At 50.0% G+C, this 57,050-nt stretch carries 59 protein-coding genes (2 of these 59 cut by a window edge); 28 read left to right on the top strand and 31 right to left on the bottom strand.

What is annotated here, in order from left to right; all coding sequences use genetic code 11:
- The 4 genes from ACPLJI_RS00545 to ACPLJI_RS00530 form a co-directional block, all read left to right on the top strand.
- A protein-coding gene (locus tag ACPLJI_RS00545; protein ID WP_424730923.1) for a TrmB family transcriptional regulator crosses the window boundary here: on the top strand, positions 1-74 show its 3' end. 673 nt of this gene lie to the left of the window's left edge; the window shows 74 of its 747 coding nt (coding positions 674-747); its start codon lies off the left edge, out of view; its stop codon occupies positions 72-74.
- Between the two features lie 151 nt (positions 75-225).
- Positions 226-2,043, top strand: coding sequence for a threonine--tRNA ligase (locus ACPLJI_RS00540; protein WP_424730922.1), 1,818 nt, complete (start codon positions 226-228; stop codon positions 2,041-2,043).
- 109 nt (positions 2,044-2,152) lie between these two features.
- Positions 2,153-2,920 carry a ParA family protein gene (locus ACPLJI_RS00535; protein ID WP_424730921.1) on the top strand — a complete coding sequence of 256 codons (768 nt, stop codon included), beginning with the start codon at positions 2,153-2,155 and terminating at the stop codon, positions 2,918-2,920.
- A gap of 4 nt (positions 2,921-2,924) precedes the next feature.
- Entirely contained in the window at positions 2,925-3,224 is a 300-nt protein-coding gene (locus ACPLJI_RS00530; protein ID WP_424730920.1) for a hypothetical protein, read from the top strand.
- Between the two features lie 18 nt (positions 3,225-3,242).
- On the opposite strand, the gene ACPLJI_RS00525 is transcribed toward ACPLJI_RS00530, so the two are convergent.
- Complete coding sequence (locus ACPLJI_RS00525) at positions 3,243-4,349, bottom strand: radical SAM protein (protein ID WP_424730919.1); 1,107 nt, start codon at positions 4,347-4,349, stop codon at positions 3,243-3,245.
- Positions 4,350-4,985: 636 nt separating this feature from the next.
- On the opposite strand from ACPLJI_RS00525, the gene ACPLJI_RS00520 reads away from it, so the two are divergent.
- The 6 genes from ACPLJI_RS00520 (at position 4,986) to ACPLJI_RS00495 (ending at position 10,546) form a co-directional block, all read left to right on the top strand.
- The gene (locus ACPLJI_RS00520; RefSeq protein WP_424730918.1) at positions 4,986-5,366 is read left to right on the top strand and encodes a hypothetical protein; all 381 of its coding nucleotides are present in this window, start codon (positions 4,986-4,988) and stop codon (positions 5,364-5,366) included.
- 97 nt (positions 5,367-5,463) lie between these two features.
- A complete protein-coding gene (cfbB, locus tag ACPLJI_RS00515) occupies positions 5,464-6,807 on the top strand; it encodes a Ni-sirohydrochlorin a,c-diamide synthase (RefSeq protein ID WP_424730917.1) in 1,344 nt (447 codons plus the stop codon).
- A 1-nt stretch (position 6,808) separates the two neighbouring features.
- Entirely contained in the window at positions 6,809-7,891 is a 1,083-nt protein-coding gene (locus ACPLJI_RS00510; protein WP_424730916.1) for an oligosaccharide repeat unit polymerase family protein, read from the top strand.
- Positions 7,875-8,909 carry a hypothetical protein gene (locus ACPLJI_RS00505; protein ID WP_424730915.1) on the top strand — a complete coding sequence of 345 codons (1,035 nt, stop codon included), beginning with the start codon at positions 7,875-7,877 and terminating at the stop codon, positions 8,907-8,909. The genes ACPLJI_RS00510 and ACPLJI_RS00505 overlap by 17 nt, the downstream gene beginning before the upstream one ends.
- 224 nt (positions 8,910-9,133) lie before the next feature.
- Positions 9,134-9,547 carry a cysteine peptidase family C39 domain-containing protein gene (locus ACPLJI_RS00500; RefSeq protein ID WP_424730914.1) on the top strand — a complete coding sequence of 138 codons (414 nt, stop codon included), beginning with the start codon at positions 9,134-9,136 and terminating at the stop codon, positions 9,545-9,547.
- 168 nt (positions 9,548-9,715) lie between these two features.
- Complete coding sequence (locus tag ACPLJI_RS00495) at positions 9,716-10,546, top strand: F420-dependent methylenetetrahydromethanopterin dehydrogenase (RefSeq protein WP_424730913.1); 831 nt, start codon at positions 9,716-9,718, stop codon at positions 10,544-10,546.
- Positions 10,547-10,831: 285 nt separating this feature from the next.
- Here the strand turns inward: ACPLJI_RS00495 and hisB are convergent, their stop codons facing one another.
- The 8 genes from hisB to ACPLJI_RS00455 form a co-directional block, all read right to left on the bottom strand.
- Complete coding sequence (gene hisB / locus ACPLJI_RS00490; protein WP_424730912.1) at positions 10,832-11,407, bottom strand: imidazoleglycerol-phosphate dehydratase HisB; 576 nt, start codon at positions 11,405-11,407, stop codon at positions 10,832-10,834.
- Positions 11,373-11,603 (bottom strand): indolepyruvate ferredoxin oxidoreductase subunit alpha, encoded by a 231-nt coding sequence (locus tag ACPLJI_RS00485; protein ID WP_424730911.1) that lies wholly within the window; start codon positions 11,601-11,603, stop codon positions 11,373-11,375. Before ACPLJI_RS00485 ends, hisB begins: the two co-directional genes overlap by 35 nt.
- Before the next feature lie 18 nt (positions 11,604-11,621).
- Positions 11,622-12,293: a TOBE domain-containing protein gene (locus ACPLJI_RS00480; RefSeq protein ID WP_424730910.1), complete on the bottom strand. Its 672-nt coding sequence runs from the start codon at positions 12,291-12,293 to the stop codon at positions 11,622-11,624.
- A gap of 40 nt (positions 12,294-12,333) precedes the next feature.
- A complete protein-coding gene (locus ACPLJI_RS00475; RefSeq protein ID WP_424741087.1) occupies positions 12,334-13,890 on the bottom strand; it encodes a flippase in 1,557 nt (518 codons plus the stop codon).
- Positions 13,891-13,965: 75 nt separating this feature from the next.
- Positions 13,966-14,550 (bottom strand): flavodoxin family protein, encoded by a 585-nt coding sequence (locus tag ACPLJI_RS00470; RefSeq protein ID WP_424730908.1) that lies wholly within the window; start codon positions 14,548-14,550, stop codon positions 13,966-13,968.
- Between the two features lie 22 nt (positions 14,551-14,572).
- On the bottom strand, positions 14,573-15,793 hold the full coding sequence (locus tag ACPLJI_RS00465; protein WP_424730907.1) for a bifunctional 5,6,7,8-tetrahydromethanopterin hydro-lyase/3-hexulose-6-phosphate synthase: 1,221 nt from the start codon (positions 15,791-15,793) through the stop codon (positions 14,573-14,575).
- 12 nt (positions 15,794-15,805) lie between these two features.
- On the bottom strand, positions 15,806-16,093 hold the full coding sequence (locus ACPLJI_RS00460) for a hypothetical protein (protein WP_424730906.1): 288 nt from the start codon (positions 16,091-16,093) through the stop codon (positions 15,806-15,808).
- A 164-nt stretch (positions 16,094-16,257) separates the two neighbouring features.
- Positions 16,258-17,544 carry a TrpB-like pyridoxal phosphate-dependent enzyme gene (locus ACPLJI_RS00455; RefSeq protein WP_424730905.1) on the bottom strand — a complete coding sequence of 429 codons (1,287 nt, stop codon included), beginning with the start codon at positions 17,542-17,544 and terminating at the stop codon, positions 16,258-16,260.
- Positions 17,545-17,667: 123 nt separating this feature from the next.
- Here ACPLJI_RS00455 and ACPLJI_RS00450 point away from each other — a divergent pair, with 123 nt between their 5' ends.
- The 9 genes from ACPLJI_RS00450 to ACPLJI_RS00410 all read left to right on the top strand — a co-directional run bounded on the left by ACPLJI_RS00450 (position 17,668) and on the right by ACPLJI_RS00410 (position 24,619).
- Positions 17,668-18,711, top strand: a complete 1,044-nt coding sequence (locus ACPLJI_RS00450; protein WP_424730904.1) for a DUF1786 domain-containing protein — start codon at positions 17,668-17,670, stop codon at positions 18,709-18,711.
- A 37-nt stretch (positions 18,712-18,748) separates the two neighbouring features.
- Complete coding sequence (locus tag ACPLJI_RS00445; protein ID WP_424730903.1) at positions 18,749-19,411, top strand: PHP domain-containing protein; 663 nt, start codon at positions 18,749-18,751, stop codon at positions 19,409-19,411.
- Complete coding sequence (locus ACPLJI_RS00440; protein WP_424730902.1) at positions 19,401-20,192, top strand: DUF63 family protein; 792 nt, start codon at positions 19,401-19,403, stop codon at positions 20,190-20,192. The genes ACPLJI_RS00445 and ACPLJI_RS00440 overlap by 11 nt, the downstream gene beginning before the upstream one ends.
- A 145-nt stretch (positions 20,193-20,337) precedes the next feature.
- Positions 20,338-21,855: a 2-isopropylmalate synthase gene (locus ACPLJI_RS00435; RefSeq protein ID WP_424730901.1), complete on the top strand. Its 1,518-nt coding sequence runs from the start codon at positions 20,338-20,340 to the stop codon at positions 21,853-21,855.
- 8 nt (positions 21,856-21,863) lie between these two features.
- A complete protein-coding gene (locus ACPLJI_RS00430; protein ID WP_424730900.1) occupies positions 21,864-23,051 on the top strand; it encodes a nitrogenase component 1 in 1,188 nt (395 codons plus the stop codon).
- A gap of 79 nt (positions 23,052-23,130) precedes the next feature.
- Entirely contained in the window at positions 23,131-23,403 is a 273-nt protein-coding gene (gene albA, locus ACPLJI_RS00425; protein WP_192961720.1) for a DNA-binding protein Alba, read from the top strand.
- Positions 23,404-23,700: 297 nt separating this feature from the next.
- Positions 23,701-23,856: a hypothetical protein gene (locus ACPLJI_RS00420; protein WP_424730899.1), complete on the top strand. Its 156-nt coding sequence runs from the start codon at positions 23,701-23,703 to the stop codon at positions 23,854-23,856.
- A gap of 24 nt (positions 23,857-23,880) precedes the next feature.
- Entirely contained in the window at positions 23,881-24,003 is a 123-nt protein-coding gene (locus ACPLJI_RS00415; RefSeq protein ID WP_424730898.1) for a hypothetical protein, read from the top strand.
- Positions 24,004-24,310: 307 nt separating this feature from the next.
- On the top strand, positions 24,311-24,619 hold the full coding sequence (locus ACPLJI_RS00410) for a hypothetical protein (RefSeq protein ID WP_424730897.1): 309 nt from the start codon (positions 24,311-24,313) through the stop codon (positions 24,617-24,619).
- Between the two features lie 299 nt (positions 24,620-24,918).
- On the opposite strand, the gene ACPLJI_RS00405 is transcribed toward ACPLJI_RS00410, so the two are convergent.
- From ACPLJI_RS00405 to ACPLJI_RS00385, 5 genes are read right to left on the bottom strand one after another with little or no spacing between them, the layout of a single operon-like run.
- On the bottom strand, positions 24,919-25,854 hold the full coding sequence (locus ACPLJI_RS00405; RefSeq protein WP_424730896.1) for a pyridoxamine 5'-phosphate oxidase family protein: 936 nt from the start codon (positions 25,852-25,854) through the stop codon (positions 24,919-24,921).
- A 38-nt stretch (positions 25,855-25,892) separates the two neighbouring features.
- Complete coding sequence (locus ACPLJI_RS00400; protein WP_424730895.1) at positions 25,893-27,098, bottom strand: PQQ-binding-like beta-propeller repeat protein; 1,206 nt, start codon at positions 27,096-27,098, stop codon at positions 25,893-25,895.
- Between the two features lie 34 nt (positions 27,099-27,132).
- Positions 27,133-28,290 carry an ABC transporter permease gene (locus tag ACPLJI_RS00395; RefSeq protein ID WP_424730894.1) on the bottom strand — a complete coding sequence of 386 codons (1,158 nt, stop codon included), beginning with the start codon at positions 28,288-28,290 and terminating at the stop codon, positions 27,133-27,135.
- A gap of 5 nt (positions 28,291-28,295) precedes the next feature.
- Complete coding sequence (locus ACPLJI_RS00390; RefSeq protein WP_424730893.1) at positions 28,296-29,345, bottom strand: ATP-binding cassette domain-containing protein; 1,050 nt, start codon at positions 29,343-29,345, stop codon at positions 28,296-28,298.
- A complete protein-coding gene (locus ACPLJI_RS00385; protein WP_424730892.1) occupies positions 29,342-29,764 on the bottom strand; it encodes a PadR family transcriptional regulator in 423 nt (140 codons plus the stop codon). Before ACPLJI_RS00385 ends, ACPLJI_RS00390 begins: the two co-directional genes overlap by 4 nt.
- A gap of 296 nt (positions 29,765-30,060) precedes the next feature.
- Here ACPLJI_RS00385 and ACPLJI_RS00380 point away from each other — a divergent pair, with 296 nt between their 5' ends.
- Together ACPLJI_RS00380 and ACPLJI_RS00375 are read left to right on the top strand one after the other, a co-directional pair.
- Positions 30,061-30,807: a sugar phosphate isomerase/epimerase family protein gene (locus ACPLJI_RS00380; protein ID WP_424730890.1), complete on the top strand. Its 747-nt coding sequence runs from the start codon at positions 30,061-30,063 to the stop codon at positions 30,805-30,807.
- A gap of 9 nt (positions 30,808-30,816) precedes the next feature.
- Entirely contained in the window at positions 30,817-31,374 is a 558-nt protein-coding gene (locus ACPLJI_RS00375; protein ID WP_424730889.1) for a TMEM175 family protein, read from the top strand.
- Between the two features lie 11 nt (positions 31,375-31,385).
- Here ACPLJI_RS00375 and ACPLJI_RS00370 read toward each other — a convergent pair whose 3' ends face one another.
- The 6 genes from ACPLJI_RS00370 to ala all read right to left on the bottom strand — a co-directional run bounded on the left by ACPLJI_RS00370 (position 31,386) and on the right by ala (position 36,013).
- Entirely contained in the window at positions 31,386-31,727 is a 342-nt protein-coding gene (locus ACPLJI_RS00370; protein WP_424730888.1) for a DsrE family protein, read from the bottom strand.
- 107 nt (positions 31,728-31,834) lie between these two features.
- A complete protein-coding gene (locus ACPLJI_RS00365) occupies positions 31,835-33,259 on the bottom strand; it encodes a bifunctional metallophosphatase/5'-nucleotidase (RefSeq protein WP_424730887.1) in 1,425 nt (474 codons plus the stop codon).
- 15 nt (positions 33,260-33,274) lie between these two features.
- On the bottom strand, positions 33,275-34,066 hold the full coding sequence (locus ACPLJI_RS00360) for an HAD family hydrolase (protein WP_424741086.1): 792 nt from the start codon (positions 34,064-34,066) through the stop codon (positions 33,275-33,277).
- Positions 34,067-34,120: 54 nt separating this feature from the next.
- Positions 34,121-34,738, bottom strand: coding sequence for a LysE family transporter (locus ACPLJI_RS00355; RefSeq protein ID WP_424730885.1), 618 nt, complete (start codon positions 34,736-34,738; stop codon positions 34,121-34,123).
- A gap of 9 nt (positions 34,739-34,747) precedes the next feature.
- Positions 34,748-34,912 (bottom strand): hypothetical protein, encoded by a 165-nt coding sequence (locus ACPLJI_RS00350; RefSeq protein ID WP_013294918.1) that lies wholly within the window; start codon positions 34,910-34,912, stop codon positions 34,748-34,750.
- A gap of 108 nt (positions 34,913-35,020) precedes the next feature.
- Positions 35,021-36,013, bottom strand: coding sequence for an alanine dehydrogenase (gene ala, locus ACPLJI_RS00345; protein ID WP_424730883.1), 993 nt, complete (start codon positions 36,011-36,013; stop codon positions 35,021-35,023).
- 207 nt (positions 36,014-36,220) lie between these two features.
- Here ala and gatA point away from each other — a divergent pair, with 207 nt between their 5' ends.
- Positions 36,221-37,576, top strand: coding sequence for an Asp-tRNA(Asn)/Glu-tRNA(Gln) amidotransferase subunit GatA (gene gatA / locus ACPLJI_RS00340; RefSeq protein WP_424730882.1), 1,356 nt, complete (start codon positions 36,221-36,223; stop codon positions 37,574-37,576).
- Between the two features lie 11 nt (positions 37,577-37,587).
- Entirely contained in the window at positions 37,588-39,057 is a 1,470-nt protein-coding gene (locus ACPLJI_RS00335) for a cobyrinic acid a,c-diamide synthase (RefSeq protein ID WP_424730881.1), read from the top strand.
- Positions 39,058-39,091: 34 nt separating this feature from the next.
- Here ACPLJI_RS00335 and ACPLJI_RS00330 read toward each other — a convergent pair whose 3' ends face one another.
- Genes ACPLJI_RS00330 through sepS form a run of 4 tightly spaced genes read right to left on the bottom strand, consistent with a single transcriptional unit; the run spans position 39,092 to position 42,522 of the window.
- Positions 39,092-39,820 (bottom strand): ATPase domain-containing protein, encoded by a 729-nt coding sequence (locus ACPLJI_RS00330; protein WP_013294922.1) that lies wholly within the window; start codon positions 39,818-39,820, stop codon positions 39,092-39,094.
- 11 nt (positions 39,821-39,831) lie between these two features.
- A complete protein-coding gene (gene ribB, locus ACPLJI_RS00325; RefSeq protein WP_424730880.1) occupies positions 39,832-40,506 on the bottom strand; it encodes a 3,4-dihydroxy-2-butanone-4-phosphate synthase in 675 nt (224 codons plus the stop codon).
- Positions 40,507-40,534: 28 nt separating this feature from the next.
- A complete protein-coding gene (locus tag ACPLJI_RS00320) occupies positions 40,535-40,924 on the bottom strand; it encodes a DUF120 domain-containing protein (RefSeq protein ID WP_424730879.1) in 390 nt (129 codons plus the stop codon).
- Positions 40,925-40,926: 2 nt separating this feature from the next.
- Complete coding sequence (gene sepS, locus ACPLJI_RS00315) at positions 40,927-42,522, bottom strand: O-phosphoserine--tRNA ligase (RefSeq protein ID WP_424730878.1); 1,596 nt, start codon at positions 42,520-42,522, stop codon at positions 40,927-40,929.
- A gap of 233 nt (positions 42,523-42,755) precedes the next feature.
- On the opposite strand from sepS, the gene tfrA reads away from it, so the two are divergent.
- The gene (gene tfrA / locus ACPLJI_RS00310) at positions 42,756-44,399 is read left to right on the top strand and encodes a fumarate reductase (CoM/CoB) subunit TfrA (protein WP_424730877.1); all 1,644 of its coding nucleotides are present in this window, start codon (positions 42,756-42,758) and stop codon (positions 44,397-44,399) included.
- A 59-nt stretch (positions 44,400-44,458) separates the two neighbouring features.
- Here tfrA and ACPLJI_RS00305 read toward each other — a convergent pair whose 3' ends face one another.
- Positions 44,459-45,130 carry an HAD family hydrolase gene (locus ACPLJI_RS00305; protein ID WP_424730876.1) on the bottom strand — a complete coding sequence of 224 codons (672 nt, stop codon included), beginning with the start codon at positions 45,128-45,130 and terminating at the stop codon, positions 44,459-44,461.
- A gap of 11 nt (positions 45,131-45,141) precedes the next feature.
- Positions 45,142-46,431: an amidohydrolase family protein gene (locus ACPLJI_RS00300; RefSeq protein WP_424730875.1), complete on the bottom strand. Its 1,290-nt coding sequence runs from the start codon at positions 46,429-46,431 to the stop codon at positions 45,142-45,144.
- Positions 46,432-46,589: 158 nt separating this feature from the next.
- On the opposite strand from ACPLJI_RS00300, the gene hisG reads away from it, so the two are divergent.
- Positions 46,590-47,453: an ATP phosphoribosyltransferase gene (gene hisG / locus ACPLJI_RS00295; protein ID WP_424730874.1), complete on the top strand. Its 864-nt coding sequence runs from the start codon at positions 46,590-46,592 to the stop codon at positions 47,451-47,453.
- A 9-nt stretch (positions 47,454-47,462) separates the two neighbouring features.
- Complete coding sequence (locus ACPLJI_RS00290) at positions 47,463-48,227, top strand: fumarylacetoacetate hydrolase family protein (RefSeq protein WP_424730873.1); 765 nt, start codon at positions 47,463-47,465, stop codon at positions 48,225-48,227.
- Between the two features lie 88 nt (positions 48,228-48,315).
- On the opposite strand, the gene leuS is transcribed toward ACPLJI_RS00290, so the two are convergent.
- Genes leuS through ACPLJI_RS00275 form a run of 3 tightly spaced genes read right to left on the bottom strand, consistent with a single transcriptional unit; the run spans position 48,316 to position 52,247 of the window.
- Positions 48,316-51,165: a leucine--tRNA ligase gene (gene leuS / locus ACPLJI_RS00285; protein ID WP_424730872.1), complete on the bottom strand. Its 2,850-nt coding sequence runs from the start codon at positions 51,163-51,165 to the stop codon at positions 48,316-48,318.
- Complete coding sequence (gene cutA, locus ACPLJI_RS00280) at positions 51,146-51,463, bottom strand: divalent-cation tolerance protein CutA (RefSeq protein ID WP_424730871.1); 318 nt, start codon at positions 51,461-51,463, stop codon at positions 51,146-51,148. Before cutA ends, leuS begins: the two co-directional genes overlap by 20 nt.
- 4 nt (positions 51,464-51,467) lie before the next feature.
- On the bottom strand, positions 51,468-52,247 hold the full coding sequence (locus ACPLJI_RS00275) for an NAD+ synthase (RefSeq protein WP_424730870.1): 780 nt from the start codon (positions 52,245-52,247) through the stop codon (positions 51,468-51,470).
- A 129-nt stretch (positions 52,248-52,376) separates the two neighbouring features.
- Between ACPLJI_RS00275 and ACPLJI_RS00270 the strand changes: the two genes are divergently transcribed.
- Positions 52,377-53,351: a TRC40/GET3/ArsA family transport-energizing ATPase gene (locus ACPLJI_RS00270; RefSeq protein ID WP_424730942.1), complete on the top strand. Its 975-nt coding sequence runs from the start codon at positions 52,377-52,379 to the stop codon at positions 53,349-53,351.
- 260 nt (positions 53,352-53,611) lie between these two features.
- Positions 53,612-54,637 carry a H(2)-dependent methylenetetrahydromethanopterin dehydrogenase-related protein gene (locus tag ACPLJI_RS00265; protein WP_424730869.1) on the top strand — a complete coding sequence of 342 codons (1,026 nt, stop codon included), beginning with the start codon at positions 53,612-53,614 and terminating at the stop codon, positions 54,635-54,637.
- A 50-nt stretch (positions 54,638-54,687) separates the two neighbouring features.
- Here ACPLJI_RS00265 and ACPLJI_RS00260 read toward each other — a convergent pair whose 3' ends face one another.
- Entirely contained in the window at positions 54,688-56,424 is a 1,737-nt protein-coding gene (locus ACPLJI_RS00260) for a CARDB domain-containing protein (RefSeq protein WP_424730868.1), read from the bottom strand.
- Positions 56,358-57,050 carry the final stretch of an SBBP repeat-containing protein gene (locus ACPLJI_RS00255; protein WP_424730867.1) on the bottom strand. The gene runs 1,806 nt beyond the window's last position, so only the last 693 of its 2,499 coding nucleotides appear in the window; its start codon lies off the right edge, out of view — the gene reads right to left on this strand; it ends in the stop codon at positions 56,358-56,360. Before ACPLJI_RS00255 ends, ACPLJI_RS00260 begins: the two co-directional genes overlap by 67 nt.

Below are 57,050 nucleotides of genomic sequence, written 5' to 3'. Positions count from 1 at the left end.
TAGCAGAGAATTACTCGAGGATATTTGACAGCATATGGTATGGGAAATCATATTGGGGGGCAGGAGCTATCTAGAAACACCATTTATGCAGATCTGGCGGATCTTTCCCAGTGACTCACTGCAGTATTGTGGATTCCTTTACAGCTACTGTGTACATGATAGGCAATATTTAAAAACCTTCGCCCTTAAAACAATAACATTATATTATTCTTACAAGGTGATGGCATGAGGATACTGTTAATTCACTCTGATTACCTGGAATACGAGACAAAGAACAAAACAGGGATAGCGGAGGAAATAGCTGAAGATAAAATGCAGGGACATTTCTCCGAGTCTCTTGTGGTCTTCACAGCGGTGGAGGCTGAGGATGAGGAGAACCCAGATTCGGTTATTGAAAATGCGGTAAATGAAATAGTAAGGGTTTTTGGTGATGTTAAGGCTCATAATGTGGTTATATACCCATATGCACATCTCAGCTCATCACTGAGCTCCCCTGAGACAGCCCGCAGGGTTCTTGAGGGCATGGAAGAGACACTGAGGGAGAGGGGACTTGAGGTCTCAAGGGTCCCCTTTGGCTGGTACAAGGCATTCAGAATATCCTGCAAGGGCCACCCACTATCAGAGCTCTCAAGAACCATAAGGCCGGAGCCCATAAAAGAGGAGGAGGAATCAGAGGAATCAGAGTGGTTCATACTCCATAAGGGCCAGAAAATCAGACCTGAAGAATTTGAGTTCACCAGCAGGGACCTTGAAAACCTTGTGAAGTATGAACTGGGTGAGCTTGAATCATCCGGTGAGGAGCCACCACACGTTAGAATCATGAGGGAGAAGGGACTGGCGGATTATGAACCGTCAGCCGATGTGGGACACCTCAGATGGTACCCCAGGGGAAGGCTGATAAGGGATCTTCTTGCAGACTACGTTTACATGCTCGTAACCAGTGAGGGGGCAATGCCGGTTGAGACCCCCATAATGTACGACCTTGAGGACGAGGCCATAAGGGTCCATGCAGAGAAATTCGGTGAAAGGCAGTACAGGATGAGGAACAAGAAGGAGCTCATGCTGCGATATGCATGCTGTTTCGGGGCCTTCAGGATACTTTCAGATTCGTTTCTCACGTGGAAAAATCTTCCAGCATCAATATATGAACTCTCCACCTACAGCTTCAGGCTTGAGAAGAAGGGTGAGGTGGTTGGCCTCAAAAGGCTCAGGGGCTTTACAATGCCCGACCTTCACACGGTATGCGCCGACCTTGAACAGGCCCTCAATGAGTTTGCAGGTCAGGTGGAGATGTGCATGAAGACAGGCGATGACCTCCAGGTGAACTATGAGGTTATATTCAGAGCCACCAGGGATTTCTATGAGAATTACTCTGAGTGGGTGCACTCAGTGGCGGATAGGATAGGGAAACCGATACTCCTTGAACTTCTACCATCAAGGAAGCACTACTGGATTGCCAAGATGGACTTCGCAGCCATAGATTACCTTGGAAGGCCAATAGAGAACCCAACGGTGCAGATAGATGTTGAAAGCGGTGAAAGATTTGGTATAACCTATGTTAACAGTGATGAGGAGGAGATGAACCCCATAATCCTCCACTGCAGCCCAACAGGGAGCATAGAAAGGGTTATATGCAGCTTGCTTGAAAAGACGGCCATTGAGATGGATGAAAAACCACCCATGCTACCTGTGTGGCTTTCACCGACACAGGTACGGGTGCTTCCCATTGCCGAGCGCCACCTTGAATTTGCAGAGTCCCTTGTATCAGAGATGACGGCAAATGATGTGAGGGCGGACCTTGACGACAGAGCAGAGACCCTTGGTAAGAAGATAAGGAACGCTGCCCAGGACTGGGTACCCTACGTGGTGGTTGTGGGTGACAGCGAACTTGAGGGCAAACTCACTGTTAACATCAGAAGCACCGGTGAAAAGGTTCAGATGGATCTCAATGAGCTCATTGAACTCGTCAGATCAGAGACCCAGGGAATGCCCTTCAGGAGACTTCCCCTCCCGGCCAGACTTTCAGAGAGAATCAACTTCTAAAAATTTTTTTAACACGTTTTATTATAAGTTATAACTTATAAGATATAATTTATAAGTTCTAAATTCTAAGTTCCAAGTGATCATCCTAAATCAGTCTGATGGTGATTCAATGGGAGAGATAATTTCAATCATAAACCAGAAGGGGGGCTGTGGCAAGACAACAACGGCAGTGAACCTCTCAGCAGCCCTTTCACTCCTTGAGAGGAGGGTGCTGGTGGTTGACATGGACCCCCAGGGCAACGCAACAACAGGGTTCGGTGTGAATAAATCTGAACTGGACTCAACCATCTACACCGTACTCAGCAGAAAGGCAGACCTCAGGGATGTGATACTGCCCGCAGAACTCCAGGACCTATACCTTGCACCAAGCAACATATCGCTGAGCGGTGCAGAGATAGAACTCAGCAGCGAGATAGGCTACCATGCAATCCTCAAGGAGGCTCTGGGGGACGTCCGGGATGAATTCGACTACATATTCATAGACGCCCCGCCCTCACTGGGGATACTCACACTCAATGCCCTGGTGGCATCCGACAGCGTCATAATACCAATACAGGCAGAGTACTATGCCCTCGAGGGGATGGCCGACCTTCTCAGGACAATGAACCTTGTTGAGGAACGTCTCCAGAGCCCCTGCCCCATAAAGGGGATACTCATAACCCTCTACGACTCGAGAACACGCCTTGCAAGGGACGTGCAGAGGGAGGTTGAAAGGTTCTTCGGTGAAAGGGAGAACATCTTCAGAACAAGGATACCGCGAAATGTACGCCTTGCAGAGGCCCCCAGCCATGGGAAACCATGCATCACCTATGACCCTGAGAGCACAGGTACAGGGGCCTACATGAAACTCGCAGCCGAAATACTGGACATGGAGTGATATCATGACACAGAAGAAGGGCCTTGGAATGGGACTCGATGCACTCATCCAGTCAAGGACAAGGAAGGAAGTGAAGGAGACTGCAGACACGGCACCTGTGGATGTGCAGGTTGAGGCTGTTATAAGGGAGGTTAAACGTAACCCCCGCATAACACTCTGGTCTGCAAGGTCTGCAGCTGTCCTCAGGTACCTGAAAAAGACACAGCCAGAGTTCAGCATAAGCAGGGAGGCATCGGACCTCATAGAAAGGGCGGTGAAGGAGAAGTACCCTGAAATATGGGAAATGTTCTCTGAACTACAGTGAGTTAATCCCTACAGTGAGTCAATCCTTACCATTCCAGCTGCTGAGGGTTGTCTGGGATCCGTCAAGGTATATGAAGGGCTCGGCCCTCCCCAGCCTCACTCCCATTCCCTTAAGGAGATCAGGGGTGAGGTTAACATTTTTCCTTAGTTCAATTATTTTTCTGGCTGACCTTGGTCCTATTCCAGGAACCCTGATGAGTTCATGATAGGGGGCACTCCTGAGGTCCACGGGGAAGATATCCATCTCCATGGCTGCGGCGTACTTTGGATCCACAGAGGTGTCCAGGTAACCACCACTGAACCTCAGCTCATCAACACTGAAATCATAGGACTTCAGAAGGGAGTCTGCCTGATAGAGTCTGAAGACACGCAGGGGATCTGCCTCCGCACGTTTCTCCAGTTCGGTGCCTTCAATGGGCTGAAAACCACTGAAGTACACCCTCTTCAGGGAGTATCTATCGTAGATCCACTTAACACGTTTAACAATATCCTCATCTGTTTCATCAACAGCCCCAACCATCAGCTGGGTACTCTGACCTGAGGGTGCAAGTTCAGGGTGTCTCTTTTTGAACCTGCTGATCCACCTCATTCTTCGCAGGATGTCAACACTGTAGTCCTTGGTGGATGAAAGTTCATCAAGACCATCCCTGGTCGCGGTCTCAAGGTTGATGCTCACCCTACTTGCAAGTTCCATGGCCCTCCTTACAGTGTCCATGGATGAGCCCGGTATGATCTTGAGGTGTATGTAGCCACCATAACCCTCAAGTCTCAGGATTCTGAGTGTCTCCAGGAGCTTCTCCATGGTTTCATCAGGGTCCCTGCTCACACCGGAGCTGAGGAAGAGTCCATCAACATAGCGCCTCTCATAGTACTCAAGGAATATTCCTGCAATTTCCTCAGGCTTCAGTTCAACAGGCTCTTTCTCTGCTCTGTTTATACAGTACCTGCAGTCATTACAGCACCTGTTGGTGAGCAGAACCTTAAAGAGGGGCACCCTGCAGCCCCGGTAACTTGTGTAGTAGATACCAGGCACCGATGGGTTCCGCTGGGAGGGGTCTGCACTCTGGTCGCAGAGGTCAAACTGGGCACTGTCACTCAGAACCTGGACCCTTTCAGCAAGACTCATGTAGAACAATATGTCTGTGGTTCTATAACTAATTTTATCAGGGCCTTGTGGAATCTGCAGTGATTGGATGGAGATGGAATGGATGATCTGAAAGGATTATAATTGATTTTAAGACATTAAATCGACTTAAATTAGATTATAAATTATCAGAAAAGTTTAAAATTTCAAATCATCTGTTTCATGTCCTTATATAAATACGGGTGTTTTTTAACCCGGTTGATCCTCTCAGAATGGCGCCTCTGCACCCCCTTAAATAAACCATCAGAGCATTCGATTTAAAAAACGGTTTAATAGGGCTCTTTTTTTGAAAAAAGGAAACTGTAGTGTCACAGTGATTTAAAGAAGAAATTAAAAGATCACACCCATCACTTCAATTTTTAAAAAGTAATTAGAAGGCTCTGATTGAAAAAAAGAGTTCTTAAACGTCTTATTTTTCAATTCTGAGGCAAAATATTTATATATGAGGTCACAGTTATATTCCTCACATCCAGAGGGAACAGTAAATAATCTTTCTGGATTGGAGGCGGTAAAATTAAGCGACTTTTTATTGCATCTTTATTTCTATTCTCCATAGCTGCAGCGGGCATAACCGCTTCTGAGGCGGAGGATGGAGGAACTGAAATCAGCGCTAAACCCATGAAGGTGGATGCGAAGAAGTATCATAAGAAGTACACCAAAATCAATACAAAGGCATACTATAAAAAGAGAGTCCTCAAAAGGAAACATGTCAGGGCCTACAGACGCACATCAAGGGATGTGGGAGCATCATTCCACACCGTAACCCCGTATTACGTTGAGGCCAGTGGAAGGTGTTCATGTTCACTCCACGGGGATTACAGAGAGCATAAGTCACGATTCAGGAATTACTGCCCATTCTGTGGCAGTCATGGAACACTGAGGTATGAGGAGGGCTCCACATGTCCTGAGGGGATGTGGTTCTGCAGTAGATGCGACGCCGACTTCTGCCTTGTTCATGGAAAGTCACATACATCAAGGGCAAGATACCTTCTAAGATGAAACCCAATTATTTCTGACAAATCCTTTTTTTATTCCGGGAAACCTAAGAAGCTGCGATCCACCAAAATTTAAATAAATGTAGCATCGAGTTTCATATATGAGACTTGTACTTGCAGGGACAGGGAGCGCAGTTGGCAAGACCACCATAGCAACAGGGCTAATGAGGGCACTCTCAGATAGGGGCATTCAGCCCTTCAAGGTGGGGCCGGACTACATAGACCCCTCCTATCACACCATGGCAACAGGAAACATCTCAAGGAACCTTGACTCATTCTTCATGACAGATGCCCAGATAAGGGAGGCCTTCACGAGGGCAATGGAAATATCAGGAGCCAGAATGGGAATAATAGAGGGTGTTAGGGGCTTATATGAGGGTATAAGCGCAACTGGAGATACTGGAAGCACAGCTTCAGTTGCAAAGGCCCTTAAAGCCCCCGTGGTTCTCATAATAAATTCAAGAAGCCTTGTTAAAAGCGCGGCGGCCATGGTACTTGGTTTCAGATCCCTTGACCCTGAGGTTAAAATCAGGGGGGTTATTCTGAACCAGGTTAAGAACAGAAGACACTACCTCAAGACAAAGGAGGCCGTGGAGGAACTCACAGGCACTGAGGTTGTGGGGGGAATACCAAGGAGTGCAGAACTGGAGGTTGAGCAGAGGCACCTTGGACTTGTACCTGCTGTTGAAAGGGAACAGATAGCATCCTACATTGAGAAATGGGGCAGTGCAATGGAGGAGTACCTGGACCTTGAGGCCCTTGAGGATATAATGGCATCTGCAGGGAAAATTGATGGAGACAGGGAACCCCTCTGGCAGAGAGAGAATAAAAGGAAGGTTAAAATAGGGGTGGCATTTGATGAGGCCTTTAACTTTTATTACAGGGAGAACATAGAGGCCCTTGAGGATAATGGGGCATCAGTTGTCTATTTCAGCCCCCTCCATGATGAGGAGCTGCCTGATGTTGACGCGGTATACATGGGGGGTGGCTACCCCGAGGTATTTGCAGAGGAACTCGAATCCAACAGATCCATGAGGATGTCAGTGAGGAAGTTTCACGCAGACGGCAGACCCATCTTTGGGGAATGTGGGGGCCTTATGTACCTGATGAGGTCCATTGATGGGAGTGAGATGTGTGGTGTGTTCCCATACAGTGCTGAGATGACGAAAAATGTCCAGGGACTGAGCTACGTGATCTCTGAGGCGGTCTCTGACAACCTGATAACAGGGGAGGGGGATGTGTTCAGGGGACATGAGTTCCACTACTCAAGGGTCCCAGTCACCGGAGATGCGCGGTTTGCCTTCAGGTTGCTGAGGGGCAGGGGTATAATGGATTCCATGGATGGAATAACCTCCAAATCGGCCCTTGCAAGTTACGTGCACATACACGCAGCATCATGCCCCTCCTTTGCTGCAAACTTCACAAGGAATGCATGGGAGCTCTAGGATGAGGTTTGATATATTCTCCCCCTATTCTGTCATTATAGCACTACTCATATACCTTGTACTTGCCCTTTCAGGGACACTGATGGGCATCAGGGGCCTTAAATTTCCATCAGGAGATTCAATTCTCTATATAGCCCTGGGTGCAGGTATATTCATCCTTGGAGCACACATATCTGGAATGATACGAACAGAAAAACCTTTTAGTCCAGCGAATCCCCGTGAAACGCTCCTGATCCTTCTTGTCACCACAGGAATCCTCCTACAGGTACTGAACCTCTATCTGCTTGGGGGAATTCCACTCCTAAGCGGTCACCTCAAGGCAAGGGCGGTTACGAAGATATGGCTTCTCTCATACATCATATTCCTCCCCTCGGTTAATATGCTTCTTGCAGCTTATCCCAGGAGGATGCACTGTATTCCACTTGTACTTGGCGCCACACTCTTCGCCCTCACAGGGTACAGGACAACAGTTGTTGTTATACTGCTGAGCGGCATCATAACCATCTACTACTCTGCGAGGCCATCCCCCCGTGAGATAGGCCTTCTAATCTCAGCTCTGGCCATTGTGACAGTAGCGGTTGGTTACATTGCTGTTAAATCAATCGAATGGCAGACATGGACCCTCAATCCACTGGAACTTCTCCTCTACAGGGCAGGATACACCCTCATGGTATTTGACAGACTTCTGGAACACCAGGGGGCAACCGGCGGTAAACTCCTCTATTATACCCTGACAGGATATCTGCACTCAACCGATCCACGGGCAATCGTCGGTGAGGCGGTGCTCGGCTACAGGCACTCAACAACATCACTCATATTTGGACCCCCTCTCCTGGACTTCGGGCTTCCTGCAATGCTTATCCAGATGTTCATGCTGGGTCTGATTCTTGGATTCATTCACAGGATTCAGATGGCAGTGAATGGTATCTTCACAGGTCTTTACTCAATAATTCTGGCTCATACGATAATCTGGATTGAAACAGGTCCAACAGACCTTGTGGTCTGGTTATTCTATATGATTTCTCTCATATCAATTCTGTACGTCCTCTGGAGGTGTTACCCTGAAAGTGGCAGTTGCAGCTGAACTTGCACCTGCAAAGACCTTTCATCCCCTGATGCAGGGATCTGAACATGAATACCACTGCCTGTGCCATGGTGTGGGGGTGAGGGAGGTCCTGGGGAACCTCTGTCAGGAATACTATTCCATGGGAACCAGCAGGAGCAGATCAGGAGGCAGGATGGAAATCGCTTACCTTGTTCTGAGGGATATTGCAACCACCTGGCGCCACCTTGGTAGGATAGAACCGGATCTTGTGCTCACATGCGGGAATGCAGGGGATGTGAGGAAGGCCATCGCCGCATCATATCTTCGAGGGAAGGGGGTCCTTCATGTTGAACAGGACATATACAACCCCATTGAAATGATCGCATTTGCAGACATTGTAACCGCACCCTCCACCCGTTACAGGGATTACCTCGAGGATGAGTACCTCCTTGAGAATGTTGAGGTAATAGGGGGCTATCCCCATGCACTCTATGTGAGCCGCCTCCAGATTGAGGACCCCGGTATTGGGAATTACACCCTCCTGGTCCTTGGAGGTGACCTGCGAAAGAGGGATATACCTGACCTCATATCCGGAGTTGAATCCCTTGGAAGACGCATCATCGTGGTACCCTTCCGCTTCAGTCCACATTATGTGAGGAGCCTCGTAGGTTCAGAGAAGACGGAGGTCCTTGAGGGTTTTGTTGATCTGCCATCCCTCATGGCCTCCGCTGACCTTGTAATATACGGTGCAGGAATGGGTCTCACAATCGAGGCTGCGGTGCTGGGTGTTCCAGCAATTAAGCTCCGGGGCTTCCATGAGAGACATGCCAGTGTGGACCTTGCAGGTGAGGTGGGAATACCGGTGGTTGACTCTGCCATCCTGGAAGAGGTGGTGGATGATGTGAAACCACCTGAATCCTCTGGAATTTTGGAGGATGCTGAGCGTGCCGTCAAAAAATTGATGGTGCTCATTGATGATTTCCATGAAATCGCCGGGCCCAGGGGTGGATTGAGATCTATGAGGCGCATCTGGGATGCCCGAAAAGGCTTCAGGTAGCTGATGGATACCATCACCCCCTTAATTCTTCACAGGAGCACCACTCTGGACGATGGTTAATCCATTTCTTAGCTTCTTGTTTGAGCTCTTTTTCATCTGGAGCAAAGCACTGTGGTGCACCTGATTTCATGGGGTTCTGCTCCGCGACACTTCAATCATATACATTTATTAATAACAATTCATAATTTATTATGAACACTGGTATTAAAATGGAGGTTTTTGATATGAAATCGTCTCTGGGTGATGAGGTTATAGTGAGGCAGAGCAGCGGCTACAGCTGTGGCCCGGCTGCGCTTGCCACGGTTCTCAGAAACCTTGGAGTTCACTGCAGCGAGACCGAGCTTGCAGAGCTTGCAGGTACAGACGAATCAGGTACCACGATGTATGGACTGATACTCGCAGCAACCTCAAAGGGATTGAGTGCAAGGGGAGTCAGGATGGAAATATCGGATCTGAGGAGGAACCACATAGCATTTGTAAGGTATGGGGACACAGCACACTACACCGTTGTTCTATCGGTTGATGATAGAAACATCACACTGGCTGACCCTGCCATGGGGAGGATCAGAATAAGGAGGGAGATCTTCTCAAAAATATTCACAGGCAACGTTCTTGTGGTTGAAAGGGAGGAGGATTAATAAATCCGATATTAAATTAAGTGATTAAGATATTAACTATAATTTAAATTTTAATCATGATGATCCCAGAAAGGATAAAAAATATACTACTGGTATAAAAGCTTAATCATAATCTTTAAATCATAAAATACTTAATAAGGTGCAAAATAATAAGATTCTGGTGATCTAATGGTTGTAAAAATTGGTATAATAAAATGTGGTAACATCGGGACCTCACCTGTGCTGGACCTGTTACTTGATGAGAGGGCAGACCGGCCCAACATAGATGTCTGTGTCGTGGGTTCAGGTGCAAAGATGAACCCCGATGAAATCGAAAGGGCAGTACCAACCATGCTTGAAATGGATAGGGACTTTGTTATATTCATAAGCCCAAACCCTGGCGCACCTGGCCCTGCAAAGGCAAGGGAGCTCCTATCAGCGGCTGATGTCCCAGCCATGATTATAGGTGACGCACCCGGCCTCAGGGTCAAGGATGAAATCGAGGAGCAGGGCCTTGGATACATAATAGTAAAAGCCGACCCGATGATAGGGGCAAGAAGGGAGTTCCTGGACCCAACAGAGATGGCATCCTTCAACTCAGACGTTATAAAGGTTCTTGCATTCACAGGCGCATACAGGGTTGTGCAGAACACAATTGATGCAATGATCGCGGATGTTGAAGCCGGAAAGGCACCTGAACTTCCACAGGTTGTAATAGACACAGATAAGGCAGTTGAAGCAGCAGGCTACACCAACCCATATGCAAGGGCCAAGGCAATGGCTGCATATGAGATAGCAACCAAGGTGGCTGACATAGACGTCAGGGGCTGCTTCATGGTACAGGACCCTGACCAGTACATACCAATCGTTGCCTCAGCACACGAAATGCTCTCTGCAGCTGCCAGACTTGCAGTTGAAGCAAGGGAAATCGAAAAGGCCAATGACACCGTGCTGAGAACACCACACGGTAAGGAAGGCGAAACACTTAGCAAGACGGATCTTCTGGCCAAGCCAGAATAGATCTTCAACCACCTTATTTTTTCTTCATGAATGAGCTTTTAATTGATTCTCATCTGTCACCAGGTTCCAGAGTGGGTGTATACTCCATCGTATCATTGCCGGTGGGATCAGTTGAAGGGTTTCGCGGGGTACCTCTGGGTGTATACTCCATCGTATCATTGGTGCCGGGGCATGACTCTCTGTAAATATGTACCGATCAGAATAGAAGGCCAGCCCCAGCTTCAGGATTATACTCTGCTTTATAATTAAGGATAGGTTGGCATCCACACATTCTCTGTGGAGTCTCTACAATCTGCCCTTGGTGCTTGGAATTATATCGTGTTCAACGTGTACAGCGTCCCTCAGTGCAAGTGCAAGTGCCTTGAAGAGTGCCTCGGCCTTGTGGTGGTCGTTACTTCCCCTCACAGATGCGTGGATGTTAATGGCCGCAGAAGCCGCAAATGACTCAAAGAAATGCCCTATATTATCCGATGAGACATCCCCAATCCTGGTACCACTGAACTCAAGTTCAAGTACGGTGTAAGGTCTTCCACCCAGGTCCAGTGCAACGGTGGCCAGGGACTCATCCATGGGGACCATGGCGTGGGCCATCCTCCTTATACCCTTCCCATCACCAAGGGCCTCCCTGAGGGCCTCACCCAGTGTCAGCGCAACATCCTCAACCGTGTGGTGGTCGTCCACCTCCAGATCACCCCTTGCCTCCACCTCAAGGTCCATGAGCCCGTGACGGGCTAGTGATCCAAGCATGTGGTCAAGGAATCCAAGACCTGTATTCACATTTGACCTTCCACTACCATCAAGGTTAAGATCAACCTTAACATGGGTTTCAAGGGTTTCCCTGGTCTTCAGACTTCTTCTCATAGTTATCATCCCTTATGATCCTTATGGCGCCTTCAGGACATTTACTTGCACATATCATGCACTGGTGGCAGAATTCAAGATTTGAGGCCCGGGCAGGGTTCCTCCTGCCTATGGTCCATATCTTGCCCCCCTTGGGACAGGCCTCCCGGCACTCACAGCATCCGGTACATTTATCTGGATCCACTATGATCTTCATTAAATCACCACCAACCCTTCATATCTTAAGAACAGTAACAGCAACAGCCTTAAAACCTGCATATACATCGGATCCAGGGTTGAGATTCAGTTTTCTCTGGGATTCACGTGTTATGCGGGTTTTGAGTTCAATGCCCCCTGTATTGATCCTGACAGTCACGATGTCCCCCTCCAGTTCAAGGCCTGTAACAGTTCCGGGAACCGTGTTCCTCATGCTGGTATCATACCTTTCACCCATGAGCACAATATCCTCAGGGTCAACGAGGAGTATAACCTCATCTCCAGGGGATAACCCCTCAACCATTGGTGCCTCCAGGAGGTGATTTCCCACCCTTATTCTTGAACCATCCCCTGAGATCTCCTCAACAGTTCCCTGGATTTCGTTACTGGAAACCTGCCTTTCAAGGGCCCTCTTTAATTTAAGATACTCAAGAACGACCCTGACGCCTGTTTCTGTGAGTCTGCTACCCCCACCACCCCCCTTTCCACCCCTTCTGGTTTCAACAACCTCTTCACCCAGGAGTTCCTCGAGGTTCCTTATATATGCAAGGGCGCTGCGGTAGGGGATACCCGCCTCCTCTGCTGCTCTGCTTATTGAACCCCTGCTCTGGATTAGCCTGAGAAGTCTGAACCTTCTCTCATCCACAGGGACTTCGGTTCCGTCAATGGCGATTCTGAAGCTGAAGCTCATTATAGAACCTATGGGTCTTGTTCTTTATATTCTTATGCAATCACCTTGCCCAGCGGTCCATAAGATCAGCCACCCTCTTCATGGCTCCTGAGAGGGGGCCCATCCTTGATGCAGACTTCCTCACAAGCCTAACATCCCTCTTCTCAACACCACCTGCAAGGAGGAGGCTCGCACCGTAAACCAGGGGACTGAGGATCATTGCCAGAAGGAGACCCATGATGCTCCGGGGAAGGAGCAGCATGAAAACCCCCATAACCCCTGATGCGAAACCTATCCTGAGAAGTGAGAGGCCCGGGGGCTTCACACCGGTTAGCTCTGAGGTCTTCCAGAGGATGATGGTCATTATAATGAATGCAGCGATTGTTGTTGCAAGGGCCCCCCCCTCTATTCCAAGTAAGGGTACGAGCACAACGTTCAGCGCAAGGTTTATGACAGTTCCAGCAACCAGCACGTACATCGGAAGACGGGGGTACCCTATGCCCTGGGCGATGCTTGAGGATATCATGAAGAGGGTGTAGAAGCTCATCCCAACAACCAGTATGCTAAGGGCCCCTGCCCCTGTGATGAAGTTGCTCCCAAAGAGGAGTTCAAGAAGGGGCTCTGAGAAGACGGCTATGCCAACACACATGGGAAGCACAAGGAGAGTCACGACCCTGTATGACTGCACAATGTAGGTTTCAAGGAGCCTTCTATCCTTGAGGGCGAAGGCCTCTGATGCCGCAGGAAGAACAGCGGTTGCCACAGAAAGGGATATTACAAGGGGGAGCCTTGCAACGGGATCAGCAGCAGTGTAGTATCCCACAGAGGTTGTTGCCATGAACACCCCTATCACAAACACACTTATATCATATATTGCCATCTCGGAGAGGGCGGTGATTATGACTGGGATGGAGAATGAGAGAAGCACTTTCACAAGCCCCAGCTCCTCCCTGATGGTCAGCCTTTTTTCAGGGGGGGCAGGCGGGAAGTAGCTGTTCATCAGCCTTTTGAATATCAGGATCGCTGATATGGCAGAGGCAAGGAAACCCATAGCGGTACCCATAACCGCCCCTGCTGCATAGAAACCGGCCATCACAAGGACAACTGCGAGGGTTATCATGAAAACCTGCTCAACAGCCCTTGTAACCACAACGTACTCCATCCGGTATATACCCTGAAATGCGCCCCTGAAGGCCCCAACTATAACACTGAAGGGTGTTATGAGTGCAACAGCCTGCAGGGGGTACTGGGCCGCTGGTTTATGGAAGAACTGATTTGCAAGCCAGGGGGCTGTGAAGAACATTACCATGGAGAATGCCAGACCAAGAAATATCATGACCTTCAGTGAGGTTACAACAACCTGTCTGGCCATTTCATTCTCCTTGAGGGCCCGGTGCTGGGCCACATACTTGGCTATTGCCGGTGGCAGACCCCCGGCAGCCAGTATCTGGAATATGCCCTGGAATGGGAGTGTCAGTCCTAGGAGTCCATAGCCCTCGGGTCCGAGGAGTCGTGTCATGAGAACCCTGTATATGTAGCCACCTACCCTGAAAAGCAGGTTGCCGATTATTATAAAAAAGCTGCCCTTTAGAAGTTTGGAGGTACCTGAAGACGCCATTGAATCACCGGAAAAATAGATCTGGCAGTGCCTTAAATAAGCCTTTGGGTCATGGTCATATAAAATAAGTAAATTTTATGGGGTCTGGGAATTCAAAAACTTTTTAAACATTTTGAGGGTTTTATCAAGGGTTTTAAAACCGTAGGAATCCTCCTTAACGCCCTCGACTGTGTCCCTTGACCAGAGACACGCACCCAGATTTGCTCCGAAGGACCCCCCACTTACTGGTATTACTCCGTTGAGGATGTAGAAGGTGTGTATCTGCATGAGGGCAGGTTCCTGCCCCCCGCACCTGTCACCACCAACAGCTATACCCATGCCCACCTTTCCCCTTAGGGAGTCATAGTCCTCTGCACCAAGCGCCCGGCAGCGGTCCATCATAGCCTTTACCTGGGCGCTGACGCCACCATTGTAGACAGGGGTTGCAATTATGATTCCCCTAGCCCTCCTCAGGAGGTCGTAGAGGGGGTACATGTCGTCCTTCAGCACACACTCCTTATTCCTGAGGCAGTAGTCACAGTGTCTGCAGGGTGAGATGTTCTTACCCCTCACAGTGAAGAACCCGGTTTCAAGTCCATCATCCTCCAGTGTTTCAAGGGCCCTTTCAAGCACGTAATGTGTGGCCTGTTTTCTGGGGCTTCCACATATACCCACTATCATAATGCAACCCCCTCTTTGGGCATCAGATTGACTCGTCCTCGTCAAGGGGCAGCCTCATGGTGTCTGGGTCCTGGGGCATGTGCTCCAGGAAGTCCTCGGCGGCCCTCCTCACATCCCTTGAGCCTATTATGTACCTTCCAACGACTATTATGTCTGCTCCGCTATCAAGGGCCTCCTGCATCTTGGATGGTGTTATACCGCCTGCAACGGCCACAAGGCCCCTGGGGCCAAGTATATCCTTTATTTCCCTGATGTTGCCCCATTCGCTCATTTCGCCAGTATCCTCTCCACGCTCCGCCCTGAGGGTCTCAAGGTCCACATTCCTGTGGAGAAGGACGATATCTGGCCTGTACCTGAGGCCTCTGAGTTTATCAACGAAGTTTTCAACATTCATCATGTCCAGTATGGAGTATATGCCCTGTTTCTGGGCCTCGTGGATGGCCTTTTCAATGGATTCAACGGTTCCAAGACCTGATATGGCCACTGCGTCAGCCGTTTCATCTGCGGCCATCTTAACCTCTATCCTGCCAACGTCAAGGGTTTTGAGGTCAGCTATTATGAACGCGTCCCTTCGAAGCTCCCTTATCCTGCTTACGACACCGACACCGAATTTCTTGACAAGGGGTGTCCCGGCCTCGAGGAGTATCCTCTCCCTGTTGGGGAGGGCGTCAATGATCCCCTCCATCTCCTCCATGCTGTCAAGGTCAAGGGCAACCTGCAGGTAGGGGGGGTTCCAGAGTCTGACTGCTCTGAAGCCCATGATGGGGTGGCTTCCCCTGTCCTTTTCACTGAGGACCTTCCTGGCTGATGGGTAGTTTTCCATGGCCCTTCTGAGGGCTAGTTTGGTTGCCCCGTAGTTGTACTGGTATATCTTGCGGTAGTCCTCTGCCTCGGGGTGTATGAATACGCTGACAATTACCACGAGGTCCTCAACCTTTTCTTGGGGTATTATTCCCTCCTCAACCGCATCGGCAACTGCACGGGCAACTGCCGTCTGGGCTGGTCCAAAGATCTTATCGGCGTCTTCAAGGCAGCTCACCGTGACCTTGGGTACTATGAGAGTTGCGGGTTTTGTCATGAGGTTGGGCCTTATAACCGATAGAAGCGGTGTGTGACCTAGGGAGAGGCTGGTGAGGCCATTTGCAAATGCGGCCCCTGCGTTTCCCTCCTTATCACCTATGATGAGATCTATATGGGCGACCTCATTGCCGCTTCCTATGAGTGCTTCACCTATTCTGTACAATCTTTATCCTCCTTATACTGTTTGATTTTGAACCGGTGGTTCAGGTTCTTCAGGCACTGTGGTGTTTCCTTCACCGGGTGTTATGTTTTTTCTGGTTCTCTTTGTGATTGTTTTTGTCTTGTTGATGCTGACCGGTGCATTGGATTCATTTGCAAAACTCATATCTGTTGTTGCATTGTCGGCCCAGTCCAGCTGTGTCACGTTCTGTTCCTGCGCCCCCATGTACAGGGCAACATTGAAACCGACCATCAGTGCTATGATAAGGATCATGGCACCGATAACGATGTTCCTGTAGTCCATCAGATCACCTTGATGAGATTGATATAAACTAATTTAGTTTGGGTGATGATGGTATTTATATGTATTGAAGAAGAAGCTGGGGGCCCCTGGCTGAAGCCCGGCTGAGGCTCACATCACCTCAGCCCGCGTCCAGCCTGCTGCTCCTGGATGATTAAGTGTGGCCTTTAGATTTTGCCCTCAAGGTAGTCCCCGTAACCCTTGAGGTCAAGGAGCCCGTGGCCAGAGAAGCTCACAACTATGGTTTTTTCCTCACCGGTCTCTCTGCACTTCCTGGCCTCATCCATTGCAACACTTATGGCGTGGCAGGTTTCTGGCGCGGGGACAACCCCCTCGGCCTTTGCAAATTTAACACCACTCTCAAATATTTCATGCTGCGCCACGGCTCTGGCCCTGATGATGCCCTCCTTCACCAGGAGTGCAACCTGCGGTGACATTCCGTGGTATCTCAGACCTCCTGCGTGTACGGATGGGGGTACAAAGTCGTGGCCGAGTGTGTACATCTTGAGGAGGGGTGTCATACCTGCTGTGTCACCGAAGTCGTACCGGTAGTCTCCCTGGGTGAGGGTGGGGCAGGATCTTGGCTCAGCTGCTATGAATTCACAGTCGAGTTTACCATCAAGTTTATCCTTTATGAATGGGAAAACCGCCCCACCAAAGTTGCTACCCCCTCCCACACATCCTATCATGACGTCAGGTGTTTCACCTGCTATTTCCAGCTGCTTCTGTGTTTCAAGACCTATCACGGTCTGGTGTAACAGAACGTGGTTGAGGACGCTTCCAAGGGAGTAGTAAACGTTTTCATACTGAAGGGCCTCCTCCATCGCCTCTGATATGGCTATACCAAGGGATCCGGGGTGGTCGGGGTCCTCACTGAGTATTTTCCTTCCGAATTCGGTATGGTCACTTGGTGATGGGACAACCTCACCACCATAGAGCTGCATTATTGTTTTCCTGAAGGGCTTCTGGTTGAATGACACCCTGACCATGTAGACCTTGCACTGGAGGTCCATGAGTGAACATGCAAGCGAGAGGGCTGTTCCCCATTGACCGGCACCTGTTTCTGTTGTGAGCCTTTCGGCGCCATCTTCACGGGCATAGTATGCCTGCGCTATCGCAGTATTCAACTTGTGGCTTCCTGTGGGTGAGTAGTCCTCCCTCTTGTAGTATATTCTGGCGGGGGTATCCAGCATCTCCTCAAGGCCCTTTGCCCTGAAAAGGGGGGTGGGCCTTCCAATCATTTTGTAGACATCTCTGACCTCACGGGGGATCTTTATCCAGCGCTCCATTGACATCTCCTGCTCAAGGACGCCCCTTGAGAATACCCTTGGAAGGTTCTCTATGTTCTCTCCGCCCTCAGGGTTTCTGGGTTCGGGTAGGGGTGATGGCAGGTCCGGGTTGATGTTGTACCATTTTTTCGGTATTTCGTTTTCATCAAGAACAATCTTGTTCATGGTATCACCTCAGGTTTCTTGATCAGGTCGTGTTATCATCAGCATTTACATGCATGATCTCTCTTCAAAGAACTATTTAAAACTTTACTGTACATATCTGTACATTTAGGAAATGGTTAATAAATGGAGGGAAGATATGATTCCAGTATGAGGATACTTGCAGTTGATGTGGGGGCAGGAACACAGGATATAATGTACCATGACACGACAGCTGATAGAATTGAAAATTCCATAAAGATGGTAATGCCCTCACCCACAAGGATAATCGCAGAAAGGATCAGGGGAATCAATGGGGATGTGTTCATTCATGGCCGGACGATGGGTGGGGGACCCGTGAGCAGGGCAATACTGGAACACCTTGAGAGGGGCTACAGGGTTGTAATGACCACTGAGGCAGCAAGGACCATTAGGGATGACCTTGAAAGGGTCAGGAAAATGGGTATAGAGATATCAGACAGGGCCCCGGGTCTTAGGAGGGTGAAGTTGGGGGATGTTGACCTTGATGCCATAGCAGGGGCCCTGGGAAACTTTGATGTTGAACTGGAGATCGACTTTCTGGGTGTGGCTGTTCAGGACCATGGTGCGGGTGGTGATATGGGTGATAGGAACTTCCGTTTCATGAAGATAAGGGAGAAACTCACAGAACCACTGAAACCTCAGGAGTTCTCATACCTTGGTGACGTCCCCGATTACTTCACCAGGATGAAATCCATTGAGGTGTCAGCGGAGCACCCGCTCCTCATGATGGATTCCAAGTTCGCGTCAATAGCAGGGGCACTCCTTGACCCAGCAGTGGACTCAGATGGGCCTCTAATAGCTGTTGATGCAGGTAATGGCCACACCCTGGCAGCCAGCATCCTGGATGGCAAGATACATGGGGTCATGGAGCACCACACAAAAATGCTGTCTCCTCAGAAACTTGAGGAACTCCTCCTTAAACTCGCACATGGGGAGATAACACACCGGGAGGTCCATGGCGACGGGGGTCATGGTGCCCACGCCCTTGGAGGAGTGGGTGAGCCTGAAGTGGTTGTTGCAACGGGACCACAGAGGAGGATTCTCGATGAAACATCCCTCAGAGCCTATCATGCCGCACCGGCAGGGGACGTCATGATGACGGGACCCGTGGGCCTCATAGGGAGCATAGAATACAGGGTGAGGCACTGATGGGCCCGTGAAGATGGGGACAATTTAAGGTGATTTCATGATAAGGATTGACCCACACATACACACCGTATATTCAGGGGATGCAAGGGGAACGCCGCGGGATGTACTGAGGCGGGCATCCCTTGTGGGCCTCGATGCAGTTGCGATTGCAGACCACAATACAATGAGGGGGTCCCGGATCGCCATGGGGGAATCAGCAGATTTTGGGGTCACGGTGGTCCCTGCAGTGGAGCTCAGCACATCCGCAGGTCATATAGTGGCACTTGGTGTGCAGGAGGAAATAGAAAGGGGCCTAACACCCGCAGAGTCCCTGGATGAGATACACTCACAGGACGCACTTGCCATAATTCCACACCCATTTGTCAGGTACAGACAGGGACTCTTTGTGAACGAGAGAAACCTCCGTGTTGATGCAATTGAAACCCTCAACTCCCGCTACATTGTCGGCTACTCCAACTGGAGGGCCAGAAAATTCGCAAGAAAGAGGGGCATTCCTGAGATAGGTGCAAGCGACTCACACTTCGTGGAGGCTGTTGGAAGCTCATTCACCCTTGTGGAAGCTGAAAATACAGTTGATGACATAATTGATGGTATAAGAAGGGGCAAAACCATACCTGAGGGAAGAAGAACCCCTCTTCCTCTAATTGTGAGGGAGGTAATCAACAAAAAACTCATAGGCAGGATGAGAAATGATATCTGAGCTTCAGGATTTCCTGGAGAACAACTTCTTCTACCTACACCCTGGTTACACACCCCTAAACACGGTTGTTTTTGGCATTGTACTCGGGGCTGCTGTTCTTATCATACTCAGAATGTTCAGGTGGCTTAAAAAGGACCCCAGGGAACTTCTGGTACCGCTCCTTCCCTTCATATTTCTCGGGTCAGGTGCAAGGGCCCTTGTGGATAATGGAATCTACCCCCTCACCCATCTCCTTGTTACACCCGGCATATACATCCTTGTGGGACTCACGGCAATAGCGACGCTTCTCATCTCGGTTAAACTTGAGAAACTTTATGGATGGGATTACAGAAAGCTTGTATTTGCTACAGGGGCAGTTCTTTCCATACCAAACATCATAGGCATGCAGAAAATTAATCCTGCACCCTTTTTCTCTGTACTGGGAGTATTCATGGCATCAGCAGTCCTTTTCTATGTGATGGGTCTCAAATGGGAACTTCTAAGGGACAGGATGAACCTCTACGCTATATCAGCACACCTTTTCGATGCATCATCAACCTACGTTGCGGTTGACATCTATGGTTATTCTGAGCAGCATGTTCTGCCATCGGCATTCACGGCCCTAACTGGCACTGCCCTTGTGATGTTTCCCCTCAAGATAGCGGTCATAGTGGCGGCGCTCTACGCCATTGACAGATACGTTGAGGACCCAGTGGACTCAGATCTCCTTAAACTTGTGATATTCATACTTGGCCTTGCACCGGGCCTCAGGAACTTCCTGAGTCTCAGCATGGCGGTTTAAATATAATATCAGGGGGTCATTTGTCTCCTGGTGACAGACTGCTTCCCCTTAAACTTATAACTTATAACTGGATCTGCTGTGTAAAAGCTTTTAATTGTGGCAGCATATAGATCATGATAAAAAGGCCAGACCACGGGGAATTTAAATGTACATAGAAGAGGTTAAACCGGAAATGAGGCTACCTGAGACGGTGAGAATATTTGACACAACACTCAGGGACGGTGAGCAGACACCTGGGGTGGCTCTCACGGTGGATGAGAAGATATGCGTAGCAAGGAAACTGGAATCCCTTGGGGTTGACACAATAGAGGCAGGGTTCCCTGCAGCCTCCCCTGGGGAGATGGACTCAGTAAGAAGGATAGTTGACCTGGGTCTTGATGTGAACACCTGTGGTTTGGCAAGGGTGCTCAGGGAGGACATAGACGCTGTTATTGATTGCGGAGCTGACTACATACACACCTTCATAGGGACATCACCCCTCCACAGGAAGTACAAGCTCAAGATGTCCCCTGAGGAGATAATAGACAGGGCAGTGTTTGGAGTTGAATATGCGGCAGAACATGGGCTCAGGGTGGAATTCTCTGCCGAGGACGCCACAAGGACCGAATTTGATTACCTTGTGGAGGTATACAGGGCCGCAGAGGATGCAGGGGCCGCTATGATAAACGTCCCAGACACCGTCGGGGTGATGATACCCAGGGCGATGAACCACCTTATAAGAGGCCTCAGGGATGAGATCAGGACACCCATCAGCGTCCACTGCCACAATGACTTTGGACTGGCCGTTGCAAACTCCCTTGCAGCTGTTGAGGCAGGCGCATCACAGGTACATGCAACTATAAACGGGCTTGGTGAAAGGGCAGGAAATGCCGCCCTGGAGGAGGTTGTGATGGCCCTCATAACCCGCTATGACCTCCCCCTCACCATAAGGACAACGGAGCTTGTGAACATCTCAGAATTCGTATCAAAGATAACGGGGGTAAGGATGCCCCCCAACAAGGCAATCGTGGGTGAAAACGCCTTTGCACATGAGGCGGGCATACACGTCCATGGTGTTCTTGAGAAGGCGGAAACCTATGAACCCATAACCCCTGAGATGGTTGGTCACAAGAGGAGGATAGTCCTCGGCAAGCACACAGGGGCCAACGCCCTCAGATCAAAGCTGCAGGAATACGGTATAGATATGAACGAGGACCAGTTCTGCACCCTCTATGAACAGGTCAAAAGACTTGGAGATAAGGGGAAAAGGATCACCGACGCCGATCTTCGGGCAATGGCAGTCACAATCCTTGGAAAGGCAACAAGGGAGATCGTGAAGCTTGAGGGTATAGCGGTGATGACAGGTGAGAGTGTGATGCCAACGGCCACCGTTAAGCTGAGGATCGGGGATGAGATCAAGACAACATCAATGACAGGCGTAGGACCTGTTGACGCAGCCATAAACGCCATACAGAGCCTTGTAAGTGAAACAGCAGATATAGAACTTGATGAATACAATATAGAGGCAATAACGGGCGGTACCAATGCCCTTGCAGAGGTATTTGTTGTTATGAGCGACGCCGACGGCAACAAGGCAACAGGAAGATCCACCAGGGAGGATATAGTAATGGCAAGTGTGGAAGCGGTCCTCGATGCAATCAACAAGATCCTCAGCCTCAAGTAGGTGTACCGATGGAGCCGGTATCAACATGTAAACTTTTCGGGGCTGTAAGGGCAGTTTCAGGGGTCCGAAATGCTGTACCGCTCATCCATGGACCCAGGGGCTGCGCATACCATATCGGATACCTTCTGACGGCAAGGGGAGGTAAGAGGATAAGGGTTCTATCAACGGAGCTCTCTGAATCAGATGTGGTGTTTGGGGCCGCTGATAAACTCAAAAAGGCCATAATTGAAGCTGACAGAACCCTTAAACCGGAACTGATAGCTGTTATGAGCTCCTGCGCAACAAGCATAATAGGCGAGGATATAGGGAGGGTGGCAGAGGATGTTAAGGGAGAAATTGACTCTCAGATTGTAACCATCAGCGCAGGGGGCTTTGAGTCAAACCAGGGCGAAGGATACCTTGAGGTTATGATGGCACTCCTTGAGTCCCTCGCAGCTGATGTGAAACCATTGGATGAGCCATCAATCAACATCATAGGTGAGTTCAGGGGCGGGCCCGACCTCAACCATATTGTGGATACCCTTGGCAGTATGGGTGTTTCTGTGAACTGTGTGCTCACATCCGGGAGTACAGTCGGTGACATTGAGATGATTGCGTCCGCCCATCTGAACTATTCCTTCTGTGATGTATCAGGGATAGGGCCCTGCAGGTTTCTTGAGGAGAGATTCGGGATGCCCTTCCTCCACCACCCCATCCCCCTGGGGTTTTCAAACACACTGGACTTCTATGAGGGGATACTTGACCACCTCCACATTGATTACCCCATCCAGGATGAACTCAGTGGATACGCTGAGGAAAGGGATCATCTGAGATCCGAACTTGGGGGTGTGAGGGCCGGTATAGTTTCAGGACCCACAAGGGCCGTTGCACTGGCGGGATTTGTAACTGAACTTGGAATGAAACCCGCTGTGGTGGCAATGGACATGATTGGTGAGTACACACTTGAGAACCTCTCTGGAAGTGGCGTGAGGTCGGAGGTTCTGGTTGGGGCTGATCTATCTGAGCTGGAGGATGCGCTTATCAGGAATGAAGCTGAGGTCATACTCGGTGGAGTTGCAGAGACAAGGTTTTCAGAATCACTGGGTGCGCCTCTCATCGATGTTATGCATGGTTCTGCCATCACTGCAGGGTTCAGGGGGGCCGCTGTAACCGGCGGGAGGATACTTGAAGCGGTTAAGTCCAGGATGTGTTATTAAATTTTTTAATTAGTATATCACAAACTTTATATAATCCGGGGTTTCTATCTTTATCACAGACACTCTTGGAGGTTAAGTGATGTCAGAGGAGAATGTAGTATACATCGGAAACAAGCCTGTAATGAACTATGTTCTGGCCGTAGTGACTCAGATGAACGGTGGAACCAGTGAAGTGATCCTTAAAGCCCGTGGAAGAGCTATAAGCCGGGCTGTTGACGTTGCAGAGATTGTTAGGAATCGTTTCATACCAGACATACAGATAGAGAACATCGACATATGTACAGAGGAGATCATTGGTAACGAGGGAACCGCTACCAATGTTTCAGCAATAGAAATCCAGCTCAGAAAGTGATTAGGGATATAAAAGATGGAAGCCACAGGTTTCCATTCTTTTATATTTTATATGCGCCGAATTTCTGGACATTTGCTCTTTATGATGGATTCAGGAATTGTCATTGCCTTTTCACTTAACCCATGATAATACTTTATCGGAGATTCAGAGGGTCTTCATACCATTTCAGCTGACCCCTCAATTTAATAGCTAATTTTCACAGGATTGTAATAATTCATTGACATATCATTCAGGGCACCTCGGAACACCCTCTGGACCGGCAACATCAGCAACGGCAACACTACCGCATCACCGGTGATGCTGAATGAGTGCATACATGTTGATGACACCAGTGGAGGCTCATGGTTCTTTAACGACTCAGGATCAGTTACATACACCAGGAGGTTCACCGTGCCCGGGAACTACAACAACACGGCCAAGATAAGGGAAACCGGTCAGAGTCCCAGTGCATAGGTCCGAGTTAAAGTATATGAGCTGATGGTCTCCAAGAATGCCACAACGTCCTACACGAGGACATACACCTGGAACATCAGCAAGGAGGCCGACTTAACAGAGGCCACAGTGAACCTTTCAGTGGATACTGGAACAGACGTTGACTGATGGTTGGTGGCATCATCACAGTGTTCAACCCTGCACACATCGCCGCTTTAATAAGCTCTGTCTCTGATACTGCATCACCGGGACTTCTGATGAATTTAACCGGATCATAATTTTAAGGATTTCACTGCAAAGGTGGTTCAGCGGAACCATGACCATTACCTGGACATTCAGAGATGGGAGGATCTACAGAGTACACCGCAACGGCTGATGTGGAATTAGGATAACCTTCAGAGCTTGTTGATGAATCCTTAACTGTATCCGACGACAGATGGGATACATTGGATTCATCAATGTGGGCAGTGATATAATGCTAGGGAAAACCCACACCTTCAACTATTCTGTGACCTATGGACCCTACAATGTGCCTGGACTTTACACGGAGGCTAATGAGGCATCATTTGTAACATGTGATACAGCACCCGTGATCAGACTCATGGCTGTTGATGTATACGTGAGAAGTCCCTGCGGTACACTGACAGTAGGGTACTGGAATACACACGCCGGTTTCAATGGAAACAACGGGGATGCTGTAACATCACCCCTGGCACCGTTCTATGTCTTGGAACTGCCGGTGGAGATGGCAGTGTACTTGTCACCACCGCAGAACAGGCTGTGAGAATCCTCAACTTCAATGGCTCAGCATGAATAAACAAGCTATATGCACAGCTACCTGCAGCAGAACTTAATATACTCAATGGAGCCTATGCTTCCCCACAGGTTCTCAGCCTGATTGCCCGGGCAGATTCTTTCCTCGCAACCCATGACGCATACAGCTGTAGCAGCCTCAGCAAAGGATCAGCAGAAGGATCCTTCAGTGGATGAGCACGGTGGATAAATACAATAATGAAATGCTCTAGGCATTCCATAAAACTTCTTTAGAGTTTTAGTATAATGTTCATAAACTTTTTAGAGTTTCTATTTAAAGCAGAGCACCTGTTTTGCGCTTGATGAGACTTCCCTGAACCTGCTGTTGAGGAACTCAACCTTGTGGATGGAGATCTTTATGACGTTCATATCCACCGGGAGATTTCTCATGGACTCAGTATTCAGGCCCCTTAGATTATAGATCCTCTCTGATTCCTCTTCATCCAGTATATCCACGGCACCGGTTATCTGCATCCCTGCCAGGTTGCTCATGGATGTGTAGTCCTCGTAAACTGCAACGGATGCGTTACTGTTCTCAAGGATACCCGCAAATTTCTCCCCACCCTCGGTGATTACGTATATGGACTCACCGTCATACACGTATTCAAGGGGTGTTGCCCTTGGGCGGTTGTCATGGCAGGTTGCAAGTACACATGTGTTGTGGGATCTCAGAAACTCATCGATGGATTCACCGAGTTCATCCCCATCAATGTCAGTCATAAGTGAATCCCTGATCTCTTTAAGGTCAAGGGCGACTTCAATCACCTCTGAGATATCAAAGATGTCAAAATCCTTAATTTCAATTCCAGCAACCTCAGAGAACGCCCTGAGATCCTCAAGATCCGTATCAGATAGCCTCTCAAGGATCATTCGCCCACCAAGGGCTGCTGAATGTACAGAACCCCCAAGAAGTTTTTCAACCTCACTGAGAGCCCTTCTGCCATCATCCCGGTTCAGGGAAACTGAGAAGATCGCCACGGGTTTATCACGGAGCCAGGGGTTTTTCTTTATAAAATCGGTTATCCTATCGTGTAAACGGCCCCTGTAAACCCCGGAACCGATGACGAAGAAATCAAATTCCCTGTAACCTTCCTGAAACTCGCCGGTGGTGCAGCACCTTGAGGGCCCAAGTATCCTGCCAATGGCTGATGCAGCCTCCTCTGTGGAGCCATAGACACTTTCATAGATTACGAGTGTCCTGAACATACATTCACCTTCCGTGTGTGAAAAATAAAAAGAATAGTTTACTTTCTGGCAAACCTTCTTATCACAGCCCCTGCCCCTATGATGGCTATGATTATCACCGCCACATAGTATGCGAATGGTGAGGTGGGACCCTCCTTCTTCTTGGAGTCAAGGGCGTAGATGTAGCCGTTTTCGGTTGCAAAGTAGATGGTCTTGCCGTAGACGACGGGTGATGAACTTGCTGGTGAGCTGAAAAGGTAGTAACCTGGTGAATAGCTCCACTCCTCCTTCCCTGTATACTTGTTGAGGATGTGGAGTGTCCCATCATCTGAGCCCACAGCCACCATGTTATCGAAGATGGCGGGGGCTGACCTTACGGCTCCACCTGTTCTGAATGACCATTTCAGGGCACCTGTCCTTGTATCAAGTGAGGTCACGTTGCCGTCATCGCATCCAGCAAAGAGGCTGTTCTCCTCTGTGTCAATGGCGGGTGTTGACCTGACCCTGTCACCAAGGCTGTACCTCCAGACCGTGCTTCCGTCGGACTCTGATAGGGCATACATGTTCCCGTCATCTGACCCCACGTAGATGGTTCCGTTCCAGAAGGCCGGTGATGATATGACCTGGTCCCCGGTTGTGTAGCTCCACTTCTCCTTCCCCTCGGACTCTGATAGGGCATACACATTACCGTTGCATGATCCAAAGTAGACGGTTCCGTTCACCACAAGTGGGGATGATTTAACAGCCTCCCCGGCATAGAACTCCCACTTTTTTGAGCCGTCGTCTGCATCAACTGCGTAGAGCCTGCAGTCATCTGACCCCACATATACGGTACCTCCGCTTACTGCAGGAGATGACTCTATCCTGTTACCTGTTTTAAATTTCCATTTGAGGTCACCGGTGTCTGTGTCTATGGCGTAGAGGTATCCATCACCTGAACCCACATAGAGGGTACCATTGACCACTGCGGGGGATGATACAACCGCGCCGCCTGTCAGGTAGCTCCAGACAACTGAACCGCTCTCGAGGTTCACTGCGTAAACCCTTCCATCAACTGAGCCGATGTAGGCCACCTTGTTGAATATCGCGGGCGATGACTTTATCCCACCTATGGATAGATACCACGTCCTTGCTGAGAAGTCACTTGGCTCCTCAGAGAAACCTGTGCGCTGCTGGTCCCCGTGGAATAGGGGCCAGTCTGCAGCTGATACAGGGCTTAAAACCATCCCAATGATTATAAGTGCCGCAATTAAACCTTTCCTCATCATATTACCACCTGAAATTTATCTGCTTAACCACCTAAATGTCCCTGTTAAATCTGGTAACCCCCATTGCAAAGAACAGGAGTGTGAATCCCATGAGCACGGCCAGGTCAAGCCAGATGTCCCCAGCACCTGCACCCTTCAGCATCACTGACCTCAGAGCGTCATTGGCATAGGTGAGGGGCACTACGTAGGCCAGCTTCTGGAACACCCATGGCATGGTCTCAATGGGGTAGAAGACCCCTGATACAAACATCATGGGCATTGCAAAGGGCATCACCATCTGCATGTAGTCCTCCTGGGTCCCCACCCTCGCCGATATCATTATTCCGAATCCCACGAAGCAAAGTGCTGTGAGTACAAGTAGAAGGACCGTAAGCAGCATGCTACCGTTTATCTTTATTCCGAATAGCAGTATGGCTACACAGAGCAGCAGGAACGCCCTCCCACTTTCTATAACCAGTTTTGAGATTATTTTACCTCCAACCACTGTTGATACACTTGTTGGAGTCATGAAAAGGCGTGCGAGTTCTCCCCTCTCCCTTTCACCTGCAATTGACTGTCCCATACCGAACATGCAGGAGAACATTATGGTCATTGCAAGTACCGCAGGCACCAGAAAGTCCATGTACTTGACGTCCCCATAGATCCTGTCAACCTGGAAATTTATTGTGTTCACGATGCTCTGAAAGCCCGTCTCTCCGGGGGTTGAATTCTGCTTCTGAATGTTCACTGCGGGGCTCTGCATCTTCTGAACCGCAATTTCACCTGAAAGCCTGCTAAAAAGTGCCTGAGTTGCAGGTACGAGGGCCTGACTTGCCAGCTGGTCAGAGGAGTCAAGGTACATGACCACGGTGGGTTCTTCTGTGAGGTTGTCATAGTTGGGGGGCAGTATTATGGCTGCCTTGACCTCCCCTGCATCCACCATGTCCCTTGCGGTTTCAGGGTCCTTCATTATATCCTTAATATCGTAGAGGCTCATGTTCCTCATGGCAGCGACGGTCTGGTCTGTGAGGGGGCCGCTGCTCTGCTCGACTATAACCACAGGTATGTTTTCGAGTGTACCACCCATACCGTAACCGAAGAGGGTTATCATTAGTATGGGGAACAGTATGATTGATATGAGGCGGGGTTTGTGCCTCCAGAGGACTATGAGGTCCTTCTTTAGCATCCACATTACCTTCTTCATTTCCATACCGGTCACCTCCCTGTAACCTTCATAAAAACGTCCTCGAGTGAGGGGTCCCTGGTTGAAATTGAGCTGATCCTGGCATTGTTCCTTATAACTGCCCTGAGGACGTCATTTATGGCGGTGTCACAGCTCTCATCCAGTTCGAGTATTATCCTGCCGGTGTGGTGCCTTTTAACCTCCAGTGTAACCGGAAGGGATTCAAGTTCAGCTATGAGTTCATCGCTGAGGTCGGTGATAAGCATGCTGAGCTCCTTACCGGCGCAGGTCCCGGATTTTTTCATTTCCTCAATGATCCTTTTTTCAGATTCAGGGGTTTCTTCCTGAATCCTGTCAAGTATGTTGCCAATCTCCCGTGCTTTGAGGGATTCCTCCTCCTTTATAACGGTGTCCTTGAGGCCCTGGGGTGTGTCAAAGGCCGCGAGCAAGCCCTGATTTATTATACCCACGTAGTCGCAGAGGAGTTCAACTTCGTACATGTCATGGGAGCAGAGTATGATGGTGTGACCGCTGCTGTTCAGTTCCTCGATGAGGTCCCACAGCACCCTCTTTGTTGTCGGGTCCAGTCCTATGGTTGGTTCGTCGAGGAAGAGTATGTCTGGCTGGTGTATCAGGCTTGCAACCAGTGAAACCTTCTGCTGCTGTCCCCCTGACATCTGTCCAACGGGTTTATCTGCCGCGTACTTTATGTCAACCAGCTCCATGAGTTCATCGATCCTTGTTTCCTTGAGGTCCTCTGGCATCCCGTAGAAGTCTGCGCACATCTCCACGTTCTCCCTCGCTGTGAGGTCCTCGTAGAGGCTGACCTTCTGGGGGACCATACCTATCTGCTGTCTCACCTCGTCGGGATTCTCCAGTATATCGTATCCGGCGACACGGGCTGTACCGGAACTTGGGGGTATGAGGCAGGTGAGCATCTTTATGGTTGTTGTCTTACCTGCCCCGTTGGGCCCCAGGAATCCGAAGATGGAGTTCTTTTCTATCTTCATGTTGAGGCTGTCGACTGCTTTGAAGTCCCCATAGACCTTTGTGAGATCGTAGGTCTCTATGGCGTATTTCATTCTTCATCCTCCCTCTCACATGGGAACATGTCGTTCCAGAAGTCCTCCCATATCCTTGAGATGTGGTTTTTCATTATATCACGGATCCTGTCTATTGTTTCATTACCAAGTGGGGTTATCTCGTAGTACCTGACCCTCTTCTCCCCGTGCATCTCCCATGAACCCATTATGAGTCCCTTCTTCTCCAGGTCGTGGAGTATCGGGTAGATGACGCTTGGACCGGGTGGTTTGATCTCCTGGCAGTGCATCCCCTTGATGGAGTAGAACTTCTCAAGTCGTCGCATTATCTCGTATCCATGGATCTTTTCCCTGCTTATCATCCAGAGGATCATTGTTTTTCCGAATCCCCTCATGAAACTCTTTATTATTTTCTCGTCAAACTGTCCCCCCTCTCCATGGGGACCATTTTCTGCACACATCAGGACATCTCCAGAAACTTGATATATCAATTTCCTGATATATCATGTTTTATATATAATTTTTGGTGGTGTGATGAAGGTAAGATTGATGTAATACCTAAACAGTGGTGCTAACCATATACGGTAAAGGTGAATGGGAAAAGCCACCACATCCATCCCTGCCCCATGGTCACTGTGAGGGTCCTTCACACCGCAAGGACCATGCAGATACAGGCATCTATAAGTATCTTTCAGTTTCATGTGGCATGGAAACACTCATAAGGGCGGCTGAATAGAAAAACCTAACGGGATCCTATATGAGACTCGGATTTTCAACCCTGGCACTTTTCATGGAACCAATGGAGAACATCCTGGAGAAAGCAGAGGAGGACGGCTTCCAGCTCATTGAGATACTCTGCGAGGGACCCTACTGGCCCAGGAGGCTCCTTGAAGATGGGGCGGCACTTGAGGTATTTGAGTCATTTGACCTTGAGATACTCCTCCACGCCCCCACCATAGACCTGAACCCTGGCAGCATGAACCAGGGTGTGAGGGAGGAGACAGAAAAACAGATGATCGAGACAGTGGAACTCGCATCAAGGATAGGGGCAACAACCATAACAACACACCCAGGTCTTGTGCACAGGAGGGAGGAGAGGATAAGGAACGCAGCCCTTAAATTCGCAGCCGAAACACTTAAAAACTGCGTGGTCCATGCAGAGGATTCATCGGTAAAGTTCTCAGTTGAGAACATGCCAGGTCGTTTCTCATACCTCTGCAACAGCCCCAATGAGCTTGAAAAATTCTCAGAGGAATGCGGATCGTATGTGACTGTGGATGTGGGCCATGCAAACACCACGGGGGTCCTGGAGGATTTCCTCAGGATGGAAAGAATAGCCCACCACCACCTGAGTGACAACAACGGTGAAAGGGACCAGCACCTCCCCCTGGGGGAGGGCACGGTTGACCTTGAACTCCTTAGGGGAATAGACCGGGGGGTGATAGAGCTGAATAACTATGAGGGAGTCATAAAGAGCAGGAAAATCCTTGAATCATTTCATTGAGGATGAAGCATGAATAAGAACAGAATTGAGGGCCTTGTGGATGGGATATTTGCCATTGCAATGACAATCCTTGTTTTGGGCATTGAAGTGCCAGCGGGGATCACAACAGAGTCCTCCATGTTTTCATACCTCACAATCCTCGCCCCCCAAATCTATATCTACTGTCTCAGTTTCTTCCTGCTCGGGATTTTTTGGCGGGTTAACCACATGCAATTTGAAAATCTGAAGGAGGTTGACACGGGTTTCCTGTGGATAAACATATTCTGGTTGATGTTTGTGGCCATGGTACCCTTCTCAACGGAACTTACAGGAGACTATGGCGAATTTGTGACATCCAATATCATATTCCATCTTAACATGCTGATGGTAGGCATCCTCCTATCTGTAAGCTGGTTCTATGCATATAGAAATGGGCTCGTGGATGTTGAAAAGGACCACTACCTTAGGGCACTTAAGATGAACATGCTGATGCCATTTGCAGCAATTCTGGCACTCATCATAACACCATTCAAGCCCGAGTACAGCTCCATTGCCTATGCAATCATGATCCTCAAGAGGTTCCTCTAGATATCAGGGCCTTATATAGGCCCATCCATCAGTCTGCTTTCTAACAATCTCACCCAACCTGAGGACACAGTATCGACACCATCAACAAGGTCCCCTGAGGTTATATCCACCGCCTTCATGGTGTTGGAACAGGCAGAAAACCTGACACCATCACCAATGAGCTCACTGATCATATCTGAGTACTCTGACTCCCTCATGAGGGCGCTGACACCCTTTGAGTACGCCACAACCTCAATCTCAACATCCGGAATGTCGGCCATCAGGTTCCTCACATTGGTAAGGAGCAGCAAAACTCTTTCCTCGTCATCCTCATCAAGGTGGAAGACCGCACGGTAAATCATCTCATCACCCATCATAATCACCCCCTCCAGGTTCACAATTACAGATTGCCTGAGAGGCCATCAAACATATAGCCGTGCACATACTTACCGGTTCACAGTTGCAGTTTGCCTGAGGACAATTATACCGGTGTTATCCTCCCATCGAGCCGGGCATCGACGGGACTGTTCTTCTCAACATACTCCATGAGGGCGTCAATGGCCCTGATGTCCATCTCCTCATGGTTCTCACCGTAACGTGATGGCACACCCTGACTGGTTACATAGACTGCACTATAGGTTCTATCCGGCTCAAGGGGCTTCCCGTTTACGAATAACTTCTGTATCCTGCTACCGGGAGGGTTCTCTATCTTGAAGTAGATCTCAAGGCCCATGCACCTCTTGAGGTAGCCGCCCATCTGCCTGTAGGGGTCCCTTGAGAATGTGAGTTCAATGTTCTCCTCCATCATCTCTAGGATCTCCCTCCCCAGGAGTTCAACACGGGATACCGGAGGATTAACAGGGATTATGTTCCAGAGGTCCTCAACCCTGATATCCCCTGGCGCTACAGGGGCACCGTAGCGCCAACCATTGGAGAATGCAAATTCAGAGTCATCCACACCCATTATCGCCTTCAGGAGAAGGTTGTCCATGGTTGACTCCAGTATGGTGTACCTGTTGAGGTGTGTTCTTGTTGAACCCACGGTGACCTCAAGGTGGTCTCTGTCCACATCAGCCGCCCTCATGACCATCTCCTCAACATCCTCACTGGAGGGCCCCCTGACCCTTACAAGTTCATGTCTGAATCCCCTCACACCCCCATCAACCTCAAGGTCAAGGCGTCCAATGAATGAACCATGGCACCCTGACTGTATTATGATGGTATCGTTGACAGTGAAGGGCCTCTCAAGCCTGTTGTGGGTATGGGCGCTCAGAAGCACGTCTATGCCATCAACATCCGCTGCCAGCTGGCACTCCTGGGGGAACCCCAGATGTGATATGACCACCACAAGGTCAACCCTCTCCTCATCACGGAGCACATCTATCCAGTATGGGAGCTCATCACGTCCAAGTGTGAACTCAAGGCCCTCACTGAACCGTGGGGGCATCACCTTATCCACTATGTTGGATGCTATCCCCACAACCCCCACCTGGAGATCTCCCCTCTCCACTATCTCGTATGGCCTGAAGACGGGTCTTTCTGTCCCCTCATGGTAGCAGTTTATTGCAAGAACCGGGTGATTCAGCTTTTCAGATATTTCCAGGAATCTTTCGGGTCCATAGGCGAACTCCCAGTGGGCTGTCATGGCATCAAACCGCATTTCATTGAGGATGGGGATCAGGGCTGCTCCCTCACTCTTCACGGCATGGTATGTGCCGTGTATGGTGTCACCACAGTCAAGGAGTAGTGTGGGTCCCTCTTCACGTATCTCATCCACAAGGCCCGCTATGTGGTGGTAGCCTCCCAGGGTATCATACCTTATATCTCTGCCCTCCCAGAAGAGTTCCGGGTGGGGCTTCAGGTATCCGTGGGTGTCATTCACCTGCACGATGCACAGTTCACTCAATATCAACCCCCCATATTAGAATTCTATATCCAGAACCTCCCTTATGTTATCAACAACGTAGTCAGCAGCCTCAATCAGCCTCTGAGGAACCGGCTCCCTCTGCTGGAGTGTCAAAACCCCCACATCAGCCTCCCTCAATGCCAGGATGTCGTTAAGGCCATTACCCACCATCATGACCCTGCTGTACCTTTGCTTCAGCTCCAGGATTATCTGGGCCTTCCTCTCTGTGTCGGCGGTGTCAAAGACGTTTTCCTGGGGTATCCTGATGATCCTTGCAAGTTCCCTCAGTGACCCCCGCCGGTCCCCTGATGCAATGTATATATGGATGTTTCTATCCTTGAGTTCATCCACAACCTCCGGGACCTCCGGGAAGAGTTTTCCACCTGCAGTTATTGTGAAGTCAACCATCTGCCTGTCAATGTTGACTATGAATCCGGATCCGCTGCATATCTGTATGTTGTAGTCCTTGCTGGAAACGGCATCTATGGTGTCCTGTATGTCCCTCACAGTTGCAGGGTCACTCCTGAGGATATCCCTGATATCATCAGCAGTAACAGCGGTGTTGGCGTAGCTGACATCGAAGTCTATGCGGTTCCTCTTTATGAAATCATGGATTGTCTGGTCTGGGTTTGCGTTGACTATACATGTCGCGGGGTCGGTCTGAAGCACAACGAGAGCCCTTCTGTCCCTGTAATCCACTATATCAAGTGAATTCATCCTGTCACATATCTTCCCTGTTTTAAGATTCTTGAGGGCTCTGTACCTTCTTATGAGCGTCCCTGAGTTATCAAAAACAGCTGCCTTCATCATTAATACTATGCATTTCATGGTATTAATGATTTGAGGCGTGTGTTGATTGTATTATATTCCAGTTAAAGCATTCACAAAAAAGTAGGCACCCACCGTAATCAGAAACCCGTTACATACCCCCATAATTGCCCTGTAGACCTTCCCGGACGTATCAAATGACCCCCTGGATGATAGAAAAGATACCAGGCTGTACCAGGCAATGTCGGATGACCAGTGACCCACCAGGAAACCTGCAAGTCCAGCAAAACCTGCAAGTTCAATTCCCCTGTACATGAGGGCGGCCCCAACGGCACCCCACCATATAAAGAAGTAGGGGTTGGAAAAACTTATCAAAGCCCCCCTGAAGACAGATCCTCCTGTCTCAATATCCCCTGATGATTCGTCCTCAGACCTCAGACCCCTGATGCCGGTCCAGATGAGGATGGAGCCACCTGCAATTCCAATGAATGGGGATGCGGATTCTGATGAGAGAAGATAACCCATACCCATGAATATCAGAACAACCAGGATGGCCTCACCCAGGATGTGGCCCGTGACAAGGAGGGGCCCTGCCCTGAAACCTCCCTGAATGGAGTCCGAGACCGTTACGGTGAGAAGGGGGCCGGGGGCCATTGCCCCTGAGAGGCCTATGATGAAGGATGTTACTGTAAACAGGATGACACTCAGCATTCTTCCAGCCTAATTGTACCTGTTAAGTATCTTCATGATCTCAGTGAGGTGACGGTCAATCTCCTCTATCTCATCCTTCCTTAGGGCCCGGGTCCTCCCAAGTATCCTTATCCTCTCAAACACATGGTCCATCCTTACGAGGAGTTCATGCATTGATGTCCTGGTGGGGTACATGATATCACAGCTCCGGTAACTAACTGTGTTCAACATCCTATATAGCATCTTTTCTCGGCAGTGAATGGGACGAAACCCTCAGATCAGATTTTTTTGTATCATCTTTTCTCAGCCCTGCAGGTCAACCTCCAGACCCTGCCCTGACTCAGCAGCCCTCTCATAGACCATCCAGGCGGTTGTAACGTCCTGAAGTGAGAGTCCAGTTGAATCAAATACCGTTATATCATCATCTGATATCCTGCCCTCAATTTTACCTGTTATAACATCCCCTATTGTCCCCTGGAGGTCATCCTGTGTAATAAGGCCCTCACTGATGGGTATGTTTATCTCTCCACTGTGGGATGCCTGTTCCCAGTTATCATAGAAGACCCTCCCCTTCCTGAGTATGAGGGGGTCCAGCTCCTGCTTTCCTGGGGCATCTGCCCCCATGGCGCATATGTGGGTCCCCGGCGTTATCCAGTCAGCCTTCACCAGTGGCTTCCTGGATGGTGTGGCCGTTACAACTATGTCCCTGCCCTTAACAGCCTCCATGATATCCCCGGCAGGATTGACCCTGAACTCATAGACCTCAGAGGCCCTCCTTGCGAATTTATCTCGTTGGGAGGGGGTCCTGCAGTACACGTAGGCCTCCTCAAGGTCTGCGACCCTGCTGATGGCCATTAGCTGTGTCCAGGCCTGTCTCCCGGCACCCACCATCCCCAGTGTTGAGGCCTCCCGATCTGCAAGGTACTTCACGGATACCCCGCCGGCCGCCCCGGTTCTCATATCGGTTATGTGGGTTCCATCCATCAGTGCAAGGGGGAACCCGGTCCGGGGGTCAACCAGTTCTATGACAGCCATGACCGTTGGGAGGGAATGTTCACGGGGATTTGAGGGGTGAACATTCACACACTTAACCCCCGCCATTTCAAGTTCCTCAAGGTAGGAGGGCATCACCCTGAGGTCCCCATCATGTCCCCTGAAGAAGAGGTACATCTTGGGGGGCATCTGGACACGTCCAAGGGCATCCTGGACAAATGCGTTCTCAACAGCCTTCAGGCAGTCATCCATGGTCAGAAGACCCTCAACATCACTTTTTTTGAGTATAATGGTTTTCTCCATCACTTCACCCTTTCCATCATGGCTCCATATCCTAGATCTTGGTCATCTTCACATTTATTAATGTTGAAAATGAAATTAAACCCAGATAGAAGGGTGACCGGGCATCTGCAGATACCTCAGTATAACCATTATGGAAGGCCAGGGACCCCTCAAATGCAGCTCTTCAGGATAATCAATTATTTAATGATGGTATAAGGGTGTTTGGAAATGAAGACCATGGATAAGGCTGAAATGATTAAGGATCATGGCATAACCGCATCAGAGAACCTTGAAAGATTCATCAGGACAATAAGGGCAAAAAATGATGATATAAACGCATTTATAGAGGTCAGGGAGGAGGAGGCCTTCCAGAGGGCTGAGGAAATAGACTCAAGGATAGCATCAGGTGAGAGGACAGGTAAACTGGCGGGCCTCGTGGTGGGGGTTAAGAGCAACATCAACGTAGAGGGCTTCAAGGTATCCGCCGCATCAAGGACACTTGAAAACTACACTGGAAGCTACGATGCAACTGTGATAAGGCGAATAAAGGAAGAGGACGGGATAATAATCGGCATGACCAATATGGACGAATTCGCAGCGGGAAGTTCAACAGAGACATCATTCTTCGGCCCCACAGACAACCCCTCTGCACCTGGAAGGATACCCGGAGGTTCCAGTGGGGGAAGCGCCGCCGCTGTTGCAGCCGGGATGTGCGACATTGCACTGGGATCAGATACTGGGGGATCCATAAGGAACCCCGCCTCTCACTGTGGTGTCATGGGGTTCAAGCCAACCTACGGGCTGGTTTCAAGGCAGGGACTCCTTGACCTTGCCATGAGCTTCGACCAGATAGGTCCCCTTGCAGGTGATGTATCTGGCATTGAGCTGGCCCTTGAGGTGATATCCGGCCATGACCCCACCGACCCGACAACCATTGGGGAGGTTCAGGAACTCGGCGTGAACCGGGAACTGAAGGATATGCGCTTCGGTGTTGTGAAGGAGTTCCTTGAGGTTACCGATGACTCAATAGATGCCGCTATCCAGAGGAAACTTGACCTTATAGAAGGTGAGGGGGCTGAGATAGTGGAACTTGATTTCAGGTACATCGACCTCTGCCTCCCAACCTATTACCTCATAAACTATGTTGAATTCTTCTCAGCCACAAGGAAGTACGATGGCAGGAAATATGGCCACAGGATAGAGGACGTATGCGGCCCTGAGGTGCTCAGGAGGATACACATGGGATCCTACATCAGCCAGAAGGAGCTCTCTGGTAAATACTACAGGAGGGCCCTCCAGGCAAGGTCACTCATAAGGAGGGAGATAGAGGGGCTCCTGAAGGATGTGGACATCATACTGGGTCCAACAGTCCCTAAACTCCCCCACAGGCTTGGAGAGGAACTTGAACCAATGGAGATGTATGCATACGACGTTCTCACAGTCATAGCCAACCTTGCAGGTATACCAGCTGCAAGCATGCCCGCAGGTCATGTTGATGGGGTCCCTGTGGGCCTGCAGCTCCAGGCAAAGCCAGGCGACGATGGAATGATACTCTCTGCAATGAGGGGTATAGACTCCCTTTAGAGTGAGTTTACATGAGAATTGGACTCGCATACCTCAGGGGCTCTGTACCGGCCTTTGAGGACTTTGGATTTCTCCCCACCGACCTGGTTAAGGAGAATGGCCTCGTGAAGGGTGAGAGGGCCCACAGGGTCCTGGATGGCATCATAATACCTGGGGGTAGCATAGTTGAGTCAGGGAGCCTCTCCCCCGACCTTGGATCAGAGATAAGGAAAATGGCTTCTGAGGGTAAATTTGTCCTGGGCATCTGCTCGGGGTTCCAGGCCCTGGCAGAGAGGACGGATACAGGGAGAAAATCGCCATGCCCAATATACAGGGAGGGACTTGGGCTCCTGAATGTCTCATTCCACCCAATGATAAGCAATGACCGTGTCGAGGCCCTTATAACAGGGGATTCATTTCTCACATCCGGTTTAACCGGTGAGAGGGTAACAGGTTTTCACTGCCACACCTACGGTGAGATAAGGGGAGATGCACCTGAGATAATGCGTTCAATAATAAGGAGGGCTGATTACAGGGACAGGAGGCTTGAGGTAACCTCAGGTGTCTGCAGTGATGAGGGAAACATTGCAGGTACCATGGTCCACGGAGCACTGGATGAGAACCCGGCCCTTGTGGAGAACATACTCGAGTTTCTGGGTGCCGGTGAGGATGCAAGGGAGAGGATAATGGAGGAGAACAGGAAACTCAGAAAAACCCTGAGGTCAGAGATAGGTGTGGGAACAGGTATAACCGTTGAGGAAAGAAGAAGGAAGACCAGGAATACCCCACCGGCAATCATGATAGCATCCACGGGATCGGATTCAGGGAAGACCTTCATACTCACAGGCCTTGCAGGGGCCCTAAGGAGGCGGGGCCTCAGGGTGGGTGTCATGAAGGTGGGCCCTGATGTCAGGGACATAGTACCCGCCCTCTACCTGATAAAGGAGCCAATGGAGGAGCACTCCTCCATAAGGATAGGGCACCTGGGCTGGATGGACCTTGAGGATGTGCTGGAATCGGTGAGGGGAAGGTATGATATAATCCTGATCGAGGGTGTTATGAGCATATTAACAGGGCTCCTCAATGAAACCGTGCCCTACTCAGGGGCTGAAATCGCACTTGCAGCAGGTATACCCGTTATAATGGTGGCCGGCTGCAGCAGGGGTGGGGTGGAGTCCGCGGCTGTTGACCTGGACGCCCATATAAGTGTCCTTGAGAGGCTTGGGGTTGAGGTTCCCCACGCCATCCTCAACAGGGTATATGACATGGATATATTCGAGAGGGCCTCTGAGGGGAGGTACCTGGCTCTGCCCCGGGTTGAGATGAGCATGAGGGGGGGCACCCCTGAGGTTGAGATAAAACTTGAGGACTTCTGCATGAGGGCCATGGAGGCTGTTGAGGAGAACCTGGACGTGGATCTTCTAATATCTGGAGCAGCAGAACCTGAATTCAGGGGATACACTGACCTTGAGGATATAATGAGAAGATTCAGGAAAAATTAGATTATTTTTTTAGTTGAGGCGATGGTGGTGGGGGTCAAATTTCAAGATCCTCCTCAGGGATCTCCTCCCCCTCTGTTATTGTTATACCCTCCTCTCCGCCTATCTCATAGGTGAGGAACTGGAGGGGGGTCTTGGTGCTTCTCATCTTAACTATGTCCATTATACGTTCCCTTCTACCTGTGTAGGGGTTCTCCCTCCTACCCAGCTTTATGGCCCCGTAGACCGAGAACAGGGCAAGCTCATTGAATTCCTTGGAGGTTGCGCTGTCAAGTATGATGACAGAGGTTATCCCCCTCTGCTTGAGCTCATATACCAGGAGGTCAAACTGGTTCCTGAACTCATATGCTGTTAACTTGGCTGTGTAGCCCCCGAGACTGTCTATAACCACCACCTCGGCCTCAGGAGGGATGTCATGTATTATCTTGGTGAAGTTACCCTTCATGGGATCCATGTCCATGCTGAGCTCGGCCTCTGTTATCCTGGCCCTTATGCCGGTCAGTTCAATGAAGTTGAGGAGTCCCCTCTCCTCAAGTTCCTGGGTGTTCCAGCCAAAGGAGTTTGCCTGGATGTGGAGGTCATTGGCGTCCTCCTCTGCTGTGATATAGACCGTGTTGTATCCCTCCATGCAGCTGCTTATTGCAAAACGCAATCCAAAGATTGTCTTCCCGCATCCGGGTTCACCGGTTATAAGGACTGATCTCCCCATCGGGAAGCCTCCTATCGTGTCATCAAGTCCACTGATTCCTATCTTCAGCCTGTCCATAAAAACCACCTCTAGGATCTGAATTCCATGTATGATTCAATGAGGTCTGCTCCGCTCATGAATATGAGGTCATGTTCCTCCGCATATTTCATGGCATCATCCGTTGAAAGCGCATTACCGGTCCTGTCATCCATCATCTCACAGCAGACCGCAACCCCCTCAAGCCCGGCCATCTCCATGAGTGCTATGCTCATCTCGGTGTGACCCCTCCTCCGGGTCACATGGCCATCAGCGGCCCTAAGGAGGGTGACATGGCCGGGTGATCTGAAAAGATCGCCGAAATCATGGTGTTTTCTATTCTTACAGAGCTCTGCAAGCTCCCTTATGGTTAGAGCCCTGTCATTGTCAGTTATTCCTGTAAATGTCCTCCGGTGGTTCACTGTTATGGAGAACGCCGACTTTTCATCGTAGGGTATATCATGGGGTGAGAGCCTGCTGAGTACAGGGTACCTGCCTGAGGCCTCATTCATTATATCGGTCATGTAGGGTATACCAAGACTTTCCGAGTTCTCCCATGATACAGGTACACATATGAGGCCACCTGCATCGTTCCTCATGACCCTGATATGATCGGGGGTTGTTTTTTCAGCAGCGACAATCATATCTGTTTCCCGTTCACGGTTGTCCGCGTCGAATACAAGTACCATTTCTCCCTTTCTGAGTGCTTTAAGGGCTTCCTGAATCATATGATCACGACTCTGTTGTATCACTCAATTAATCTGATGATTCATCATCCATTATCTTTAGGCTAACAGTATCTCCATCTCTTAATTTAAGGGTTTTTCTGAGGTTTACCGGTGCAACAAATTCAAGGCACACATCCCTGTGATGGGTTTTAACAGGGAACAGAATGGCGCCATCAACCTCATCGTTTAGGATGGCCCTCAAATATAGAACATCCCCAAAACCGCCCCCACCATGTATTCTATCAGCCTTAAGGCGCAGTTCTCTGGCTATTTCAGGGGCACCGGTTTCTATGTTAAGTGTCCCGGGAAATGGCTCGAAGCCCAGCTTCTCCCTGAACTGTTCAAGGTATACGTCCATTGTCATGAAGTATGCGCCCTCACCGAAACCTGAACTGACCCTTCCGGTTATGATCATCATGATCACTCCAGCCTGCCCCTCACCGTTGAGAATAGGGGGCCCCTCAGGTCTATCTCACGGTTCCGGCCTGTTATGTACCTCATGGCCACGTCATCCAGGATGAGGTTCAGGTCAGATAGGGATCTTGCTATGGTGCTCCTCACCTCAACCTCACCGGCGCCACTCACAGCCATCTCCTCCACCCGGTAGGCTGCCTCGGCTGCAAGGGCATCCATGTAGGTTATCCCTGTGTTGAGGCCCTCCCTCCGGGCGCTGGCTATGATTTCGCTGTCCAGTTCCGTCCCGGGTGGCACACCCAGTATGTTGCCATCGTGGATGTAGATGGTGTTCCAGACCGCAGGTCCGAGGAGCCGGGTGTTCTCCTCATCCTCAACTGCTTCCACCATGATCCTCCTACCAAGGAATTCCCCACTGTAAACCTCAAAGCTGCAGGGCGACTCTGCGTCAGCATGAGCCCTCCAGGTTTCAATTATCCTCTCCATGAGCATCCTGCCATCTGAGGTTACAGGGTGGAGGTTTATCCTGAGCATGCCAGCGATGTCCCTATCAGTGAGCCTCCAGGGGCCATGGATCTGGGGGTAGACCATCTCCCGGACGTCATCCCTCTGGTTGAGTATCATGGCCACACGTTCAACACCAACACCAAGGTTCATGACCTCCTCTTCTATACCGTACATTGAGAGTGCTATGGGGGAATATAACCCGAAGGTTGCAATCTCAACCCAGTCCCTGAGGCCCGGGTGGTAGGCGTAGACCTCTGTCTGGGTCCCTGGAATGTAGTACTTGGATTTCTTCTCATCAGGCAGAAACTTGAACCTTGAGAAGCCGAAGTGCTCAAGCAGCCCCTCGGCGACTGCCTTACCAACGTCAAGGGGGACCTCGTCATCCACAACGACACATGAGGCCGAGTGATAGGTCATGAGGTGACTTGAATCCTCCCTCTGCTCCCTCCTGAAACATCGGTCAATTGAGAAGAGTTTCAGCGGGAGGGGGTACCTGTCATGTATGTTCTGTAGTGATATGAACCACCCTGAGGTCATATGGGACCTGAGGGTTGTCCTCCCAGCAACGGGTTTGAGGTCCCTTATCTCAGGGAACACCCTCTCGATGATCCTCAGGGCGTCATGACTTTCAACCTCAAGGGCCCCGGATACCTCAAGGACAAGGTCGTCCCCTGAGATGTCACCCTTCTTGTAGGACCTGAAGACCTCCTTGAGGCCCTGAATCCTTTCCTCTGTCACATCAACTCCCATATCCTCTATCATCCGGATCTTATCAAGGCCCAGGCCTATGTCAGGCCTTGGAAGCCCCCCCAGGTAAAAGCACCTGTCGAGGACCGCAGGAGCCTCGGGGCCGAACTGCCGGTATATGTGCTCCTCGTCTATGAATACAGGGTTCACCATCTCACTGAACCCCAGCCTGAGGTAGGCCTCCCTTATCATCCAGATGGTGTCATAGAGGACGTGCGATTTCCCCACACCAAACCTCAGGCGGGGATACTGCATGTCATGGTGGGGCCTTTTAAGGAGCTTACCGCTCTCAAGCCATGCACTCTCAAAGTCCCTCCTTGATAGTTTAACTATATCCTTCTTCTTCAAATGGAACCCCCGTGATCTTTATGGATATGCATGTGAATGGATCATAATCCAGTGCGATGAGCGGGTTCATCACCCCTCATCAGATGCTTCAGTTCCATCACTGGCCAGTTGAAGGGCTTCACCTTTCCGGTCATCACCCCTCAAAACCGGGAGGGATGTTTAACTTACCCTCTTCATCACCTTAACATATTGACTGCCAAACCTTATAATAATGAATGTTGAAAATAATCTCCATGGAAAGCGAGCTTTATGAATGCGATGTTCTCATAATAGGCTCAGGCGGAGCCGGCTGCAGGGCAGCAATTGAGGTTTCTGAACACAAACTGACACCAATAATAGTTTCAAAGGGTTTATCATTCAAATCAGGATGCACTGGAATGGCTGAGGGCGGATACAACGCTGCATTCGCATGTGTTGATCCGGATGACAGTCCCGATGTCCACTTTGAGGATACAATGAGGGGCGGGGGATTCATCAACGACCCCGTACTTGTCCGTATACTGGTGGAAGAGGCCCCTGACAGGCTGAGGGACCTTGAAGAATATGGTGCACTCTTTGACCGCCAGGAATCAGGTCTCCTGGATCAGAGGCCCTTCGGAGGCCAGACCTACAGGAGGACATGCTACCATGGGGACAGGACAGGCCATGAGATGATCACGGCCCTCAAGGAGGAGGTTATAAGGAGGGATATAGAGACCCTCGATGAGGTGATGATAACATCACTCCTTGTTGAGGATGGCAGCGTCCTTGGCGCCATGGGTGTATCCATCAGGAATTCGGAGCCAGTGGCCTTCAGGGCCTCTTCAACCATACTGGCATCTGGTGGAGCAGGTCACATATACCCTGTGACCTCCAACACCATGCAGAAGGGCGGTGATGGATTCGCACTCGCCTGGAAGGCCGGAGCTGACCTCATAGACATGGAACAGGTCCAGTTCCACCCCACCGGCATGGTCTACCCTGAGTCACGGAGGGGGATCCTTGTGACGGAGGCCGTGAGGGGTGAGGGAGGCATACTCCTCAACAGTGAGGGCGAAAGGTTCATGGGCCGCTATGACCCCCGCGGTGAACTTGCAACCAGGGACGTGGTTGCAAGGGCCATATACACCGAGATAATGGAGGGTAGGGGGACAGAGAACGGTGGTGTCTACCTTGATGTGAGCCACCTTCCGGATGAGGTTATAGAGGAGAAACTTGAGACCATGCTGCTTCAGTTCCTGGATGTGGGCGTGGATATAAGGTCCGAGCCAATGGAGGTTGCACCCACAGCACACCATTTCATGGGGGGTTTGAGGATAGATGGGTGGGGCAGAACCAGCCTCAGGAACCTTTTCGCAGCAGGAGAGGTTGCAGGCGGTGTCCATGGTACCAACAGGCTCGGAGGAAATGCCCTGGCGGATACCCAGGTATTCGGGAGGAGGGCAGGTATATCGGCTGCAAAAAACGCCATGAATTCATCCAATAAAAATGTCAGGTCACTCATTGAGGATGAGGAACAGCGGATAAAGGGCATGGTCCGTGATGGATCCATAAGGCCGGCTGAGATAAGGGATGAACTCCATGAGGCCATGTGGAGTGATGTTGCAATTGTAAGGAGCCGGAGGTCACTTGAATCTGCAATGTCCAGGATTTCCACCCTGATGGATAAACTGGGGGACCTTGATGTCCCTGAAAGAGGAGGATTTAACAGCAACCTCCTGGAGGCCCTTGAACTTGAGAACATGCTCATAACAGCTTCACTGGTGACCCGATCAGCTCTTATACGGGAGGAGAGCAGGGGATCTCATTACAGGGAGGATTTCCCTGAAACACGCCCAGAATGGAAAAGGAGCATATTACTGAACAGGAAGGGAGAGCCGCAGTTCATAAAGAGGTGAGCAGTTAAGTTAAAACCACTCAAAGGTCACCATATATTTGAAGAGATAATCAGGTAAAGCTAAAACTGTTCAGAAGTCACTATACTCATTATCTCGGGGTTGAGGTAGTCCCTGAAAACATGGTCAGCCCCCGCCCGTCTGAGCTCTGCCTCCCCGTACCTCCCGGCTGCTATTCCAATCTTAAGGGCACCCACGTGGGCTCCAGCCATCATATCGTGGGGGGTGTCACCAAAGAGGACGATTCTTCCTGAGGCGCACCTTTCAGTTCCCCTTTTAACCGCGATTTCTGTGAGTTCCTCCCTTATGGGGCTGTCACTCCCAAAGCCCCCAAATGAGAAGTAACCTGCAATTCCAGCCCTTTCAAGCTTCATGAAGGCTATCTCCTCAAGGTTCCCTGTGACAATTCCCATCCAAGCATTGATGGATCTGAGCGCCTCAAGAAACCCCATAACACCATCTATGAGCCTGATATCATCGTACTGGATGTTTTTCTCCACATAAACTGCCAGTTCATGGAGGAAGTCATCCATGCCCTCATTTATATCCTCTGATTCCAGGCCCAGGAGGCCGAGGACCTCCCTGGCTATTGCGGGGTCTGTTTTTCCGTGGTAATCTATGAGGTCAACGGTGGCATCAACACCGTAGACCTCCCTGAAAGCATAGCTGAATGCCTCCTCATGGACCTCTGAGCGGTGTATAAGGGTTTTGTCGATGTCGAATAGTGCAATCATCTTCCCAGATCCTACTGTTTTGAGGCAAGCTCCTCTGCAGCACACTCTGCAAGTTCCATGACGTATTCCTCATCCAGCACCTTCAGTTCACCTTCAAGTAGCAGGATCCTCCCGTCACATATCACAGCATCAACATCAGCGCCACCGGCAGAGTAGACGAGGTGTGAGGCGGGGTTCCTCCAGGGTGTGAGGTGGGGCCTGCGGGTGTTTAAGACCACGAGATCCGCCAGCCTGCCCTCCTCTATGAGGCCAGAATTAACTCCCAGGGCCTCAGCACCGTTCACTGTTGCCATCCGGAATACATCCATTGCAGGGAGTGCTGTCGGGTCATGGAGGCTGACCTTCTGGAGAAGTGAGGCTGTCTTCATCTCCTCAAACATATCCAGGTTATTGTTTGAGGCGGCACCGTCTGTCCCGATGGAAACGTTAACGCCCCTCCCTATGAGTTCAGGTACAGGTGAGATGCCTGATGCCAGTTTCATATTGCTTGAGGGGTTGTGTGAGACCTTCACCCCTCTCTCTGAGAGGATATCCATTTCATTTTTGTTCAACCAGACGCAGTGGGCGGCCACGGTCCCCGGACCAAGTACACCTGTGGCATCCAGGTACTCAACAGGAGACATTCCACGGGCCTCTGAGACCTCCCTCACCTCATCTTCTGTTTCAGATACATGGATATGGATACCAACACCGTGTTCAGCTGCCAGGCGGGCAGTTTCTCTGAGGAGTTCCTCTGAACAGGTGTATGGGCTGTGGGGCCCAAGGGCAACCTTTATGCGTCCATCTGCCATTCCATGGCATTCACGGATTATCCTGAGGCTCTCCCTCATCTCAGCCCGCCTCCTATCATCATCCCCCAGGTCTATCATCCCGTGACTTAGAACGCATCTCAGTCCCGCATCATCCACTGCACGGGCCACTTCATCCATGTAGAAGTACATGTCATTGAAGGTGGTTGTACCTGACCTTATCATCTCCAAGCATCCAAGCAGGGCCCCTGCATAGCAGTATTCACCGTTGAGGTGGGCTTCGGCTGGCCAGATGTGATCGTTCAGCCACCTGTCAAGGGGGAGGTCATCCGCCATCCCCCTGAATAGTGTCATTGAGAGGTGGGTGTGGGTATTCACAAGACCCGGGATGAGGAGTTTCCCGTGGCCATCAATGACGGTGTCAGCGTCACCGGGACTCAGGCTGTCTGAAACCTCCTCTATGGTGTTACCCTCCATCAGAACGGATCCTCTGCGAAGGCCCGCCGCATCAAGGATCTGGGCGCCATGTACCAGTATGCTCTCATTCTCCATAGGATCACCTTATAACTTATAAGTTTTAACTTATAATCCAGATGAATCTAAAGCTATTATATAGGTTCCTTTAAAAGAGATATAAGTGATGTGATTCTGCAGATCTGATACTTGTGTACGGTATTCGCAATAAATTATTTGAGTCACCGAGGGATTGAATGAAGGTAAGAATAGCGGTTCCCTCAAAGGGAAGGATAAGCGAACCTGCAATAAGGCTACTTGAAAATGCAGGTGTGGGGCTGAAGGATACAATTAACAGGAAGCTATTTTCAAAGACACAGCACCCCCAGATCGATGTCATGTTCAGCAGGGCGGCCGATATACCCGAATTCGTTGCAGATGGGGCGGCTGACCTTGGTATCACAGGATACGACCTCATAGTGGAGAGGGGCAGCGAGGTTGAAATACTTGAGGACCTGAACTATGGGAGGGCCAGCCTTGTCCTGGCAGCCCCTGAGGATTCTCCGATTGAGAAACCAGAGGACATACCTGACGGTGCGGTCATAGCAACAGAGTTCCCCGGGATAACAGAGGACTACATCAGGAAAAGGAACATAGGGGCCGAGATAGTTGAACTCACAGGTTCCACGGAGATAGCACCCTTCATCGGGGTGGCGGACCTCATAACCGACCTCAGCAGCACCGGCACCACGCTCAGGATGAACCACCTGAAGGTCATAGACACAATCCTTGAGAGTTCAGTGAAACTCATAGCAAACCCTGAAAGTTACAGACGCAAGGGGCAGCTGATAGAGGAGCTCAGAACAGGTATACGCGGAGTTATAGATGCAGAGGGCCGCAGGCTCGTAATGCTGAACATAGACCGGAATAACCTTGACCGTGTGAGGGCACTCATGCCAGGCATGACAGGACCCACGGTCTCTGAGGTGCTATCGGATAATGGTGTTGTGGCTGTCCACGCGGTTGTGGATGAGAAGGAGGTCTTCAACCTGGTTAACAGACTCAAGGCAGTGGGGGCAAGGGATATACTGGTTGTGCCAATTGAGAGAATAATCCCGTGAGGTGCATCAATGAAGTTCCTCCAGTTTTCAGATGGTGGAAGGGTTCTCTGCGGCTTTACAGATGGAGAAAAGGTATTTGAAGTTGAAAGCGGTCACTACCTCCTTGAAGACCCTGAGGTTATCTCAGAACATCGTATGGGGGATGTGAGGATCCTCCCACCTGTTTCACCCTCAAAGGTTATATGTGTGGGCCTCAACTACAGGGACCATGCAGCTGAACTTGGAATGGACATCCCTGATGAACCTGTCATATTCCTCAAGCCACCAACAGCGATCATAGGCCATGGTGATGCAATACTCTACCCTGCAATGTCCTCTGAGGTTGACCATGAGGTTGAACTTGCGGCTGTTATATCAGAAAGGGCGAGATTCGTTGATTCAGAGGAGGCGGATGAATTCATAGCAGGTTACACGGTCCTCAATGATGTAACTGCAAGGGACCTACAGAGGCGTGACGGCCAGTGGACCCGTGCAAAGAGCTTTGACACCTTCTGTCCAATAGGGCCATTCATAGAAACTGATATCAGACCCGACAACCTTGATATATCCCTTGAACTCAATGGGGTAATCAGGCAGTCATCCAGCACATCCAACATGATATTCACCGTCCAGGAACTGGTTGAATTCATATCAGAGATAATGACACTGGAGCCGGGTGATGTCATTGCAACCGGCACACCACCCGGTGTCGGAGAGATGAAACCAGGAGACAACGTCAGGGCAACCGTTGAGGGTGTGGGAACCCTTGAAAACAGGGTTGAATCATTCAGATAACATCCACCTGAAGCAGGTATATTAACTTTTCAATAAAGAGGATCAAACTGTAGGGGTAAACAAAAAAAGTAAAATGTCCCCTTTAAACTCACGTCTCAAGGTATATTGCTGGTTTAAGGGGAACAGCATTGGAGGCCTTGTTTTCAGGGTCGTAGTCTGCGTCACGGTGGATCACCACATCAGCCCCCACCTCTGATTCAATGTAGTCACTGGCATCAACCAGTACACTGTACTCGTCCACCTCAACAACCTCAGATTTACCTGCATCCCGGAGGATCCTCCTCACGAATTCAGAGACCTCCTTCATGTTGCTGTGGACTCCTGAGGCTGAAACCCTCCCCATTATGGCCCCCATATCAGGTTTTCCAACATCCGCCGCTATTCTCAGGACATCCCACTTCCAGGGTGGTGATATGTACAGGTGCACCCTCTCAGGCCGGGCGTCCAGTATCTTTATGATCTCCTGAATATCCCTGACGGTGTTCTGGACCATCTCCTCTGCAACCTGGACCTCCCTGCTTATGGCGTCATTCCTGAAACCTGGCCAGGAGGCCTCTGATACGAAGCCCTCACCACCGTATCTCTCCCACATCTCCTCGGCTGTGTATGGGGTGAATGGTGCCATGAGCCTTATCCAGGCGCTTAGCACATGTGCAAGCACCATTTTAACCTCCATGTCCACACGGCCATCAACACGGGCCATGTAGTGGTCTACGTCCTTTTTGAGAAGATAAAGCGCCTCCTGAACTGCTTTACGGGTCTGGAATGACTCAAGGGCCTCTGTAGCCCCACGTATCCTGTGGTTAAGTTGACAGATCATCCATTTACCCGCGAAACTTTCAGGCTCAAATTCAGGAAGCTCTGAGAGGACCAGTTCCCCTTCCCAGATATCAGAGACCCTTTCACCAAAGTCCCTGAACCATTCGATGCGCCTCCTGGTCCCTGTAACCTCCTTCTCCCTCCAGTCGAAGTCCTGCCAGGGCTCTGCAGATGACATGAGGAATAGGCGCACAACATCTGCGCCATGCCTCTCTATTGCATCCCGCAGCAGTATCACGTTGCCCTTGGATGAGGACATCTTGTTACCCTCAAGGAGACCCATCCCAAAGACAACGACACCCCGGGGCCAGCGGGATTCAGGGAATATGGCGGAGTGATGGAATATATGAAATGTCAGATGGTTACCTATGAGGTCCTTGGCAGATAACCTCCAGTCAAGGGGGTACCAGTAGCCGAATTCCTCTCTGAGTTCATCCCACACTCCGGATTCATCAAGGAAGACACTGTCAAAGAACTCATCATCCAGTTTCTCAGGGTCCATCTCCTTCAGTTTATGGGCTATGGTGTAGTAGGCCATGTAGATTGTTGAATCGGTGAGGGGCTCTATTATCCACCTATCATCCCAGGGGAGCCTTGTACCGAGACCTATCCTCCTGGAGCATGCCCAGTCATTCAGCCAGTCAATGTAGTACTGGAAGTTGGCCCGGACCTCCTCTGGTATTATCTTCATGCTAGAGAGGCACCTGTGGGCCAGCTCCTTCCAGTCCTCATCGGAGTACTTCATGAACCACTGGTCCTCCATGAGCCTCACAACGCACCTTCCACCGCAGCGGCATATCACAGGGCGTTCTGCAAACTCGTACATCTCATCGGCCAGGCCCTCAGATTTCAGTTCATCTGCTATGACTTCACGGGCCTCTGAAACCTTCATTCCCCCGTAAACAGGGATGTGGCTGCTCATCACACCCCTGGCATGTTCAACCTTGTAGAGTTCCCCTGTGGCGTCCTCAAGTCGTTCATCCTCCTGACTTTCAACTCCGAATTTCTGGATGACCTCTACCGCAGGGAAACTTCCGTAACCCTCAACTGTGATCACATTGATGGGTTCGAGGCCCTCAATAACATCACCGAGACCATACCTCTCAACCAGTTCAGAGTTCTTCCTGAGGTCCTCAAGTGCTATGAAGTCTGCAGGCGCATGGGCAGGCACAGAGAAGACAACTCCAGTTGCATATTCAGGGTCAACAAATGATGCTGGAAGTATTGGATGCATTTCTCCAGTCACAGGATTTTCAGCTTCTCTTCCAATGAGTTCCTCAGGGTCCACATCACCCTCAACCTCAAGGTCCAGCTTCTGGTGGGACAGGTTATCAAGGGAGGCACGGCTTACTATCCAGTCCTCACCGCCTGTCCGTACCCTCACGTACTCCTCCTCCGGGTTCAACCAGAGATTGGTTGCACCGTAGATTGTTTCGGGCCTGAATGTGGCCGCAACAAGGTATGAATCATCTATTCTGAACTTGAGGAGCGTGAGCTGGTTTATGGCCACACCCTCCCCCTCAAGGAGGTCATGGTCACCGACCGGGTTTTCACAGTCAGGGCAGTACTTCACTGGATGTGCACCCTTCCTCACAAGGCCCATGTCACGGAGCTTCCCTATCTGCCACTGTATGAACCTGCTGTAGGTGGGGTCTGTGGTCTTGAATTCGCGCCTCCAGTCTATGGAGTAACCCATATCCTCCATCACAGAACGGTATTCCCTGCTGAAGTATTCAACGATGTATTCAGGGTCACTGAAGCGTTCAAGTTCCTCCTCTGGTACTTTGTGGACCTCCCTGTAGATCTTAAGGGTCCAGGGATCCTTTTTCTGTATCCTCCTGGCTATTCCTATTACCGGGGCCCCTGTGACATGCCAGGCCATTGGAAAGAGGACGTTGTATCCCTGCATCCTCTTGAAGCGTGCATAGACATCCGGGACCGTGTAGGTCCTGCCGTGTCCTATGTGCATGGCACCGCTGGGGTATGGGTAGGCAACTGTCAGAAAGATCTTCTCTCTGTCATCCGGGTCAGCATGAAATATTCCTGCATCTCTCCACTTATCGCGCCATTTACTCTCAATATCCACTGAATCACCGCCATCATGGCTTTTTGACTTCATTATTTAACCATTCAAGGTAATCACGGGATCCCCCTGTTATGGGAATTGAAATTATGCATGGGTTATCATAACTATGTAGTTCCCTCACTCTTTTAATTATTTGCCGGGATAGTTCACCGGTTGTTTTAACAATAAGGACCGACTCCTCATCCTCCTCAAGGGAGCCCTCCCAGTGGTAGAATGATTTTATGGAGGGTATGATATTCACGCAGGCTGCGAGCCTCTCCTCAACAAGTTTACGTCCGATCCTTCCTGATTCCTCCTGGCCGGAGGTCGTTATGTATATCAGTGTGAACATCAGATCACCCTGAATCGGCTATTTCAGGGGGCCTGAGTTTGTGCCCCGCTGCATGGATCATCCCTTGTATCCGACCAACCTCTTCAGCCGGCACTCCAAGCTCAGATGCGACCTTAAGAACCCCCATTTTTTTATCAACCAGCAGACAGAGGATCTCATCCAGGACATCGTAGCTTATCCCCAATTCCTCCTCATCGGTCTGACCGGGCCAGAGGCCGGCTGTTGGAGCCTTGGATATTATCTCGGATGGAACACCAAGCTCCTCTGCAAGCATACGGACCTGTTTCTTGTAGAGGCCTCCGATTGGAAGCATGTCAACCCCTCCATCACCGTATTTTGTGAAGTAACCCACAAGGAGCTCTGTACGGTTACCGGTACCTGCTACAAGCCGGTTCATGGAGTTTGCATGGTAGTAGAGGACCATCATTCTCGCCCTTGGTTTGAGGTTTGCCACAGCAAGTCTGCTGGGCCGGTGACCGCATATACTACTGAAGGAATTCAGAACGGGTTCAATGTCCACGGTTTCACATTCTATCCCTGTTTCCTCTGCAACAAGTTTCGCATGTTTAAGGTCCTCAGGGGGTGTTGTGTTGGATGGCATGATTATGCCAAGAACCCTCTCGGGGCCAAGGGCCTCTGATGCAAGGTAGGCGACCGTTGAAGAGTCCACACCCCCACTGAGACCCAGTACAACGCCCTCTGTCCCGCTATCAGCCACCATGGCCTTTATGAACTCCTCTATTCTCTTCCTCACATGGGGACCAAGCCCTGGAACACATCTCATGGAACCACCCTCTCCAAAGTAGCAATGGTTAAAAGTAGGTAGGGTATATTTTATATAACCATATAAATCAATGTAAGGTAACATGTGAAGGTGTTCATCAGCATCATGGATTCCTACAGGAGGAGTACAATGGCATTTAAGGATCTTTTCAAGTTCAATAAGGGCAAAACAACATTCGTGTTTATAGGTGGAAAGGGAGGCGTTGGTAAAACAACCATATCAGCTGCAACAGCACTGTGGATGGCCAGATCAGGTAAGAAGACACTGGTTATCTCAACCGACCCCGCACACTCACTTTCAGATTCACTTGAGAGGGAGATAGGTCACACACCAACCATGATAACAGATAACCTCTACGCGGTTGAGATAGACCCGGAGGTTGCAATGGAGGAGTACCAGGCAAAGCTGCGGGAACAGGCATCATTGAACCCTGGAATGGGACTTGACATGCTCCAGGACCAGATGGACATGGCCTCAATGTCCCCCGGTATAGATGAGGCCGCAGCCTTCGACCAGTTCCTGCGGTACATGACGACAGATGAGTACGATATCGTGATATTTGACACCGCCCCCACAGGCCACACACTCCGTCTGCTCTCATTCCCTGAACTCATGGACTCATGGGTTGGGAAGATGATCAAGATAAGGAGGCAGATTGGCAGCATGGCAAAGGCCTTCAAGAACATACTCCCGTTCATGGGCGACGAGGAAGAGGAGGACAGGGCCCTCCAGGACATGGAAGCCACCAAGAAGCAGATAAACGCTGCAAGGGAGGTTATGTCAGACCCTGAGAGGACCTCCTTCAAGATGGTTGTGATCCCTGAGGAGATGTCCATATACGAGTCCGAGAGGGCGATGAAGGCCCTTGAGAAGTACAGCATACATGCAGATGGTGTCATAGTAAACCAGGTGCTCCCTGAGGACAGTGACTGTGAGTTCTGCAATGCCAGGAGGAAACTGCAGCAGGAGAGGCTGAAGCAGATACGTGAAAAGTTCAGCGACCAGGTGGTTGCGGAGGTTCCACTACTCAAGGAGGAGGCCAAGGGTATCGACACCCTGGAGAAGATCGCCAGGCAGCTATATGGTGAACCGGAGACAGCCTGACTGGAATATAATATGTTTGGGGCTTATAATATTAAAAAGCAGTTAACCTCAAACACCACTATTTTTACATAAAACTCCTCTAAAGGCTTTAAAAATCTATAAAATTTTTTATCAATGATTTATTAGATTTTAAGGTTATATTGAATCATTAAGTTCATTTTAAAGTGATATGAGGTCTTATTTTTTTTAAAGAATCAAATGCCAAAATTTATAATATTCCTTCAAATTACTTAACAATATATTAACGTTAGGTGAGCACTATGAAAGTTGCAGTTTATGGCGCGGGTAATCAGAAACTTTATGTGGACCAGCTGAACTTGCCTGAAAAATACGGGGGTGAGGCACCCTACGGCGGAAGCAGGATGGCAATTGAGTTTGCAGAGGCAGGTCATGATGTTGTGCTAGCAGAGCCAGCAAGGGAAATGCTGGATGATGCCCACTGGAAGGTTGTTGAGGATGCAGGTGTAACCGTAACAGACAACGATGCTGAGGCAGCCAGCGAGGCGGAGATTGCAGTTCTCTTCACACCATTCGGTAAAAAGACCTTCGATATAGCAAAGGACATAACACAGCACCTTCCAGAGGGTGCTGTAATAGCAAACACCTGTACTGTATCCCCGGTGGTCCTCTACTACGTCCTTGAAAGGGAACTTCGAAGGGACCGTCAGGACCTGGGTATAGCATCAATGCACCCTGCGGCTGTCCCTGGGACACCACAGCATGGTCACTATGTCATAGGGGGACACTCAAGCAGTGAACTGGACATAGCCACCGATGAACAGATTTCAAGGTGTGTTGAACTTGCAGAAAGCTGTGGTAAGACAGCATACGTTGTACCTGCAGACGTATCAAGTGCAGTTGCTGATATGGGGTCCCTTGTAACTGCCGTAACACTTTCAGGTGTACTTGACTACTACTACGTTGGTACCCAGATAATCAAGGCACCTGTGGAGATGGTTGAGAAGCAGATCCTCATGACACTCCAGACAATAGCATCCCTTGTTGAAACATCAGGTGTTAATGGAATGCTCAAGGCCATGAACCCTGAGCTCCTTGTGAGGAGTGCAAAGTCAATGCACCTCCTTGAGGAGCAGGAGGAACTGGATGCTGCAATCAGCACACTCTCTGACCTTGATGATGAGGTTGTCCAGTGGATAAATAAGGGTGAAATCAGGCACACGGATCTCGTCGCGGCACAGGCCCTTGCAAATGAACTCAAGAACCTCATGGGTGGAAAGGCAGCAGAGGGTACCATAAGAAGGTGCATGAGGAAGATGTTCGAATAAAACCTTTATTTTTAACTATTTTAAGAATTTCAAATAAAAAATAAATAAAATCAGGTGACGGTTATTCGCATATCAACCACCCTGAATGTCCTGGTTATGTAGACGTATCTGTAACCCCTGATTGTATTTGTGTGGCTGAGGGTTGCCGACAGTGTATCCGCCCTGAAGGTCTCAGATAACCGTATGGTCCTTGTGTACCTGCTTGGGTTGTAGATTTTCCTTGTTGTAACGATTTTTGCATCGTACGGATAGTAACCGATGGTTGCAGTGTAGGATCCTCCACGTTTCAGTGTAAATTTGTAGGTCTTGTATGCAAGTTTCTTGCCGGCTGATGAGTACACTGTGACATAGTAGGTCACCGTTGTGGTGTAACTTCCCGTGTTTTTGAATGTGAATCTGTAGGTCCTTTTTGGTGGGTTCACGTAGACCATGGCGGTTTTCAGGTTGTTGATGCTGAATGTGTATTTACCGGGGGATGAGATGTATCTCTGGAATCTCAGCACCGCTCCCTCATGGGGTCCCACCCTGATGGTGTAGGTACTGATGAGGTTGCCGTTGAGGTAGACAGGAACTGTGAAGTCACCTTCAACGTCACCTGTGTTCTGGATTTCTGCTTCAACCTCGACGTTGGCTGATCCCACGGCACTGGATGGTGTCACATTGAGGGACCCTATTTCAAGTGTGGCTGGTTTCAGTACATTGACGTTTTCAGCAGGTAGTGTGTCAACGGTAAAGGTATGGTTGCCCCGCTGTGTTATGGGGTATGTGAATGTCACGGGGGTTTCTCCACCGGCAGCCACGTTCACGGTCTTTGATTGAACAGGTACGCCGTCTATGTAGAGCCTTGATGTGTAGTTACCTGGAACGTCACCCACATTGGAGACCCTTGCAGATACTTCAACGTTTAGGGGAAGAACCCCCTGGTGGGGTGAAACCATCAGGCTGTGCACTGTGAATGTGGCAGGTCTCAATACCCTCACGGTCACCGGTGTAAGGCCATTAACCGTGACAGCATGGTTTCCGGGGTCACTGAGTTTCTCACTGAAGAATACCGGGAAGGCACCAGGTCCTGTAAGCTGCAAAGTCTTATTCTGAACGTTCACTCCGTCTATGTAGAGCCTTACGGTGTAGTTGCCACGACCCTCTTCAGAGGTGCTTATCATTGCGGTTACGTTGAATAGGAGGGTTGAAACACCTGAAGACGGATTTACGCTGAGGTTTGAGATCAATGGTTCGTTTAGTACCCTGACGGTTACAGGTGCAAGTGCCCCTATGCCGGCAAGGTATGTTCCTGGAGTATCCAGGGTATGGTTGAAGCGGATCAGTGATGTTCCTCCTGCAGGAACTGTCACGGTTCTTGTATCCACAGCTGCACCATTTATGTAGAGGGTTGCGGTGTACTCCCCATCAACTTCCCCTGTATTTCTGAGTTTAGCTGATGCTGCAAGGTCAAGGGGGCTGAAGCCAGATGTCGGGGTGACGGTTAAATCTGAGGCGGTTATATTTGCCGGTCGAAAGACCCTGACATTCCTTGTGAATCCATTGATTCCAACACTGTGGTTTCCAGGTAGCAGTGTTGTTTTCATTGAGATTTCCCTTGTTTCACCGGGGTTGAGGCTGACGGTGTTCTCCTGCACGGTTTGGTTGTTGACATGGAGCCTTGCTGTGAACCCTATGACCATATCATAGGGGTTGGTCACGTTGAGGAGTGCTGTGACGTTCAGTGTACCCACACCGGTTCCAGGGGTAACAGCGAAGCCCCCGAACACAGGGTCAGGATCAAGCACCTGATTTTAACCTCTTCACCGGAGTTAAAACGGAGATTGTACTCCCCAGGAACCATGATCGGATTCTTAATTGAAACCTTAACACTTGACCGTCCAGGTAGGGTAACTGTTCGGCTGTCCCATGCGACACCGTCAAGGTAGACGGTAAGGGTGAAATCACCTGGAAGGTCCCCCTGGTTTATGATTGTGGCGTTCACAGTTACATTGAGGGGTGACTTACCCTCCAGTGGTGTTACTGTCACATTTGTGATGTTGAAGCTTGCCTCGCTGAGGACCCTGACCGTGCCTGAGGTGACGTTGTTGAGTGATATGGTGTAAATTCCACTTTCAGGGAGGGTTATAATGGCAGAGAACGGTACCGTGCTTCCACCGGGAACATCAAATGTCTGTTCATGGACATCCACTCCATTAACATAGATTATGGCCGTGTAACTCCTTGTGCCTGAGTCTATGCTGGTGATATTGGCAGTGACCATGACATTCAGCGGTGCAAGACCACTTTCCGGCGTCAGCCTGAAACCGTCCACAAGGAACTTTTCACCCTCCATCACGTTGACGGTTATGGGGTCAAGTTCATTTATGGTTATTTCATGCACACCAGCGGCAAGGGTCCTGTTGAAGGATAC

The sequence above is a fragment of the Methanothermobacter sp. genome, from assembly GCF_049720995.1.
Classification (GTDB): Archaea; Methanobacteriota; Methanobacteria; order Methanobacteriales; family Methanothermobacteraceae; genus Methanothermobacter.
Note: the sequence above shows the minus strand (reverse complement) of the source record. Positions and strands in the feature narration are given on the sequence as shown.

Excerpts from the sequence above, each read along its gene's own strand:
- ACPLJI_RS00540 (WP_424730922.1), top strand. The coding sequence starts at position 226 with ATGAGGATACTGTTAATTCACTCTGATTACCTGGAATACGAGACAAAG.
- ACPLJI_RS00535 (WP_424730921.1), top strand. The coding sequence starts at position 2,153 with ATGGGAGAGATAATTTCAATCATAAACCAGAAGGGGGGCTGTGGCAAG.
- ACPLJI_RS00530 (WP_424730920.1), top strand. The coding sequence starts at position 2,925 with ATGACACAGAAGAAGGGCCTTGGAATGGGACTCGATGCACTCATCCAG.
- ACPLJI_RS00525 (WP_424730919.1), bottom strand. The coding sequence starts at position 4,349 with ATGAGTCTTGCTGAAAGGGTCCAGGTTCTGAGTGACAGTGCCCAGTTT.
- ACPLJI_RS00520 (WP_424730918.1), top strand. The coding sequence starts at position 4,986 with ATGAAGGTGGATGCGAAGAAGTATCATAAGAAGTACACCAAAATCAAT.
- cfbB (WP_424730917.1), top strand. The coding sequence starts at position 5,464 with ATGAGACTTGTACTTGCAGGGACAGGGAGCGCAGTTGGCAAGACCACC.
- ACPLJI_RS00510 (WP_424730916.1), top strand. The coding sequence starts at position 6,809 with ATGAGGTTTGATATATTCTCCCCCTATTCTGTCATTATAGCACTACTC.
- ACPLJI_RS00500 (WP_424730914.1), top strand. The coding sequence starts at position 9,134 with ATGAAATCGTCTCTGGGTGATGAGGTTATAGTGAGGCAGAGCAGCGGC.
- ACPLJI_RS00495 (WP_424730913.1), top strand. The coding sequence starts at position 9,716 with ATGGTTGTAAAAATTGGTATAATAAAATGTGGTAACATCGGGACCTCA.
- hisB (WP_424730912.1), bottom strand. The coding sequence starts at position 11,407 with ATGAGAAGAAGTCTGAAGACCAGGGAAACCCTTGAAACCCATGTTAAG.
- ACPLJI_RS00485 (WP_424730911.1), bottom strand. The coding sequence starts at position 11,603 with ATGAAGATCATAGTGGATCCAGATAAATGTACCGGATGCTGTGAGTGC.
- ACPLJI_RS00480 (WP_424730910.1), bottom strand. The coding sequence starts at position 12,293 with ATGAGCTTCAGCTTCAGAATCGCCATTGACGGAACCGAAGTCCCTGTG.
- ACPLJI_RS00475 (WP_424741087.1), bottom strand. The coding sequence starts at position 13,890 with ATGGCGTCTTCAGGTACCTCCAAACTTCTAAAGGGCAGCTTTTTTATA.
- ACPLJI_RS00470 (WP_424730908.1), bottom strand. The coding sequence starts at position 14,550 with ATGATAGTGGGTATATGTGGAAGCCCCAGAAAACAGGCCACACATTAC.
- ACPLJI_RS00460 (WP_424730906.1), bottom strand. The coding sequence starts at position 16,093 with ATGGACTACAGGAACATCGTTATCGGTGCCATGATCCTTATCATAGCA.
- ACPLJI_RS00455 (WP_424730905.1), bottom strand. The coding sequence starts at position 17,544 with ATGAACAAGATTGTTCTTGATGAAAACGAAATACCGAAAAAATGGTAC.
- ACPLJI_RS00450 (WP_424730904.1), top strand. The coding sequence starts at position 17,668 with ATGGAGGGAAGATATGATTCCAGTATGAGGATACTTGCAGTTGATGTG.
- ACPLJI_RS00445 (WP_424730903.1), top strand. The coding sequence starts at position 18,749 with ATGATAAGGATTGACCCACACATACACACCGTATATTCAGGGGATGCA.
- ACPLJI_RS00440 (WP_424730902.1), top strand. The coding sequence starts at position 19,401 with ATGATATCTGAGCTTCAGGATTTCCTGGAGAACAACTTCTTCTACCTA.
- ACPLJI_RS00435 (WP_424730901.1), top strand. The coding sequence starts at position 20,338 with ATGTACATAGAAGAGGTTAAACCGGAAATGAGGCTACCTGAGACGGTG.
- ACPLJI_RS00430 (WP_424730900.1), top strand. The coding sequence starts at position 21,864 with ATGGAGCCGGTATCAACATGTAAACTTTTCGGGGCTGTAAGGGCAGTT.
- albA (WP_192961720.1), top strand. The coding sequence starts at position 23,131 with ATGTCAGAGGAGAATGTAGTATACATCGGAAACAAGCCTGTAATGAAC.
- ACPLJI_RS00420 (WP_424730899.1), top strand. The coding sequence starts at position 23,701 with ATGCTGAATGAGTGCATACATGTTGATGACACCAGTGGAGGCTCATGG.
- ACPLJI_RS00415 (WP_424730898.1), top strand. The coding sequence starts at position 23,881 with ATGGTCTCCAAGAATGCCACAACGTCCTACACGAGGACATACACCTGG.
- ACPLJI_RS00410 (WP_424730897.1), top strand. The coding sequence starts at position 24,311 with ATGCTAGGGAAAACCCACACCTTCAACTATTCTGTGACCTATGGACCC.
- ACPLJI_RS00405 (WP_424730896.1), bottom strand. The coding sequence starts at position 25,854 with ATGTTCAGGACACTCGTAATCTATGAAAGTGTCTATGGCTCCACAGAG.
- ACPLJI_RS00400 (WP_424730895.1), bottom strand. The coding sequence starts at position 27,098 with ATGAGGAAAGGTTTAATTGCGGCACTTATAATCATTGGGATGGTTTTA.
- ACPLJI_RS00395 (WP_424730894.1), bottom strand. The coding sequence starts at position 28,290 with ATGGAAATGAAGAAGGTAATGTGGATGCTAAAGAAGGACCTCATAGTC.
- ACPLJI_RS00390 (WP_424730893.1), bottom strand. The coding sequence starts at position 29,345 with ATGAAATACGCCATAGAGACCTACGATCTCACAAAGGTCTATGGGGAC.
- ACPLJI_RS00385 (WP_424730892.1), bottom strand. The coding sequence starts at position 29,764 with ATGTGTGCAGAAAATGGTCCCCATGGAGAGGGGGGACAGTTTGACGAG.
- ACPLJI_RS00380 (WP_424730890.1), top strand. The coding sequence starts at position 30,061 with ATGAGACTCGGATTTTCAACCCTGGCACTTTTCATGGAACCAATGGAG.
- ACPLJI_RS00375 (WP_424730889.1), top strand. The coding sequence starts at position 30,817 with ATGAATAAGAACAGAATTGAGGGCCTTGTGGATGGGATATTTGCCATT.
- ACPLJI_RS00370 (WP_424730888.1), bottom strand. The coding sequence starts at position 31,727 with ATGGGTGATGAGATGATTTACCGTGCGGTCTTCCACCTTGATGAGGAT.
- ACPLJI_RS00360 (WP_424741086.1), bottom strand. The coding sequence starts at position 34,066 with ATGAAGGCAGCTGTTTTTGATAACTCAGGGACGCTCATAAGAAGGTAC.
- ACPLJI_RS00355 (WP_424730885.1), bottom strand. The coding sequence starts at position 34,738 with ATGCTGAGTGTCATCCTGTTTACAGTAACATCCTTCATCATAGGCCTC.
- ACPLJI_RS00350 (WP_013294918.1), bottom strand. The coding sequence starts at position 34,912 with ATGTACCCCACCAGGACATCAATGCATGAACTCCTCGTAAGGATGGAC.
- ala (WP_424730883.1), bottom strand. The coding sequence starts at position 36,013 with ATGGAGAAAACCATTATACTCAAAAAAAGTGATGTTGAGGGTCTTCTG.
- gatA (WP_424730882.1), top strand. The coding sequence starts at position 36,221 with ATGAAGACCATGGATAAGGCTGAAATGATTAAGGATCATGGCATAACC.
- ACPLJI_RS00335 (WP_424730881.1), top strand. The coding sequence starts at position 37,588 with ATGAGAATTGGACTCGCATACCTCAGGGGCTCTGTACCGGCCTTTGAG.
- ACPLJI_RS00330 (WP_013294922.1), bottom strand. The coding sequence starts at position 39,820 with ATGGACAGGCTGAAGATAGGAATCAGTGGACTTGATGACACGATAGGA.
- ribB (WP_424730880.1), bottom strand. The coding sequence starts at position 40,506 with ATGATTCAGGAAGCCCTTAAAGCACTCAGAAAGGGAGAAATGGTACTT.
- ACPLJI_RS00320 (WP_424730879.1), bottom strand. The coding sequence starts at position 40,924 with ATGATGATCATAACCGGAAGGGTCAGTTCAGGTTTCGGTGAGGGCGCA.
- tfrA (WP_424730877.1), top strand. The coding sequence starts at position 42,756 with ATGGAAAGCGAGCTTTATGAATGCGATGTTCTCATAATAGGCTCAGGC.
- ACPLJI_RS00305 (WP_424730876.1), bottom strand. The coding sequence starts at position 45,130 with ATGATTGCACTATTCGACATCGACAAAACCCTTATACACCGCTCAGAG.
- ACPLJI_RS00300 (WP_424730875.1), bottom strand. The coding sequence starts at position 46,431 with ATGGAGAATGAGAGCATACTGGTACATGGCGCCCAGATCCTTGATGCG.
- hisG (WP_424730874.1), top strand. The coding sequence starts at position 46,590 with ATGAAGGTAAGAATAGCGGTTCCCTCAAAGGGAAGGATAAGCGAACCT.
- ACPLJI_RS00290 (WP_424730873.1), top strand. The coding sequence starts at position 47,463 with ATGAAGTTCCTCCAGTTTTCAGATGGTGGAAGGGTTCTCTGCGGCTTT.
- leuS (WP_424730872.1), bottom strand. The coding sequence starts at position 51,165 with ATGAAGTCAAAAAGCCATGATGGCGGTGATTCAGTGGATATTGAGAGT.
- cutA (WP_424730871.1), bottom strand. The coding sequence starts at position 51,463 with ATGTTCACACTGATATACATAACGACCTCCGGCCAGGAGGAATCAGGA.
- ACPLJI_RS00275 (WP_424730870.1), bottom strand. The coding sequence starts at position 52,247 with ATGAGATGTGTTCCAGGGCTTGGTCCCCATGTGAGGAAGAGAATAGAG.
- ACPLJI_RS00270 (WP_424730942.1), top strand. The coding sequence starts at position 52,377 with ATGGCATTTAAGGATCTTTTCAAGTTCAATAAGGGCAAAACAACATTC.
- ACPLJI_RS00265 (WP_424730869.1), top strand. The coding sequence starts at position 53,612 with ATGAAAGTTGCAGTTTATGGCGCGGGTAATCAGAAACTTTATGTGGAC.